The 57,671-nt window shown below is 72.5% G+C and carries 46 protein-coding genes and 2 pseudogenes; 23 read left to right on the forward strand and 25 right to left on the reverse strand.

What is annotated here, in order from left to right:
- Positions 1-116: 116 nt before the first annotated feature.
- Genes ABZ340_RS20905 through ABZ340_RS20920 form a run of 4 tightly spaced genes read right to left on the reverse strand, consistent with a single transcriptional unit; the run spans position 117 to position 5,927 of the window.
- A complete protein-coding gene (locus ABZ340_RS20905) occupies positions 117-1,277 on the reverse strand; it encodes an acyl-CoA dehydrogenase family protein (RefSeq protein WP_358783290.1) in 1,161 nt (386 codons plus the stop codon).
- Between the two features lie 4 nt (positions 1,278-1,281).
- Positions 1,282-2,364 carry a hydroxymethylglutaryl-CoA lyase gene (locus ABZ340_RS20910; RefSeq protein WP_358783291.1) on the reverse strand — a complete coding sequence of 361 codons (1,083 nt, stop codon included), beginning with the start codon at positions 2,362-2,364 and terminating at the stop codon, positions 1,282-1,284.
- Positions 2,354-4,294 (reverse strand): biotin carboxylase N-terminal domain-containing protein, encoded by a 1,941-nt coding sequence (locus ABZ340_RS20915; protein WP_358783292.1) that lies wholly within the window; start codon positions 4,292-4,294, stop codon positions 2,354-2,356. The genes ABZ340_RS20910 and ABZ340_RS20915 overlap by 11 nt, the downstream gene beginning before the upstream one ends.
- Before the next feature lie 16 nt (positions 4,295-4,310).
- Entirely contained in the window at positions 4,311-5,927 is a 1,617-nt protein-coding gene (locus ABZ340_RS20920; protein WP_358783293.1) for a carboxyl transferase domain-containing protein, read from the reverse strand.
- Positions 5,928-6,025: 98 nt separating this feature from the next.
- Here ABZ340_RS20920 and ABZ340_RS20925 point away from each other — a divergent pair, with 98 nt between their 5' ends.
- The 4 genes from ABZ340_RS20925 to ABZ340_RS20940 all read left to right on the forward strand — a co-directional run bounded on the left by ABZ340_RS20925 (position 6,026) and on the right by ABZ340_RS20940 (position 9,800).
- A complete protein-coding gene (locus ABZ340_RS20925) occupies positions 6,026-6,640 on the forward strand; it encodes a TetR/AcrR family transcriptional regulator (protein ID WP_358783294.1) in 615 nt (204 codons plus the stop codon).
- 133 nt (positions 6,641-6,773) lie between these two features.
- On the forward strand, positions 6,774-7,931 hold the full coding sequence (locus ABZ340_RS20930) for an acyl-CoA dehydrogenase family protein (protein WP_358783295.1): 1,158 nt from the start codon (positions 6,774-6,776) through the stop codon (positions 7,929-7,931).
- Positions 7,932-7,941: 10 nt separating this feature from the next.
- Positions 7,942-8,823 (forward strand): acyl-CoA thioesterase II, encoded by an 882-nt coding sequence (locus ABZ340_RS20935; RefSeq protein WP_358783296.1) that lies wholly within the window; start codon positions 7,942-7,944, stop codon positions 8,821-8,823.
- A 5-nt stretch (positions 8,824-8,828) separates the two neighbouring features.
- Complete coding sequence (locus ABZ340_RS20940; RefSeq protein ID WP_358783297.1) at positions 8,829-9,800, forward strand: cation diffusion facilitator family transporter; 972 nt, start codon at positions 8,829-8,831, stop codon at positions 9,798-9,800.
- Positions 9,801-9,825: 25 nt separating this feature from the next.
- Here the strand turns inward: ABZ340_RS20940 and ABZ340_RS20945 are convergent, their stop codons facing one another.
- Entirely contained in the window at positions 9,826-10,614 is a 789-nt protein-coding gene (locus ABZ340_RS20945; RefSeq protein WP_358783298.1) for a phosphatase, read from the reverse strand.
- Between the two features lie 63 nt (positions 10,615-10,677).
- Positions 10,678-12,444: a helix-turn-helix domain-containing protein gene (locus tag ABZ340_RS20950; RefSeq protein WP_358783299.1), complete on the reverse strand. Its 1,767-nt coding sequence runs from the start codon at positions 12,442-12,444 to the stop codon at positions 10,678-10,680.
- A 194-nt stretch (positions 12,445-12,638) separates the two neighbouring features.
- On the opposite strand from ABZ340_RS20950, the gene ABZ340_RS20955 reads away from it, so the two are divergent.
- The 3 genes from ABZ340_RS20955 (at position 12,639) to ABZ340_RS20965 (ending at position 16,860) form a co-directional block, all read left to right on the forward strand.
- The gene (locus ABZ340_RS20955) at positions 12,639-14,108 is read left to right on the forward strand and encodes a sodium:solute symporter (protein WP_358783300.1); all 1,470 of its coding nucleotides are present in this window, start codon (positions 12,639-12,641) and stop codon (positions 14,106-14,108) included.
- Between the two features lie 80 nt (positions 14,109-14,188).
- Entirely contained in the window at positions 14,189-15,178 is a 990-nt protein-coding gene (gene speB / locus ABZ340_RS20960; protein WP_358783301.1) for an agmatinase, read from the forward strand.
- Entirely contained in the window at positions 15,175-16,860 is a 1,686-nt protein-coding gene (locus tag ABZ340_RS20965; protein WP_358783302.1) for a thiamine pyrophosphate-binding protein, read from the forward strand. Before speB ends, ABZ340_RS20965 begins: the two co-directional genes overlap by 4 nt.
- A gap of 192 nt (positions 16,861-17,052) precedes the next feature.
- Here ABZ340_RS20965 and ABZ340_RS20970 read toward each other — a convergent pair whose 3' ends face one another.
- The gene (locus tag ABZ340_RS20970) at positions 17,053-17,685 is read right to left on the reverse strand and encodes a hypothetical protein (RefSeq protein ID WP_358783303.1); all 633 of its coding nucleotides are present in this window, start codon (positions 17,683-17,685) and stop codon (positions 17,053-17,055) included.
- A gap of 311 nt (positions 17,686-17,996) precedes the next feature.
- On the opposite strand from ABZ340_RS20970, the gene ABZ340_RS20975 reads away from it, so the two are divergent.
- Both ABZ340_RS20975 and ABZ340_RS20980 read left to right on the forward strand, forming a co-directional pair.
- Positions 17,997-19,097, forward strand: a complete 1,101-nt coding sequence (locus ABZ340_RS20975; RefSeq protein ID WP_358783304.1) for an esterase-like activity of phytase family protein — start codon at positions 17,997-17,999, stop codon at positions 19,095-19,097.
- A gap of 84 nt (positions 19,098-19,181) precedes the next feature.
- Positions 19,182-22,991, forward strand: a complete 3,810-nt coding sequence (locus tag ABZ340_RS20980; protein WP_358783305.1) for an ABC transporter ATP-binding protein — start codon at positions 19,182-19,184, stop codon at positions 22,989-22,991.
- A gap of 245 nt (positions 22,992-23,236) precedes the next feature.
- On the opposite strand, the gene ABZ340_RS20985 is transcribed toward ABZ340_RS20980, so the two are convergent.
- Positions 23,237-24,097 (reverse strand): alpha/beta fold hydrolase, encoded by an 861-nt coding sequence (locus ABZ340_RS20985; RefSeq protein ID WP_358783306.1) that lies wholly within the window; start codon positions 24,095-24,097, stop codon positions 23,237-23,239.
- A 105-nt stretch (positions 24,098-24,202) separates the two neighbouring features.
- Between ABZ340_RS20985 and ABZ340_RS20990 the strand changes: the two genes are divergently transcribed.
- The 3 genes from ABZ340_RS20990 (at position 24,203) to ABZ340_RS21000 (ending at position 26,671) form a co-directional block, all read left to right on the forward strand.
- Positions 24,203-24,604 carry a helix-turn-helix domain-containing protein gene (locus ABZ340_RS20990; protein ID WP_358783307.1) on the forward strand — a complete coding sequence of 134 codons (402 nt, stop codon included), beginning with the start codon at positions 24,203-24,205 and terminating at the stop codon, positions 24,602-24,604.
- A 116-nt stretch (positions 24,605-24,720) separates the two neighbouring features.
- On the forward strand, positions 24,721-25,104 hold the full coding sequence (locus tag ABZ340_RS20995) for a hypothetical protein (RefSeq protein WP_358783308.1): 384 nt from the start codon (positions 24,721-24,723) through the stop codon (positions 25,102-25,104).
- A gap of 109 nt (positions 25,105-25,213) precedes the next feature.
- Positions 25,214-26,671, forward strand: coding sequence for a S28 family serine protease (locus ABZ340_RS21000; protein ID WP_358783309.1), 1,458 nt, complete (start codon positions 25,214-25,216; stop codon positions 26,669-26,671).
- A 35-nt stretch (positions 26,672-26,706) separates the two neighbouring features.
- Here the strand turns inward: ABZ340_RS21000 and ABZ340_RS21005 are convergent, their stop codons facing one another.
- The 3 genes and pseudogenes from ABZ340_RS21005 to ABZ340_RS21015 form a co-directional block, all read right to left on the reverse strand.
- The gene (locus ABZ340_RS21005; protein WP_358783310.1) at positions 26,707-27,345 is read right to left on the reverse strand and encodes a hypothetical protein; all 639 of its coding nucleotides are present in this window, start codon (positions 27,343-27,345) and stop codon (positions 26,707-26,709) included.
- Between the two features lie 289 nt (positions 27,346-27,634).
- On the reverse strand, positions 27,635-29,476 hold the full coding sequence (locus ABZ340_RS21010; RefSeq protein WP_358783311.1) for a glycoside hydrolase family 3 protein: 1,842 nt from the start codon (positions 29,474-29,476) through the stop codon (positions 27,635-27,637).
- Positions 29,477-29,941: 465 nt separating this feature from the next.
- Positions 29,942-30,076: pseudogene (locus tag ABZ340_RS21015) on the reverse strand (LysR family transcriptional regulator); the annotation flags it as partial.
- Between the two features lie 66 nt (positions 30,077-30,142).
- Between ABZ340_RS21015 and ABZ340_RS21020 the strand changes: the two are divergent.
- Positions 30,143-30,775 carry a GNAT family protein gene (locus ABZ340_RS21020; RefSeq protein WP_358783312.1) on the forward strand — a complete coding sequence of 211 codons (633 nt, stop codon included), beginning with the start codon at positions 30,143-30,145 and terminating at the stop codon, positions 30,773-30,775.
- Positions 30,776-30,852: 77 nt separating this feature from the next.
- Here the strand turns inward: ABZ340_RS21020 and ABZ340_RS21025 are convergent, their stop codons facing one another.
- Entirely contained in the window at positions 30,853-31,653 is an 801-nt protein-coding gene (locus ABZ340_RS21025) for a sugar phosphate isomerase/epimerase family protein (protein ID WP_358783313.1), read from the reverse strand.
- A 297-nt stretch (positions 31,654-31,950) separates the two neighbouring features.
- Here ABZ340_RS21025 and nadE point away from each other — a divergent pair, with 297 nt between their 5' ends.
- Positions 31,951-32,781: an ammonia-dependent NAD(+) synthetase gene (gene nadE, locus ABZ340_RS21030; protein WP_358783314.1), complete on the forward strand. Its 831-nt coding sequence runs from the start codon at positions 31,951-31,953 to the stop codon at positions 32,779-32,781.
- Between the two features lie 222 nt (positions 32,782-33,003).
- Here nadE and ABZ340_RS21035 read toward each other — a convergent pair whose 3' ends face one another.
- Positions 33,004-34,056, reverse strand: a complete 1,053-nt coding sequence (locus tag ABZ340_RS21035) for a LacI family DNA-binding transcriptional regulator (protein WP_358783315.1) — start codon at positions 34,054-34,056, stop codon at positions 33,004-33,006.
- A 352-nt stretch (positions 34,057-34,408) separates the two neighbouring features.
- On the opposite strand from ABZ340_RS21035, the gene ABZ340_RS21040 reads away from it, so the two are divergent.
- Genes ABZ340_RS21040 through ABZ340_RS21050 form a run of 3 tightly spaced genes read left to right on the forward strand, consistent with a single transcriptional unit; the run spans position 34,409 to position 37,544 of the window.
- Entirely contained in the window at positions 34,409-35,560 is a 1,152-nt protein-coding gene (locus tag ABZ340_RS21040) for a Gfo/Idh/MocA family oxidoreductase (RefSeq protein ID WP_358783316.1), read from the forward strand.
- Positions 35,557-36,717, forward strand: a complete 1,161-nt coding sequence (locus ABZ340_RS21045; protein WP_358783317.1) for a dihydrodipicolinate synthase family protein — start codon at positions 35,557-35,559, stop codon at positions 36,715-36,717. Before ABZ340_RS21040 ends, ABZ340_RS21045 begins: the two co-directional genes overlap by 4 nt.
- Before the next feature lie 29 nt (positions 36,718-36,746).
- Complete coding sequence (locus ABZ340_RS21050; RefSeq protein ID WP_358783357.1) at positions 36,747-37,544, forward strand: sugar phosphate isomerase/epimerase family protein; 798 nt, start codon at positions 36,747-36,749, stop codon at positions 37,542-37,544.
- Positions 37,545-37,919: 375 nt separating this feature from the next.
- Here the strand turns inward: ABZ340_RS21050 and ABZ340_RS21055 are convergent, their stop codons facing one another.
- The gene (locus tag ABZ340_RS21055) at positions 37,920-38,882 is read right to left on the reverse strand and encodes a helix-turn-helix domain-containing protein (RefSeq protein WP_358783358.1); all 963 of its coding nucleotides are present in this window, start codon (positions 38,880-38,882) and stop codon (positions 37,920-37,922) included.
- 1,526 nt (positions 38,883-40,408) lie between these two features.
- Positions 40,409-40,648, reverse strand: a complete 240-nt coding sequence (locus ABZ340_RS21060) for a hypothetical protein (protein WP_358783318.1) — start codon at positions 40,646-40,648, stop codon at positions 40,409-40,411.
- A 218-nt stretch (positions 40,649-40,866) separates the two neighbouring features.
- Here ABZ340_RS21060 and ABZ340_RS21065 point away from each other — a divergent pair, with 218 nt between their 5' ends.
- Complete coding sequence (locus ABZ340_RS21065) at positions 40,867-41,973, forward strand: helix-turn-helix domain-containing protein (RefSeq protein ID WP_358783319.1); 1,107 nt, start codon at positions 40,867-40,869, stop codon at positions 41,971-41,973.
- A gap of 131 nt (positions 41,974-42,104) precedes the next feature.
- Here the strand turns inward: ABZ340_RS21065 and ABZ340_RS21070 are convergent, their stop codons facing one another.
- From ABZ340_RS21070 to ABZ340_RS21095, 6 genes are all read right to left on the reverse strand, one after another.
- Positions 42,105-43,046, reverse strand: coding sequence for a ribokinase (locus tag ABZ340_RS21070; RefSeq protein ID WP_358783320.1), 942 nt, complete (start codon positions 43,044-43,046; stop codon positions 42,105-42,107).
- A gap of 110 nt (positions 43,047-43,156) precedes the next feature.
- On the reverse strand, positions 43,157-45,100 hold the full coding sequence (locus tag ABZ340_RS21075; protein WP_358783321.1) for a substrate-binding domain-containing protein: 1,944 nt from the start codon (positions 45,098-45,100) through the stop codon (positions 43,157-43,159).
- Entirely contained in the window at positions 45,090-46,649 is a 1,560-nt protein-coding gene (locus ABZ340_RS21080; RefSeq protein WP_358783322.1) for a sugar ABC transporter ATP-binding protein, read from the reverse strand. Before ABZ340_RS21080 ends, ABZ340_RS21075 begins: the two co-directional genes overlap by 11 nt.
- Complete coding sequence (locus ABZ340_RS21085) at positions 46,646-47,680, reverse strand: LacI family DNA-binding transcriptional regulator (protein ID WP_358783323.1); 1,035 nt, start codon at positions 47,678-47,680, stop codon at positions 46,646-46,648. Before ABZ340_RS21085 ends, ABZ340_RS21080 begins: the two co-directional genes overlap by 4 nt.
- Before the next feature lie 138 nt (positions 47,681-47,818).
- Complete coding sequence (locus ABZ340_RS21090; protein WP_358783324.1) at positions 47,819-48,745, reverse strand: SMP-30/gluconolactonase/LRE family protein; 927 nt, start codon at positions 48,743-48,745, stop codon at positions 47,819-47,821.
- Positions 48,746-48,815: 70 nt separating this feature from the next.
- Positions 48,816-49,253: an ATP-binding protein gene (locus ABZ340_RS21095; protein ID WP_358783325.1), complete on the reverse strand. Its 438-nt coding sequence runs from the start codon at positions 49,251-49,253 to the stop codon at positions 48,816-48,818.
- Between the two features lie 263 nt (positions 49,254-49,516).
- On the opposite strand from ABZ340_RS21095, the gene ABZ340_RS21100 reads away from it, so the two are divergent.
- The 5 genes from ABZ340_RS21100 (at position 49,517) to ABZ340_RS21120 (ending at position 52,989) form a co-directional block, all read left to right on the forward strand.
- Complete coding sequence (locus tag ABZ340_RS21100) at positions 49,517-50,329, forward strand: helix-turn-helix transcriptional regulator (RefSeq protein WP_358783359.1); 813 nt, start codon at positions 49,517-49,519, stop codon at positions 50,327-50,329.
- Between the two features lie 8 nt (positions 50,330-50,337).
- The gene (locus ABZ340_RS21105) at positions 50,338-50,535 is read left to right on the forward strand and encodes a DUF397 domain-containing protein (RefSeq protein ID WP_358783326.1); all 198 of its coding nucleotides are present in this window, start codon (positions 50,338-50,340) and stop codon (positions 50,533-50,535) included.
- A 345-nt stretch (positions 50,536-50,880) separates the two neighbouring features.
- The gene (locus ABZ340_RS21110; protein ID WP_358783327.1) at positions 50,881-51,318 is read left to right on the forward strand and encodes a hypothetical protein; all 438 of its coding nucleotides are present in this window, start codon (positions 50,881-50,883) and stop codon (positions 51,316-51,318) included.
- Between the two features lie 240 nt (positions 51,319-51,558).
- Entirely contained in the window at positions 51,559-52,626 is a 1,068-nt protein-coding gene (locus tag ABZ340_RS21115; protein ID WP_358783328.1) for a hypothetical protein, read from the forward strand.
- A 135-nt stretch (positions 52,627-52,761) separates the two neighbouring features.
- Positions 52,762-52,989, forward strand: a complete 228-nt coding sequence (locus tag ABZ340_RS21120) for a hypothetical protein (protein WP_358783329.1) — start codon at positions 52,762-52,764, stop codon at positions 52,987-52,989.
- A 383-nt stretch (positions 52,990-53,372) separates the two neighbouring features.
- Here ABZ340_RS21120 and ABZ340_RS21125 read toward each other — a convergent pair whose 3' ends face one another.
- From ABZ340_RS21125 to ABZ340_RS21140, 4 genes and pseudogenes are all read right to left on the reverse strand, one after another.
- Positions 53,373-53,804, reverse strand: coding sequence for a transposase family protein (locus ABZ340_RS21125; protein ID WP_358783330.1), 432 nt, complete (start codon positions 53,802-53,804; stop codon positions 53,373-53,375).
- 303 nt (positions 53,805-54,107) lie between these two features.
- Positions 54,108-54,866: an SMI1/KNR4 family protein gene (locus ABZ340_RS21130; protein ID WP_358783331.1), complete on the reverse strand. Its 759-nt coding sequence runs from the start codon at positions 54,864-54,866 to the stop codon at positions 54,108-54,110.
- A 259-nt stretch (positions 54,867-55,125) separates the two neighbouring features.
- Positions 55,126-55,662 carry an SMI1/KNR4 family protein gene (locus ABZ340_RS21135; RefSeq protein WP_358783332.1) on the reverse strand — a complete coding sequence of 179 codons (537 nt, stop codon included), beginning with the start codon at positions 55,660-55,662 and terminating at the stop codon, positions 55,126-55,128.
- 62 nt (positions 55,663-55,724) lie between these two features.
- Positions 55,725-57,131: pseudogene (locus ABZ340_RS21140) on the reverse strand (RHS repeat-associated core domain-containing protein); the annotation flags it as partial.
- Between the last annotated feature and the right edge of the window lie 540 nt (positions 57,132-57,671).

The following is a 57,671-nucleotide window of genomic DNA, read 5'->3' on the forward strand; positions in this document are numbered from 1 at the left end:
CCCAACCAGCCGGAGATGTCGCTTTTGCCGGTCCGCTTGGGAGGTTCGCTAGGGGCTGCGGGGGCCCCGGGGCTCCGCCGAGGCGGGCACCGGCACGGCGGCTGCGGCCGGAGGGGTCAGCCGGCGAGGCCCAACTCCCGTGCGATCAGCATGCGCTGGACCTCGCTCGTGCCCTCACCGATCTCCAGGATCTTCGCGTCGCGCCACATGCGGGCGACCGGATACTCGTTCATGAATCCGTACCCCCCGTGGATCTGGGTGGCGTCGCGGGCGTTGTCCACGGCGACCGTGGAGGAGTACAGCTTGGCGAGCGCCGCCTCCTTCTTGAACGGCTCGCCCGCCACCAGCCGGGAGGCCGCGTCGCGCCAGGCCAGCCGGGCCGTGTGCGCCTTCATCTCCATATCGGCGATCTTGAACTGGATCGCCTGGTTCGCCCCGATCGGGCGGCCGAAGGCGTGACGTTCCTTCGCGTACTTCACGGACTCGTCGACGCAGCCCTGCGCCAGGCCCGTGGCCAGCGCGGCGATGGCGATGCGGCCCTCGTCGAGGATGCGCAGGAACTGGGCGTAGCCGCGGCCCTCCTCGCCGAGCAGGTTCGCGGCGGGCACCCGGACGTCGTCGAAGGACAGTTCACGGGTGTCGGAGGCGTTCCAGCCGACCTTCGAGTACGGCGGCGCCACCGTGAACCCCGGTGTCCCCGACGGGACGACGATCGCCGAGATGCGCGGCCCGCCGTCCGGTGTGCGGCCGGTGACCGCCGTGACCGTCACCAGGCCCGTGATGTCCGTGCCGGAGTTGGTGATGAAGCACTTGGTGCCGTTGATCACCCACTCGCCCGTCGTCTCGTCCAGCCGGGCCGTGGTCCGGGTCGCGCCCGCGTCCGAGCCGCCGTCCGGCTCGGTCAGGCCGAACGCGCCGAGCATCTCGCCGGAGCACAGCCGGGGCAGCCAGGTGCGCTTCTGCTCCTCGGTGCCGAACAGGTGGATCGGCATGGCGCCCAGCGAGACGCCCGCCTCCAGGGTGATGGCCACCGACGAGTCGACCCGGGCCAGCTCCTCCAGCGCGACGCCGAGGGCGAGGTAGTCGCCGCCCATGCCGCCGTACTCCTCCGGGAACGGCAGGCCGAACAGGCCCATGCGGCCCATCTCCCTCACGATCTCGTACGGGAACTCGTGCCGCTCGTAGAAGTCGCCGATCTTCGGCGCCACGACCTCGTGCGCGAACTCCTCCACCGTCCGGCGGAGTTCCTCCAGTTCGGGGGAGAGCCTGTGGTCCATCGTGTCACTGCTCCTTGTGGGAGACGGGGGCGGCCGGGGTGGCCGTGCCGCCGGGTCCGGCGGCGTCGGTGAGGTCCGCGGCGTCGGCGGGGTCCGCGGCGTCGGCGGGATCCGTGCGGGGGGAGACGGCGGAGGCGAGGGCCCGTACGGTGCGGGAGGGGCTGGGGCGGCCCAGCCACCGGGCCATCCACACGCTGGTGGCGACGAGACGGCCGAGGTCGACGCCGGTGTCGATGCCGAGGCCCCGCAGCATCCACACCAGGTCCTCGGTGGCGAGGTTGCCGGTGGCGGACTTGGCGTAGGGGCAGCCGCCGAGGCCGCCGGCGGAGGCGTCGACGGTCGTGACACCGCGCTGGAGGGCGGCGAGGGTGTTGGCGAGCGCCTGTCCGTAGGTGTCGTGGAAGTGCACGCCCAGCACCTCCACGCCGATGCCCTCGGCCGTCAGGGCGTCGAGCAGGGCGGTGACATGGCCCGGTGTCGCCACGCCGATGGTGTCGCCGAGGCTCAGCTCGTCGCAGCCCATGCCGGCCAGGGCCCGGCAGACCCGGACGACCCGGGCGACGGGGACCGGGCCTTCCCAGGGGTCGCCGAAGCACATCGACAGATAGCCGCGGACATGGACGTCCGCCTCCTTCGCCCGCGCCACCACCGGCTCGAACATGGCGAGCGCCTCGTCCACCGTGCGGTTCAGGTTGGCCCGGGCGAAGGACTCCGTGGCGCTGGCGAAGACGGCGATCCGGCGGGCGCCGAGGGCGAGGGCCCGCTCCAGCCCGCGCTCGTTGGGGACGAGGACCGGCAGGTCGACCGGGAGACCGGCGACGAGGGGGTAGAGCCGCTCGGCGTCGGCCAGCTGGGGCACCCACTTCGGGTGGACGAAGCTGGTCGCCTCGATCGTGGTCAGCCCGGCACCGGCGAGGCGGCGGACGAACTCCGCCTTCACCTCGGTCGGCACGGTCGCCTGCTCGTTCTGCAGGCCGTCGCGGGCGCCGACCTCGTGGATGCGGACGCGGGCGGGCAGGCCCGCCGCCGGTACGGCCATGGGGAGATCCACCGCCGGTGCGGCCAGGGAGGGACGGTCAGCCGTCATGGTCCGCCTCCCGGGGTGCGATGACCGCCAGGACCTGGTCCATGGCGACCGTGGTGCCGGGGGTGACGTCGAGTTCGGTGACCGTGCCGGCGTGCGGGGCGCAGACGACGTGCTCCATCTTCATCGCCTCCACCACCAGCAGGCTCTGCCCCGCGGCCACCTCGTCGCCGACGGCCACCTTCACCACCGTGACCGTCCCCGGCATGGGCGCGGTCAGCGAGTCGGCGCCCGCGTGCGCGGCGCGGGTGAGGGAGGCGGCGACCGGGTCGTGGTCGCGGACCTGCCAGGCGTCGCCGTCGCGGCCCAGCCAGTCGCCGGCGCGGTGGAAGGTGTGCCGGACGCCGTCCAGGACCACCGACACCTCCTCGTCGGTGACGGTGTGGGTGCCGCGCGGGGTGTGGGCCACGGGGCCGGCGCCGGCCGCGCGCAGGTGGACGGTGACGGGCCTGGGCTCACCGCCCAGCCGCCAGCCGCTCGGCACCGAGAAGGGGTCCGTCCAGCCGCCCGCGCGCGGGCGCAGCGCGTCCAGCCGGACGGCCGCCGCCGCCTCGTACACCTCCTCCGGCACACCGGCGGGGACCAGCCCGTCCAGCTCCCGCTCCACCAGTCCGGTGTCCAGGTCGCCGGCGACGACCGCCGGGTGGGCGAGCAGCCGCCGCAGGAACCCGGCGTTGGTCGGCACCCCCAGGACCACCGTCTCCGCCAGCGCCGCCCGCAGCCTGCGCAGGGCCGTCGGACGGTCCGGGCCGTACGCGATCACCTTGGACAGCATCGGGTCGTACCGGCTGCCGACCTCCGTGCCCTCGGCGAGCCCCGAGTCGGTCCGCACCCCGTCCCCCTGCGGTTCGCGCAGCCTGAGCACCGTGCCGCCGGACGGCAGGAAGCCGCGCGAGCCCTCTGTGACGGACACGGTCTCGGCGTACAGGCGGGCCTCGACCGCGTGGCCGGTGAGCGCGATGGCGTCCTGCCCGAAGCCCAGCGGCTCGCCCGCGGCCACCCGCAGCTGCCACTCCACCAGGTCCAGCCCCGTGACCAGCTCGGTGACCGGGTGCTCCACCTGGAGGCGGGTGTTCATCTCCATGAAGTAGTACTGGGAGGGGTCGCCGCCCGGCACGATGAACTCCACCGTGCCCGCACCCCGGTAGCCGCAGGAACGGGCCGCCTGGACCGCCGCCTCGCCCATCGCGGCCCGCGTCGCCTCGTCCAGCAGGACGGACGGAGCCTCCTCGACGATCTTCTGGTGGCGGCGCTGGAGGGAGCACTCCCGCTCGCCCAGGTGGACCACGTTGCCGTGGCCGTCGGCCAGGACCTGGATCTCGATGTGCCGGGGCCGGTCGATCCACCGCTCCACCAGCAGCGTGTCGTCGCCGAAGGAGGAGCGGGCCTCGCGGCGGGCCGCCGCGATCTCCTCCTCCAGCCGCTCCAGGTCCCGCACCAGGCGCATGCCCTTGCCGCCGCCGCCCGCGCTCGGCTTGAGCAGCACGGGCGCCCCCAGCGCGCGGGCCGCGCCGGCCAGGTCGGGGTCGCGCCCGCCGGGAACCACGGGCACCCCGGCCGCCGCCACCGTCTCCTTGGCGCGGATCTTGTCGCCCATGAGGGCGATCGCGTCCGCCGGGGGCCCGACGAAGACCAGCCCCGCCGCCTCGCAGGCGCGCGCGAAGTCCGCGTTCTCGGCGAGGAAGCCGTAGCCGGGGTGGACGGCCTGGGCGCCGGTGCGGGCCGCCGCCTCCAGCAGCCGCTCCGCCGACAGATAGCTCTCGGCGGCGGGCGCCGGCCCGATCCGCACCGCCGTGTCGGCCTCGCGGACGTGCCGGGCACCGGCGTCCGCGTCGGAGAAGACGGCGACCGAGCGCACGCCCATCGACCGCAGCGTGCGGACGACGCGTACGGCGATCTCGCCCCGGTTGGCCACGAGCACGGTGTCAAACATCAGTCCCATCCCCCTGTCACATCCGGAAGACGCCGAACCGGGGTTCACCCAGCGGGGCGTTGGCACACGCGGTCAGGGCCAGTCCCAGCACCTGCCGGGTCTCCAGCGGGTCGATCACGCCGTCGTCCCACAGGCGCGCGGTGGCGTAGTAGGCGTTCCCCTGGCGCTCGTACTGCGCGCGGATCGGCGCCTTGAAGGCTTCCTCCTCTTCCACGGGCCAGGACTCCCCGCGCGCCTCCAGCTGATCCCGCTTGACCGTCGCGAGGACCGAGGCGGCCTGCTCGCCGCCCATGACGGAGATCTTGGCGTTCGGCCACATCCACAGGAAGCGGGGGGAGTACGCCCGCCCGCACATGGAGTAGTTGCCCGCGCCGTACGACCCGCCGACCACCACCGTCAGCTTCGGCACGCGCGTGCACGCCACGGCCGTGACCATCTTGGCGCCGTGCTTGGCGATGCCCCCGGCCTCGTAGTCCCGGCCCACCATGAACCCGGAGATGTTCTGCAGGAACACCAGCGGGATCCCGCGCTGGTCGCACAGCTCGACGAAGTGGGCGCCCTTCTGGGCGGACTCGGCGAACAGGATGCCGTTGTTGGCGACGATCCCGACCGGGTGGCCGTGGATCCGGGCGAAGCCGGTGACCAGCGTCTGCCCGAACTCGGACTTGAACTCCGCGAAGCGCGAACCGTCGGTCACGCGTGCGATGACCTCGCGGACGTCGTAGGGGGTGCGGGGGTCGACGGGCACGGCGCCGTACAGCCCGTACGGGTCCACCTTCGGCTCGGCCGCCTCCGTCACCTCCCAGGGCAGCGGCCCGCGCGCGGGGAGCGTGGAGACGATGGTCCGCACGATCCGCAGGGCGTGCGCGTCGTCCTCCGCCAGATGGTCGGTCACGCCCGACACCCGCGCGTGGACCTCGCCGCCGCCGAGCTCCTCGGCGGTGACGACCTCGCCGGTGGCCGCCTTCACCAGCGGCGGCCCGCCCAGGAAGATCGTCCCCTGGTTCCGGACGATCACGGCCTCGTCGCTCATCGCGGGCACGTACGCCCCGCCGGCCGTGCACGAGCCCATCACCGCGGCGATCTGCGGGATGCCCGCGGCCGACATCCGGGCCTGGTTGTAGAAGATCCGCCCGAAGTGGTCCCGGTCGGGGAAGACCTCGTCCTGCATCGGCAGGAAGGCGCCGCCGGAGTCGACCAGGTAGACGCAGGGCAGGCGGTTCTCCAGGGCCACCTCCTGCGCGCGCAGGTGCTTCTTCACCGTCATCGGGTAGTACGTCCCGCCCTTGACGGTGGCGTCGTTGGCGACGATCACGCACTCCCGGCCGCTCACCCGGCCGATCCCGGCGACGACCCCGGCGGCCGGGGCCTGCCCGTCGTACATCCCGTCGGCCGCGAGCGGCGCCAGCTCCAGGAAGGGCGAGCCCGGGTCCAGGAGCGTGTCCACGCGGTCGCGCGGCAGCAGCTTGCCGCGGGCGGTGTGCCGGGCCCGCGCCTTCTCGCCACCGCCCAGCCGGGCCGCGGCGAGCTTCGCGCGCAGCTCCTCCACGAGGGCGCGGTGCGCCTCCTCGTTGGCGCGGAACGCCTCCGAGGCGGGATCGGCCGCGCTCGTCAGCTCCGGTGCCTCGTGCATCGTGCGGTCCCCTCACCCAGTGGTCCACCAGTTAATGACCGTTAACGCATGTCCCCTCAGGTTAACGACCGCTAACCGCGCTGTCTAGAATCGTCCCCATGGCCACCAGAACCGACGCCCCCACCCGCCGCGAGCAGATCCTCAAGGAAGCCGCCCGCCTGTTCGCCGAGCGCGGCTTCCACGGCGTCGGCGTGGATGAGATAGGCGCGGCGGTGGGCATCAGCGGCCCCGGCCTGTACCGGCACTTCGCCGGCAAGGACGCGATGCTCGCCGAACTGCTGGTCGGCATCAGCGATCAGCTCCTGACGGGTGCGAAGCGGCGCCTGGCGGAGGCCGGCGGGGCGGCCCCCGAGGCGGTCCTCGACTCGCTCGTCGAGGGGCACATCGACTTCGCGCTCGACGACCGCCCGCTCATCACCCTGCACGACCGCGAGCTGGACCGCCTCCGGGACAGCGACCGCAAGCTGGTGCGCCAGCTCCAGCGGCAGTACGTCGAGCTGTGGGTGGAGGTGGTCCGCGAGGCGTACCCGGCCCTCACCGAACCGGCCGCCCGCTCCGCGGTCCACTCGGTCTTCGGCCTGCTGAACTCCACCCCCCACCTCGGTCGCCGCGGCTCCCTCCCCGGCCGGGGCGCGACGGCGGAGCTGCTGCACCGGATGGCGCGGGGGGCGTTCGCGGCGGCGGGGGCCGGGGCGGCGACCGGGGCGGAGTGAGGGGGGCGGCGGGCGGTCACCGGTCCGGCGTGACGAGGGTTACGGCGTCACCTCTCTGGACGCTTGTCCGTACTCGCCGGTACGGTGAGGTCTGAGCAAGCGCTTAGACAGACGTACCGGTGGAGGTGGCGGCGTGCGCCGTACGGTGTTCAACGAGGATCACGAGGCGTTCCGGGAGACCCTGCGCGCCTTCATCGAGGCCGAGGTCGTGCCCGTCTACGACGAGTGGTTCCAGGCCGGCCAGGCGCCGCGCGAGTTCTACTACAAGCTCGCCGAACTGGGCCTGTTCGGCATCAACGTCCCCGAGGAGTACGGCGGCGCCGGGCTGGAGACGCACAAGTTCGAGGCGATCCAGTACGAGGAGACCGCCCGCGCGGGCGTCTCCTTCGGCGGCTCCGGCGTGCACGTCCTGCTCGCCCTGCCGTACATCAAGATGCTCGCCACCGACGAGCAGAAGAAGCGCTACCTCCCGAAGTTCGTCTCCGGCGAGGAGATGTGGGCCATCGCGATGACCGAGCCGGGCACCGGCTCCGACCTCGCGGGCATGAAGTCCACCGCCAAGCTCAGCGAGGACGGCACGCACTACGTCCTCAACGGCGCCAAGACCTTCATCACCGGCGGCGTCCACGCCGACAAGGTCATCGTCTGCGCCCGCACCGCCCCGCCCACCGCCGAGGACCGCCGCTACGGCATCTCCCTGTTCGCCGTCGACACCAAGTCCGAGGGCTACTCCGTCGGCCGCAAGCTCGACAAGCTCGGCCTGCGCACCTCCGACACCGCCGAGCTGGCCTTCGTCGACGTCAAGGTCCCCGCCGAGGACCTGCTCGGCGAGGAGAACAAGGGCTTCTACTACCTCGGCCAGAACCTGCCCTCCGAGCGCTGGGGCATCGCCTACGGCGCCTACGCGCAGGCCAAGGCCGCCGTCCGGTTCGCCAAGCAGTACGTCCAGGACCGCACGGTGTTCGGCAAGCCCGTCGCCGCCTTCCAGAACACCAAGTTCGAGCTGGCCGCCTGCCAGGCCGAGGTGGACGCCGCCGAGGCGGTCGCCGACCGCGCACTCGAAGCGCTCGACGCCGGCGAGCTGACCCCCGCCGAGGCCGCCAGCGCCAAGCTGTTCTGCACCGAGGTCGCCCACCGCGTCATCGACCGCTGCCTCCAGCTCCACGGCGGCTACGGCTACATGAACGAGTACCCGATCGCCCGTCTGTACGCGGACAACCGTGTGAACCGCATCTACGGCGGCACCAGCGAGGTCATGAAGATGATCATCGCGAAGGACATGGGCCTGTAAGCCACCGGACATGAGCGAGGCACTCCGGTCCCTGCTCGATCTGCTCGACCTGGAGCGGATCGAGCAGGACATCTTCCGCGGCCGGTCCCGGTCCGCCGTCGTCCCGCGCGTCTTCGGCGGGCAGGTCGCCGCCCAGGCCCTGGTCGCCGCCGGGCGCACGGTCCCCGCCGACCGGCACGCCCACTCCCTGCACGCCTACTTCCTGCGCCCCGGCGACCCGGACGCCCCGATCGTCTACGAGGTCGACCGCCTCCGCGACGGCCGCTCCTTCACCACCCGCCGCGTCGTCGCCGTCCAGCACGGCAAGCCGATCTTCGGCCTGTCGGCGTCCTTCCAGACGTACGAGGAGGGCCTGGACCACCAGGCCCCGATGCCGCCCGCCCCCGACCCGGCGACCCTGCCCACCGGCGAGGAACGGCTGCGCGGCTACCCGCACCTGCCCGCCGAGGTCGTGGAGCGGTTCGTCGAGGCGCGGGCCGCGGTGGACCTGCGCTACGTCGACGACCCCCCGTTCGGCCGGTTCGGCGAGCCGCGCGAACCGCACTCGCAGGTGTGGTTCCGCACCGACGGCAAGCTGGAGGGCGAGATCGACCGGCCCCTCCTGCACGTCGTCCTCGCCACCTACGTCTCCGACATGACCCTGCTGGACTCGGTGCTGCTCGCGCACGGCCGGGGCGGCTGGGCCGTCGGCGACGTCGTCGGGGCCTCGCTGGACCACGCCATGTGGTTCCACCGCCCCTTCCGCGCCGACGAGTGGCTGCTGTACGACCAGCAGTCCCCGTCGGCGTCCGGCGGGCGGGGCCTGGGCCAGGCACGCATCTACACCCAGGACGGACGGCTCGCCATCTCGGTGATCCAGGAAGGCTTGGTGCGCGTCCCGCGGGAACACTGAGAGACATGGCACGAGCGGGAACGGCGAAAGCGGTCCGGAAAACGGTCCAGGAGGACACCGGCGGCGGCGAGAGCACCTTCACGGTGATCGTCGCCGCCCTCGCCAATCTGGGCATCGCCCTGGCCAAGGCGGTCGCCGGCGTGATCAGCGGGTCCAGCGCGATGCTGTCGGAGGCCGCGCACTCGGTCGCCGACACCGTCACCGAGGTGCTGCTGCTGGCCTCCCTCAAACGCAGCGCGAAACCCGCCGACGAGGACCACCCCCTCGGCCACGGCCCCGAACGCTACATCTGGGCGCTGCTCGCCGCCGTCGCCACCTTCGTCGGCGGCGCCGTCTTCTCCCTCTACGACGGCATCCACACCCTGGTCGAGGGCGAGGAGATCGGCGACCCGCTGGTGTCGTACGTCGTCCTCGCGGTCGCCTTCCTGCTGGAGAGCTACTCCCTGCGCACCGGCCTGAAGCAGGCGCGCGGCGAGGCGGCCCGCTTCCGGGTGTCCTTCGGGCGCTATCTGCGCCGCACGCCCGACACCGCCGTCAAGGCCGTCGTCCTGGAGGACTCCGCCGCGCTGGCCGGGCTGGTGCTCGCCGCGGGCGGCCTGCTCGGCGGGCAGCTCACCGGATCGGGGGTGTGGGACGGTGCCGCCTCCCTGTGCATCGGCGCGCTGCTGCTGTACGTCGCCTGGGTGCTGGGGCGGTCCAACGCCGAGTTCCTCATCGGGCGTCCGCTGCCCGCGCGCGTGCGGGAGCGGATCCGGGCGGAGCTGCTGGCGGTGGAGCACATCGAGGCCGTCGTGGAGCTGACGACCCTGGTGCAGGGGCCGCGCGAGGCACTGGTCGCCGCCAAGGTCGACTTCCGGGACCTGTCCACGGCGGCCCAGGTCGAGGGGGCCTGCGAGCAGGCCGAGCGGCGGCTGCGGGAGGCGTTCCCGGTGGTGCGCCGGGTCTACCTGGACCCGACGCCGGTTCCGCGGCGCTGACACCCCCCGCCCGTGTCCTCGCCGGTTACGCCAGCCCCGCCTCCGCCAGCAGGTACGCCGTCATCGGGTCGTAGTACCGCGGGCTGACCACGTGGTCGTCGAGCGGCACCGTCACCTGGAGGGTGCCCTCGGCCTCGGCGAGGAAGAGGGCCGGGTCGTTGCAGTCGGCGTACCCGACGGAGTCCACGCCGTGCTGTCCGGCGTACCCGGCCCAGCCGTGGTCGGCGACGACCAGGTCGGGCAGCGGGCGGCCCTCGCGCTCCAGGCCGGTCAGGATCGCCTTCATCGGCTCGCCGGAGTGGGTGTGCCACAGCGTGGCCCCGTGCTCCAGCACCGCCACGTCCGCGAACTGCATGACGTACCCCTCGTCCGTCACCAGCCCCTCGGGGATGACGACGATCTCGCAGCCGGCGGCCCGCAGCGCGGCGGCCGTGGCGCGGTGCACGTCGAGCAGCCCGCCGGGGTGGCCGGTCGCGAACAGCACGCGCTGCCCGCTGTCGGCGGCCTTGCGCAGCCGTCCGGCCATGCGCTCCAGCGCGGCGACGGTCAGCTCGGGGTCGATGGTGTCCTGCCCGTACCGGTGCTCGGGGTCGTCGACGACGCCGACGCGTTCGGCCATCACCGCGAGGACGTCCTGCTCGTCCGTCCAGCGGTCGCCGAGCTCCAGACCGAGCCAGAAGCCCCGGTCGCCGTTGGCCAGTTTGCGGTAGTGGGAGAGGTTGTTCTCGCGGGGGGTGGCGACCTCGCCCGCGATACGGGTCCTCACGAGGTGGTCGACGAGTTCGGCACGGCTGGGTGTCCCGGGTATCGGCATGGCTCCCATTGTGGGGCAGCCGCCGGTGCCGGTCTGCGGGTGTGTCACCCGCTGGGACGCGCCTCACGCCCGCCGGGGCCACTCCCGCCGCAGCGCGAACCACAGCTCCATCCGTACGTCCGCGTCGTCCAGGTCGGCGCCCAGCAGGGCCGCGCAGCGGGCGATGCGCTGCCGGACGGTGTTGCGGTGCACGGACAGGGCGACGGCCGTGCGGTCCCAGCTGCCGTGCAGGGACAGCCAGGTGCGCAGGGTCTCGGTGAGGGCGGGGTTCGCCGCGACGGGGGCGAGCAGCGCACGGGCGTGCGCCTCGGCCTCCTGCGCGGGGACCAGGTCGGCGAAGGCGGGCCGGGCGCCGTGGCGGACCAGCGGCACGCGGGTGGCGCGGGCGCGGGCCAGCGCGCGGGCCGCCTGGGCATCGGCGGCCGGCCAGTCGGGCGGGGCGGCCGGGGCGCTGACCCCCAGGGTCCAGCCGGGCTGGGGGGCCGGGAACGCGGGTCCCCGGCCGGAGGCGCCTTCCTGGCCGATGGGGACGCCGCGGCCGGAGACGGCTTCGTGGCCGGAGGCAGTTGTGCGGTCGGAGACGGCTTCGTGGCCGGCGGGAATACCGCGGCGGGTGGGCACTTCCCGGCCGGCGGGGATGTCCCGGCCGGCCGGGATGTCCTGGCCGGCAGGGATGCCCCGGTTGGTGGGGATGCCCCGGTTGGTGGGGGTGTCCCCGCCGGTGGGGGCGTCGCGGTCGGCCGGGACGAGGACGCGTACGACGTCCCGGTCCGGGTCGACCAGCGGTGAGCCCAGCGCGGCGCCCAGCGCGGAGGCGGCCACCGGATCGGGGGCGCCCCGGTCGGGGTGCGCGTGCACGACGAACCACCGGCCGCCCGCACTCCGGGCCCCGGACCCCTGCCCGAGCAGCGGCGCGACCTCCTCGGGGGTGGCGCCCAGCAGCAGCCGGACCAGCGCCGAGGACCGGGCCGCCCCCGTGCCGCTCTGGTGCTCGCCGGTGAGGAGGGAGAGCAGCACGGCGGCGACCGAGGCGATGGCGTGGTCGCCCGGCTCCCGGTGCGGTGCGGCGGCGCCGAGCACGAAGCCCCGCCCGGCACCGAGGGCGTACGCGGACAGACGGGTGCCGCAGGCGGTGTCGCTGGCGGTGGTGGAGGAGCCGCGGGTGACGACCCGGGCCAGCTCGGCCAGGGCCCGGCGCGCCCCGGCGTCCGGCTCACGGCCCGCCGCCGCGATCTCGGCGCCGTCGGGGCCGTACAGCGCGGCCCAGCCGCCGAGGCGGGCGGCGAGCCGGCGCAGCACCGACGGCACCGGGTCGGGCCGGGAGGCCGCGGCGGCCAGGCTCTGCTGGGCCTCCGAGACGCGGCGCAGTTCGGCCAGCCGGGCCTGCGCCATCAGCTGCCACACCGCGCGGGCCACCGCCGAGAACGTCGTCCGCGGCGCCACCTCCACCAGCGGCAGCGCGTACGCCTCGCAGGCCGCCACCAGCGCGGGCGGCACGGTGTCGTGCACGGGCGCCACACCGAAGCCGAGCGCCGCGCCGCCCGCCGCCACGATCCGGGAGACGTAGTCCTCGAAGTAGCCGGTGTGCGCGCCGGACACCGCCTCCTCGGGGATGTGGACGCCCGCGGTCAGCAGCAGCTCCCCGCCCAGGAGGTACGGATAGGGGTCGGACATCTCCGACGTCTGCGCCCAGCGGATGGTCACCTCCGGCCCGGCGGGACCGGCGATCTGGCGCAGGGCGAGGTCCTCGCGGGACAGCAGGGCCGCGAGAGGAACAGGGGGCGTGGGCGGAACCGCCGGCTCCTGCCCCACGGACGTCATGAACGTCATGGACGTTTCCTCCATCACCGGCGCCGCGAATGGAGGAAACGTACACTTCGCAGTCGCTTTTCGGCCACCTAGGGTCAATCCAGACCGGCAGCCGCGGGTACGGGCGGATGTCCCCGCGACGCGCCACCGGACAACCGACTCCCATCAGTCACCAGCACGACACGCCACCGAGAGTGCGCGAAGGAGGGCCCCACATGGCCGTCGACTACATCGTGATCGTCGTCTATCTGGCCGGCATGCTGGCCATGGGCTGGTGGGGCATGCGCCGCGCCAAGTCCAAGAGCGAGTTCCTGGTCGCCGGGCGGCGCCTGGGGCCCGCGATGTACTCCGGCACCATGGCGGCGATCGTCCTCGGCGGCGCGTCCACCATCGGCGGCGTCGGCCTCGGCTACCAGTACGGCCTGTCCGGCGCCTGGATGGTCGTCACCATCGGCCTCGGCATCCTCGCCCTGTCCGTCTTCTTCTCCGCCCGCATCGCCCGGCTGAAGGTCTACACCGTCTCCGAGATGCTCGACCTGCGATACGGCGGCAGGGCCGGCGTCATCTCGGGTGTCGTGATGTGGGCGTACACGCTGATGCTGGCGGTCACCTCGACCATCGCCTACGCCACGATCTTCGACGTCCTGTTCGACGTGAACCGCACGCTCGCGATCGTCCTCGGCGGCTCGATCGTCGTCGCCTACTCCACGCTCGGCGGCATGTGGTCCATCACCCTCACCGACATGGTGCAGTTCGTGGTGAAGACCATCGGCGTGCTGCTCCTGCTGCTGCCCGTCGCCGTCGTCAAGGCGGGCGGTTTCGGCGAGATGAAGGCCAAGCTGCCGACCTCCTACTTCGACCCGCTGGGCGTCGGCGGCGAGACGATCTTCACCTACGTGCTGATCTACACCTTCGGCATGCTCATCGGCCAGGACATCTGGCAGCGCGTCTTCACCGCCCGCAACGACCGCACCGCCAAGTGGGGCGGCACCGTCGCCGGCACCTACTGCCTCGCCTACGCCGTCGCCGGCGCGGTCATCGGCACCGCCGCCAAGGTGCTCTACCCCAAGCTGGGCAGCCCCGACGACGCCTTCGCCACCATCGTCAAGGACGAACTCCCCATGGGTGTGCGCGGCCTGGTGCTGGCCGCCGCCCTGGCCGCCGTCATGTCGACCTCCTCCGGCGCCCTCATCGCCTGCGCCACCGTCGCCAACAACGACATCTGGTCCCGCCTGCGCGGCGCCGTCAAGGCGTCGCCGGGGGAGGCGGAGGCGCACGACGAGGTCAAGGGCAACCGTGTCTTCATCCTCCTCATGGGCGTGGCGGTGATCTGCGCCGCCATCGTGCTCAACGACGTCGTCGAGGCCCTCACCGTCGCCTACAACCTGCTCGTCGGCGGCCTCCTCGTCCCCATCCTCGGCGGCCTGCTGTGGAAGCGCGGCACCGCGCAGGGCGCGCTCGCCGCCGTCGCGGCCGGCGGCCTCGCCGTGATCGGCCTGATGGCCGGCTACGGCATCCTCGCCAACGAGCCCGTCTACTACGGCCTGCCGGCCTCCCTCGCCGTCTACGTCGCCGTCTCCCTGGCGACGAAGCCGACCGACGAGACCGTCCTCGCCGCCTGGCGGGAGCGGATCGCCGGACGAGCCCCCGAGGCCGTACCCGAACCGGCCCCGGCTCACCAGTAGAGTCGGACCATGAAGTCGGACCATCACAAGTAGTGCACAAGCAGTACATACGCGACAAAGCGTACGAAGGAAGGCAGTTCATGAGCAGCAACGAGACGCCCCGCGGCCCCGTCGACTCCTCCCGCGTCCCGCGGTACGCCGGCCCCGCGACCTTCGCCCGGCTGCCCCGCCTGGACGAGGTCGGCCGCGCCGACGTCGCCGTGGTGGGCGTGCCGTTCGACTCGGGCGTCTCCTACCGGCCGGGCGCCCGCTTCGGCGGCAACGCCATCCGTGAGGCGTCCCGCCTGCTGCGCCCCTACAACCCGGCGCAGGACGCCTCCCCCTTCGCCCTCGCGCAGGTCGCGGACGGCGGTGACATCGCCGTCAACCCGTTCAACATCAACGAGGCCGTCGAGACGGTCGAGGCCGCCGCCGACGACCTGCTCGGCACCGGCGCCCGCCTGATGACCCTGGGCGGCGACCACACCATCGCCCTCCCGCTCCTGCGCTCGGTCGCCAAGAAGCACGGCCCGGTCGCCCTGCTCCACTTCGACGCCCACCTGGACACCTGGGACACGTACTTCGGTGCCGAGTACACCCACGGCACCCCGTTCCGCCGGGCCGTGGAAGAGGGCATCCTCGACACCGAGGCGCTCTCCCACGTCGGCACCCGCGGCCCGCTGTACGGCAAGCAGGACCTGACCGACGACGAGAAGATGGGCTTCGGCATCGTCACCTCCGCGGACGTCTACCGCCGCGGCGCCGACGAGGTCGCCGACCAGCTCCGCCAGCGCATCGGCGACCGCCCGCTGTACATCTCCATCGACATCGACTGCCTGGACCCGGCCCACGCGCCCGGCACCGGCACCCCCGAGGCGGGCGGCATGACCTCCCGCGAACTGCTGGAGATCCTGCGCGGCCTGGCCTCCTGCAACCTGGTGTCGGCGGACGTCGTCGAGGTGGCCCCCGCCTACGACCACGCGGAGATCACGTCGGTGGCGGCCTCCCACACGGCGTACGAACTCACGACGATCATGTCCCGCCAGATCGCGGCGGCCCGCGAAGCCGGCAAGGAGAACGAGGGCAAGTGACCCACGACCACGACCTGGTACTCCGTCCGTCGCCCGCCCAGACGGAGGCCGCGCTGAACCCTCCCCCCGGCCGCAACGGCGGAGACCTGGTCGTGGAGACCCTGGCCGGGCTCGGCGCGACCACCGTCTTCGGCCTGCCCGGCCAGCACGCCCTCGGCATGTTCGACGCCCTGCGCCGCTCGGACCTGCGCTACATCGGCCTGCGCGTGGAGAACAACGCGGGCTTCGCCGCCGACGCCTACGGCCGGATCACCGGCGAGGCGGCCCCGCTGCTGCTGTCGACCGGCCCCGGCGCGCTGACCTCCCTGGCCGCGCTCCAGGAAGCGGCGGCGGCCTCCGCCCCCGTCCTGGCCGTCGCCAGCCAGGTCCCCACCGCCGGACTCGGCGGAGGCCGCCACGGCTACCTGCACGAACTTCCCGACCAGGCGGCCTCCTTCCGCGGCGTGGTGAAGTCCGTCCACACCGTCCGCACCCAGTCCCAGATCCCCTCCGCCCTCGCCGCGGCCTGGAAATCGGCCCTGACCGCCCCGCACGGCCCGGTGTGGGTGGAGATCCCCCAGGACGTCCTCCTCGCGCCCGCCGCGCTGCCGGTGGTGACGGCCATGGACGCGACCCCCGACGAGCTGGTCCCGCGCCCCGAACTGACGGCGGTCGCCGCCGACCTGCTGTCGAAGGCGGCCCGCCCGGCGATCATCGCGGGCGGGGGAGTGGTCCGCGCGGACGCCTCGGGCAAGCTGCGGCAGCTCGCGGAACGCCTCCAGGCCCCCGTGGTGACGACCTTCGGCGGCAAGGGCGCGTTCCCCTGGGAACACCCGCTGTCGCTGCAGTCCTGGCTGGAGGACCGCCACACCACCGACTTCCTGGAGGACGCGGACGTCCTGCTCGTGGTCGGCTCCGGCCTCGGCGAACTCTCCTCCAACTACCACACGTTCAAGCCCCGGGGCCGGGTCGTCCAGATCGAGGCCGACCTCGGCAAACTGGAGTCCAACCACCCCGCCCTCGGCATCCACGCCGACGCCCGCCTCGCCCTCCAGGCCCTGCTGGAGACGGTGGAGGAGCGGCAGGACCCGACGGCCCCGGAGCGCGTACGGGATCTGCTGGCCCGGGTCCGCGCCCGCATCGCCGCCCAGGACCTCACCCTGGAACAGCGGGTGCTCGCCGCGGTCCGCAACGCCCTCCCGGCCGACGCGCCGTCCTTCTGGGACATGACGATCCTCGCCTACTGGGCCTGGTCCGCCTTCGACGCCAAGTTCCCCAACACCATGCACTCGGCCCAGGGCGCCGGCGGCCTCGGCTACGGCTTCCCGGCCGCCCTCGGCGCGGCGGCGGCCGACCCGACCCGCCCGGTCCTGGCGGTCTCCGGCGACGGCGGGGCCCTGTACTCCATCGCCGAGCTGGCGACGGCCCGCCAGTACGGACTGAACGTCACCTGGCTCATCGTCGACGACGGCGGCTACGGCATCCTGCGCGAGTACATGACCGACGCCTTCGGGCAGGCCACGGCGACGGAACTGACCCGCCCGGACTACGTGGCCCTCGCGGAGTCCTTCGGGGTCACCGGCGTCCGCACGGCCCCCGAGACCCTGGAGGCCGACCTGGCGCGGGCACTGGCGACGCCGGGTCCGTCGGTGGTCGTCCTCCCGGCGGTGCTGCGGATGTTCGCGCCGACGCATCTGACGTGACGGTTCCCGTGAGCTCCCGCGGACAGAGCGCCGTACCGTCCCCCTGGTGGAAGAGGCCGACGGAAGACAGCCTGCCCCGCCCTGCCCTCGACCTTGCCCTGATTCTGTTCTTGCCGAGGTGACCGCCCGGGCCGGCCTTCAGGGGAACGGCCGGTTCCACTGCCGGTTCCACGGCCGAGTCCGCTGTCGGCTTCACTGCGGATCCGTCCCGTCGGACCCGCGCCCGGAGGCCCAGGGAGCGAGCAGGTCACGGAGCAGTTCGGTGAAGGCGTTGTCCAGCGTGTCCTCCCGGAGCCGGTCGCCGGCGGCTTCGGGGCAGAGGGCGGCGGGGCGGGCGATCCACACGATCCGCCAGGGCCTGGCTCCCAGTTCGGGGTCGCCCCAGATGCCACCGCGCGGGCAGAGGGGGTGCAGCAGATCGCTGACGCGCTCCGTCGCGACCCGCATCAGCGGCCCCTCGGTCGCCGTGTGCGCGGCCGAGAACGCCGTGGGGGAGGACCGCGCGACGGCGGCCGTGGTGGGGTGGCGACGGATCACGCGCACGACCTCCGTCAGGTGCCTGGTGATGCCGGGGACGGTGCCGTCGCTGGGGCAGGCGCGGTGTGCCGTGTCGAAGGCCTGTGCCAGCTCCGTCGTCAGCGCCCGCAGGTGCAGTGCCGATGCGGACTTCCAGTTGGAGTAGAGGAAGTTGCGTGTGGTTCCGCAGCTGCGGGCGATGGAGCTCAAGGACACGTTCAGGCCACCGGTGCGCATGAGGTGGCGTACGGTGCTGATCACGTGCCCTGTGCTGTAGGGGTTGCAGTCGTAGGCGAATCGCGAGCTCATGGCGGCTACTGTGCTGAAAACCTGTGAGCACTGGGCAGGTGAATGCCGAGTGGGCACTCAGATGAGCGACGCGAGGACGCCGGGGACTGGGGTGCTCACGCTTTCGGATGAGTGTGCCGGTCCTGGACGGCGATGAACGAACGGCGATGAGCGAAGAGCGGCCGCCCTCCCGAGCCCTCGCCGCCGGCCCGCCGCCAAGGGGCGCTGCCCCTTCGGCGGGGACGCCTTCCGGGGAGGGCGGAGAGAGACGGCGGCGGGGGCGCAACTCTGCGGTCTCCCCCGTGTCACCGAGCCGCCCTACGGTGACACCCATGCGCTGGAGAACCCTTCTCGTCACCGCCACCGCCACCCTCGCGACGGCCACCTGCCTGACCGCCGCCGGGCCCGCGAACGCCCAGGGCGGACATGCCTGTTCCCCGTCCGTGTCGATCACCGGCTTCTCGGACGCCCTCGACAAGACCACCTACGAGGACACCTACGTCGGCAACCTCTCCGCCCTCGCCCCCGGCCTCCCCCACTCCCGGCTCCGCTCGAACGGGGGCACCCCCACCGGCTCCCTCGCCGCCCTCTCCGACCGTTCCTCCCTGATCCGCCTGGACGCGCGGACCCTCGAGCCCCGGGGCGTGCTGCCGCTCGTGGACGAGAACGGCGCCGCTCTCGACGCCGAGGGCCTGGTCGCCGACCTCCCCCATGCCCGGCCTCGCTCGGGCGAGAGGACGTCCGGCGGCACGTACCTCGTCTCCTCCGAGACCGAGCCGTCCGTACGCCGTTACTCCCGCGACGGGAGGATCCTCGGCAGGCTCCCCGTACCGGACGCCCTCCGCGTCGCCCCGGCCGGCCGCGCCCGGTCCAACGGGACCTTCGAGGGGCTGACCCTGCTGCCCGGCGGCCGGACCCTGATCGCGTCCATGGAGTACGCCCTGTCCGGGGACGACCCCGCGCTCGTCCGGTTCCAGACCTGGCAGCGGACCGGGGGCGGGCCCGGCGGGCCCTTCCGGCTCGCCGCCCAGTACGCCTACCCCGTCGACCCCGGCCTCGGCGTCCCCGAGATCACCGCGACCCCCGACGGCCGCCTCCTCGTCCTGGAGCGCGGCTTCACCGCCGGCGTCGGCAACACCGTCCGCCTCTACCTCGCCGACCCGCGCCGCGCCACCGACGTCCGCGGCATCGAGCGGCTCACCGGGCAAGGCGGCGTGCGGACGGTCCGCAAGACCCTCCTCGCCGACCTCGCCGCCTGCCCCTCCCTCGGCGCCACCGCCAAGCAGCCCCAGCCCAACCCGCTGCTCGACAACATCGAGGGCATGGCGGTCACCGGCCGGACCAAGGGCCGCCTGGACGTGGTGCTGGTCAGTGACGACAACCAGAGCGGCACCCAGACCACCCGGTTCTACGACCTCCGGGTGCGGGTCTGACCCCGGATTGTTGCGGAGGGATGAAATCCCCTTCCGGTCGCGTTGGTGCCTTCCGGTAGATCAGGACGAACGGAGGGCACCCGCGTGACAACGCAGCAGGGCTGGGCGCGACGACTGGCCGGATACGCGTGGCGGTATCCGAAGGACGTCGTCCTCGCCCTCGGCTCCTCCCTCGCCGGCATGGCGGTCATGGCGCTGGTCCCGCTGATCACCAAGGTGATCATCGACGACGTGATCGGCGAGCACAGCCGGTCCATGGCCGTCTGGGCGGGTCTCCTCATCGGTGCGGCGGTGGTCGTCTACGTCCTCACCTACATCCGCCGCTACTACGGCGGCCGGCTCGCCCTCGACGTCCAGCACGACCTGCGGACCTCGATGTACGCGACGATCATGCGGCTCGACGGGCGGCGGCAGGACGAACTGTCCACCGGGCAGGTCGTGGGGCGGGCCACCAGCGACCTCCAGCTCATCCAGAGCCTGCTGTTCATGCTCCCCATGACCATCGGGAACGTCCTGCTCTTCCTGATCTCCCTGGTGATCATGGCGTGGCTGTCGCTGCCGCTCACCCTGGTCGCCCTCGCCGTCGCGCCTGCGCTGTGGTGGATCGCCAAGTGCAGCCGCACCCGGCTGCACCCCGCCACCTGGTACGCCCAGGCCCAGGCCGCCGCCGTCGCCGGCGTGGTCGACGGCGCCGTCGGCGGCGTACGGGTGGTGAAGGGCTTCGGGCAGGAGGAGCAGGAGACCGGGAAGCTGCGGGAGGCCGGGCGGCGGCTGTTCGCCGGGCGGCTGCGGACCATCCGGCTCAACGCCCGGTACACCCCCGCCCTCCAGGCCGTACCGGCCCTCGGACAGGTGGCGATGCTGGCGCTCGGCGGCTGGCTGGCGGTGCGCGGGCACATCACGCTCGGCACGTTCGTCGCCTTCTCCACCTACCTCGCCCAGCTCGTCGGCCCGGTCCGCATGCTCGCCATGGTCCTCACCGTCGGCCAGCAGGCCCGTGCGGGCACCGAACGCGTCCTGGAGCTGATCGACACCGAGCCGGTCATGCGGGACGGCACCAGGGAACTGCCCGCCGACGCCCCGGCCACCGTCGAGTTCGACGACGTGTCCTTCGGCTACGAGAGCGGCTCCGCGGACGGCTCGGAGGGCGGCTCCCAGGACGGCTCCGGGAAGAGCGGGGCGGGCAGCGCCGTCCTCGACGGCCTCTCCTTCGAGATCCGCCCCGGCGAGACCCTCGCCGTCGTCGGCGCCTCCGGCTCCGGCAAGTCCACCGTCTCCCTGCTCCTGCCGCGCTTCTACGACGTCACGCGCGGCGCCGTCCTCGTCGGCGGCCACGACGTGCGCGAGCTGACGCTGGAGTCGCTGCGCGCCGCGATCGGCCTCGTCCCCGAGGACTCCTTCCTCTTCTCCGACACCGTCCGCAACAACATCGCCTACGGCCGTCCCGACGCCACCGACGAGCAGATCCGGGCCGCCGCGCGGGCCGCGCAGGCCGACCGGTTCATCGCCGAGCTGCCCGACGGCTACGACACCACCGTCGGCGAGCACGGCCTGACCCTCTCCGGCGGCCAGCGCCAGCGCATCGCGCTCGCCCGCGCCCTCCTCACCGACCCGCGGCTGCTGGTCCTCGACGACGCCACCTCCGCCGTCGACGCCCGCGTCGAGCACGAGATCCACGAGGCGCTGCGGGAGGTCATGCGGGACCGCACCACGCTGCTGATCGCCCACCGCCGCTCCACCCTGAACCTCGCCGACCGCATCGCCGTCCTCGACGCCGGCCGCCTCGCCGACATCGGCACCCACGAGGAGCTCCAGGAGCGGTGCGCCCTGTACCGGCGCCTGCTCACCGACCCCGACGAGCTCGGCGGCGTCTCGCCGGGGCACGCCCAGCCAGCCGCGCCGCACGAGGACACCTCCATGGGGGTCCCCCCGCTCGAGCCCATTCGAGAGTGGGGGAGCGATGAACTGGACGCCGAGTTCGACGCCGAGCGCGGGATCACGCCCCGGCTGTGGGCGGGGGAGCGGGAGCCGCGGGACGCGGCGAAGGCAGGCAGCCCCGCCACTCCGGAGCTGCTCGCCCAGGTCGAGGCGCTGCCCCCGGCGACCGACACCCCGGACGTCGACGAGGCGCACGCCGTCCGGCCGGAGGAGTCCTACGGGCTGCGCCGCCTGCTGCGCGGCTTCGGGCTGCCGCTGCTGGCCAGCCTGGGACTGGTCGCCGTCGACGCCGGGATGGGCCTGCTGCTGCCGGTCATGATCCGGCACGGCATCGACGAGGGCGTCACACGGCTCGCGCTCGGCGCGGTCTGGTCGGCGTCGCTGCTGGCGCTGCTGGCCGTGGTCGTGCAGTGGGCGGCGCAGAGCGGCGAGATCCGGATGACCGGGCGGACCGGTGAACGGATCCTGTACACGCTGCGGCTGAAGATCTTCGCGCAGCTCCAGCGCCTCGGGCTCGACTACTACGAGCGGGAGCTGACCGGGCGGATCATGACCCGGATGACCACCGACGTCGACGCCCTGTCGACGTTCCTGCAGACCGGTCTGGTCACCGCGTTCGTCTCGGTCGTCACCTTCTTCGGCATCATGGTCGCCCTGCTCGTCATCGACGTGCAGCTCGCCCTCGTCGTCTTCGCGACGCTGCCGCCGCTGGTCGTCGGCACGTTCTTCTTCCGCCGGGCGAGCGTGAAGGCGTACGAGCTGGCGCGCGAGCGGGTGTCCGCCGTCAACGCCGACCTCCAGGAGTCGGTGTCGGGGCTGAGGATCGTGCAGGCGTTCCGGCGCGAGCGGGACGGCGGGCGGCGCTTCGCCGAGCGCAGCGACAGCTACCGCCGGGCCCGCATCCGGGGCCAGTGGCTGATCTCCGTCTACTTCCCCTTCGTGCAGTTCCTGTCGTCGGCCGCCGCCGCGGCCGTGCTGGTCGTGGGCGGCGCCCGGGTCGACGACGGGACGCTGACGACGGGCGCGCTGGTGGCGTACCTGCTCTACATCGACCTGTTCTTCGCGCCGGTCCAGCAGCTCTCCCAGGTCTTCGACGGCTACCAGCAGGCGACCGTCTCCCTCGGCCGCATCCAGGAACTGCTGCGCGAGCCGGCCTCCACCAAGGCCGCCGACAAGCCCCGGCCGGTGGAGTCCCTGCGCGGCGAGATCGCCTTCGAGGGCGTGCGCTTCCGCTACGGCGGCGAGGAGGAGGCGCTCGGCGGCATCGACCTGCGCATCCGGGCCGGGCAGACGGTCGCGTTCGTCGGCGAGACCGGCGCCGGCAAGTCCACCCTGGTGAAGCTGGTCGCCCGCTTCTACGACCCGACCGAGGGCCGCGTCACCGTCGACGGCACCGACCTGCGCGACCTCGACCTGACCTCCTACCGGCACCGGCTGGGCGTCGTCCCGCAGGAGGCGTACCTCTTCCCGGGCACGGTCCGCGACGCCATCGCCTACGGCCGCCCGGACGCCACCGACGCCGAGGTGGAGGCCGCCGCCCGCGCGGTCGGCGCCCACGAGATGATCGCCACCCTGGAGGGCGGCTACCTCCACGAGGTCGCCGAACGCGGCCGGAACCTGTCCGCCGGGCAGCGCCAGCTGATCGCGCTGGCCCGCGCGGAACTCGTCGACCCCGACATCCTCCTGCTGGACGAGGCGACCGCCGCGCTGGACCTGGCGACGGAAGCCCAGGTCAACCAGGCCACCGACCGTCTCGCGGGCCGCCGTACCACCCTCGTCGTCGCCCACCGGCTGACCACGGCCGCCCGTGCGGACCGGGTGGTCGTCATGGACCACGGGCGGGTCGCGGAGGACGGCACCCACGAGGAACTGCTGGCGCGCGGCGGACGGTACGCGCAGCTGTGGCGCACCTTCGTCGGGGCGGACGAGCCGGAGGAGACGGTCGGCGTGTCGTAGCCGTTCCCGTGCGGGCGGTGCGGCCGGCGCCGCGTGAGCGGTGTGGGCGGCCCCGCGTGTTCGCGGGCCCGGCCGACGTCCTTGCTGCGGCCGCGCGCCGCGGACCCGATCACTCTCGCCCTCCTCGCCCTGCTCCTCTCATCACCGCCGTCGGCTGCGAGACGCGCCTCCACCGGATGGGCCCCGGCGGTTCCGGCCGGGCCGCCGGGCGACAGAGGGGAGGCGGACGGCAGCCGGAGCGCCGGTCACGCGGGCGCGGCCCCCGGCGGCACCGGCTCGCCGGCCAGGAAGGGCCGCAGCAGGTCCAGGAGAGCCCGGGGGCGGTGCAGCGGGACGATGTGGCCGCAGTCGGCGAGGAGCCGCCCGGTCAGGTCGTCCGCGAGGGGACGGAGCTGCTTCTCCAGTGCCGCGCCGACCGGGTGCGCGCCCACGGTCATCGTCGGCACCGCCAGCCGCCCGCCCGCCACGGCCCGCTCGATCTGCGCCGCGCTCTCGGGCAGGGCCCGGTAGTAGGAGAACGCGCGGCGCAGCGCCCCGCGGCCGGTGTAGGCGCGGACGAAGGCGTCCCGTATCCGCGGCGGCACGCCCTCGCCCAGGGTGCCCGCGGTGAGGAACCAGTCGACGTAGCGGGCCTCGTTCCCCTCCAGGACGGTCTCCGCCAAGCCCGGCACGGAGTGGAAGCCGAACCACCACGGAGGGCCGGCGGAGAGGAAGTCCTCGGCGCCGGGCAGCCGGCCCGCCAGGGACTCCATGAGGACCAGCCGCCGCACCAGGTCCGGGCGGCGCAGGCCGAGCAGGAACGCCGGGGGTGTGCCCGCGTCGATGCCGACCACGGCGGCGCGGGACACCCCGCAGGCCGCGAGCAGGGCCGCGGCGTCACCGGCCAGGGTCGCGGCGTCGTGGCCGGACTCCGCCGGGCCGCTCGCCCCGAAACCGCGCAGGTCCGGCGCGATGACCGTGTACCGGTCGCGCAGGCCCGCCATGACCTCCCGCCACACCTCCCAGGTGTGCGGAAAGCCGTGCAGCAGCAGGACGGCCGGTCCCGCGCCGTCCACCGCCACGTTCAACTCGACGCCGTCGACCGCCACGCGGCGCAGCTCAGGCATGCGTATCCCCAGGTGAAAGTTGGTTACTGATGGTGACAAGGCCACCGTAGGGAACTAACTTGGGTGGTCCAAGACGGCACTTCTCCCTCAGGTGGTGAGTCGGGCGTGACCACGGCACGGCGCGGTGACCTCTTCGATCCCCGGTGCCCGACGCGGCAGCTCCTGGACCGCGTCGGCACCAAGTGGACGTCGATGGCGGTGAAGGTGCTCGCCGAACAGGCGCCCGGCGAGGTCCGCTTCGCCGACCTGCGGCGCCGCATGCCGGGCGTCTCGCAGAAGATGCTCTCCGTCACCCTGCGCAGTCTGGCCCGGGACGGCCTGGTCGCCCGCCGCGTGGAGGCCACCACACCGCCTTCCGTGTACTACCGGCTCACCGACCTCGGCCTCTCCTTGGAGGAACCCCTGGCCGCGCTGCGCGCGTGGGCCGAGCGGCACATGCCGGAGATCGAGGAGAGGAACCGGCGCGCGGCGGACGCCCCGTCGGACGGCGGGCCGGGGACGCCGTGACGGCGGTGCCGTGAGGGACATCCCGGTGACGGGGCCCGCGACGGCCGTGCAACCATCCGTCGTATGCCCCGCGTCCGTACACCCGTACGGAAAAGGGCGTGACGGGAGGGGCGTCCATGGCCACAGGTGCGATACGCCGGCTGGCGCTCGGCATGGCCGTGCTCACCACCTCCGGGCTGCTCACCCTCGCGGCGCCGCAGGACGCGCAGGCCGCCGCGGACTGCCCCGGCCGCAAGGTCCGCACGCTGGAGTTCGCCACCGGTTCCGTCCTCGTCCACAAGCGCGGCGGTTACGTCTGCGCCGTCACCGTCCCCAGGAAGCCCGGGGTGAAGCAGCGGATGTCGGTCAGCGTGCGGGCGCGCGGCGGCCGGCCGGTCACCGACGAGGGACGGTACGCCTACCGGGCCGGTCCGGTCACCGTGCACGCCGGGCAGCGGTGCGTGTGGGTCGAGGGCAGGGTGGGCGGCGGCTCGGTCGCCTCGGGCTGGATCCTGTGCTGAACCACCCGGTCCCGCCCGGCATTTCCCGGTGATTCCCCGTCTCCCCTGGTGCGCACACGCGTTGCTCCGATAGCTTCCGGGCGCACATCTGACTCACAGGGGAGGGTGCATGCGCAAGGCGCTCAGATGGCTGCTGGCGCTGACGGTGCTCATAGGCACCGTCGGTACGGCCCAGGCGGCCACCGCCGCCCAGCCGGAGGCCACCGGCACGACCGGTACCGGTACCGGTACCGGCACCGACATCAAGGACAGGCTGCTCGCCATCCCGGGCATGAGCCTGATCGAGGAGAAGCCGTACCCCGGCTACCGCTTCTTCGTCCTCGACTACACCCAGCCGGTCGACCACCGCCACCCGTCCCAGGGCACGTTCCAGCAGCGCATCACCGTGCTGCACAAGGACGTCAGCCGCCCGACGGTCTTCTACACCGGCGGCTACAACGTCTCCACCACGCCCAGCCGCCGCGAGCCGACCCAGATCGTCGACGGCAACCAGGTCTCCATGGAGTACCGCTTCTTCACCCCGTCCCGCCCCGACCCGGCCGACTGGTCCAAGCTGGACATCTGGCAGGCCGCCAGCGACCAGCACCGCATCTTCCGGGCGCTCAAGCCGGTCTACCCCGAGAACTGGATCTCCACGGGCGGTTCCAAGGGCGGCATGACCGCCACGTACTACGAGCGGTTCTACCCGCGCGACATGGACGGCGTCGTCGCCTACGTCGCCCCCAACGACGTGGTGAACAAGGAGGACTCGGCCTACGACCGCTTCTTCGCCACCGTCGGCACGAAGGAGTGCCGCGACCGGCTGAACGCGGTGCAGCGCGAGGCGCTGGTGCGCCGCGAGCCGCTGGAGAAGAAGTACGCCGCGTACGCGGCCGACCACGGCTACACCTTCGACACCATCGGCAGCCTGGACCGGGCCTACGAGGCGGTCGTCCTGGACTACGTCTGGGGCTTCTGGCAGTACAGCACCCTGAAGGCGTGCGACGACATCCCGGCGGACGCGAAGAACGCCACCGACGAGGAGATCTGGACCTCCGTCGACACCATCTCCGGCTTCTCCGCCTACACCGACCAGGGCCTGAGCACCTACACGCCGTACTACTACCAGGCGGGCACGCAGCTCGGCGCCCCGACGATCCGCTTCCCGCACATCGAGAAGCAGTACATCCGCTACGGCTACCAGCCGCCGCGCAACTTCGTGCCCCGCTCGATCCCGATGACGTTCCAGCCGTGGGCGATGCGCGACGTCGACACCTGGGTGAAGCACAACGCCCGCCACATGCTGTTCGTGTACGGCGAGAACGACCCGTGGGGCGCCGAACCGTTCCGCCTCGGCCACGGGGCGCGTGACTCCTACGTCTTCACCGCCCCCGGCATGAACCACGGCGCCAACGTCGCCGGTCTGGTCCCCGACCAGAAGGCGTTCGCCACGGCCCGCATCCTCGCCTGGGCGGGCGTCGCCTCCCCGGCGGTCCGGGAGAACCCGTCGGCGGCCAAGCCGCTCGCGGCGTTCGACGCCCGGCTCGACCGGCGGGACGTGGAGCGCGAACCGGCGCTGCGTCCGTAACGCGCGGGCGGTGCCCGGCCGTTAGGAGCTCCGGCTCACACCGGCCGGGCGCAGCCCACCGGCTGCCCGCCGCCGAGCCGCACGTACAGGGCGGTCGACGGCGGGCACTGGGACCGCCGCGCCACCGCCTTCACCACCTCGTACTGCGGTTTCCGCTTCCCCGTGCCGTCGCAGGCCGTCTCGCGGACCTTGCCGCCGCCGGCCTCGTAGACGCAGTCGCCGACGATGGTGCGCGGCCCGCCCCCGCCACCGGGGTCGCCCGGATGCGGCGGCTGGAGGTTGCGCATGCAGGCGTAGCCGCGCGGCACGGCCCCGTCGCCGTCCTCGTCGGACGACGGCCGCTGCTCGCTGATGTGGAGGACGAAGTCGGTGGTGGCCGGGCACGGCGGCCCGTCGCCCGCCCGGCCGTCGTGCCGGGCCACGACCCGTGCCGCGGCCCGCTCGCCGGTGCACGGCACCTCGGTGAAGCTGACCGTCCCGAAGGAACTGCACTCGCCGACGGCGAGGAACACCGCCCCGTACCCGGACGGCCGGACCGCGGCCGACGACGCCGGTCCCTCCCCGCCGAGCCGGCCCTCCTCCGCCGTCCCCGCCGGACTCTGACAGGCCGTCAGTACGGCCAGGAGCAGCACCGGCAGCGCGGCCGGTGCCCCGGCGTACCCTCTCCCACGCATCGCCATCCCCCCGAATCCCCCGCCCAGCGTGACCCGCCGCGGCGGGCGCACGCCAGACGCGCGGGGGCGCTTTGCGCAGGGTGAGGGGGGCGGCACGGGCGCGTGGCGTACGCGCGCTACGGCGGTTACGGCAGAAACATCCGATACGCCGGTCCGCGCCCGGCCGGATGCGGTACGCGCGTGCGACGGCCCGGCCGGCCCGCGGCACGCACGTGCGACGGTCCGGCCGGCCCCGGCGCGTCAGAGCCGGGAGCCGGTGCACCCGGCCCGATACGTCAGGCCCGATACGTCAGGCCCGGTACGTCAGCCCGTGCCCGACCGGATACAGCACCGCCGCCGGGTCGTCCGCCCGCATCACCGGGACCGGCAGCCTGCCGCGCGGTGCCGCCCGTCCCGCGATCACCCGGGCCGCGGCGCGCAGTTCGACATCGGTCCAGGAGTAGGCGGCGAGGAAGGCGGGCACGCCGGGCAGCTGGGCCACGTCGTACGGGTTGCGGACGGCGACGGCCACGACCGGCCTGCCCGTCGCCAGCAGCTCCCGTACCAGCGTCTTCTGGGCGCTGGTGGCCGTGACGTTGTAGGTGCCGACCACCACCGCGTCCGCCTCGCGCGCCGCCGCCACCGCGCGGGCGACGGTCGCCGCGGACGGGGCGGTGCCCGTGGACAGGGCGGTGGCCGTGAACCCGAGCTCGGTGAGCGCCCCGGCCAGTACGCCGGTCGGCGGGCCGGTCGTGCCCGACGGCGAGGCCGGGTCCGCGCCGACGACGAGCAGCTTCGGCGTCCGGCGCCGGGACAGCGGCAGCAGGCCGCCCTCGTTGACCAGCAGGGTGGTGGTCCGCTCGGCGATCCGGTCGGCCGCCGCCAGGTGGGCCCGGGTGCCGACCGCGCGGTCCACGCGGTCCGGGGCGGCGTACGGCTCGCGGAACAGTCCGAGCTTCGCCTTCAGCCGCAGGATGCGCAGAATCGATTCATCAAGCCGTGCCTCCGTGAGCTCGCCCTCGCGTACGGCCGTCAGGACGGCGTTCCAGGCCAGGTCCAGGTCGGGCGGGTTCAGCAGCTGGTCCACGCCGGCCTTCAGCGCCAGCACCGGCACCCGCGCGTCGCCGTACTTCGTCCGCACGCCCTGCATGCCGAGGGAGTCGGTGACGACGACCCCGTCGTAGCCGAGCTCCTCGCGCAGGATGCCGGTGAGGATGGGGCGGGAGAGGGTGGCCGGGTCGCCGGAGGGGTCGAGCGCCGGGAACATCAGGTGCGCGGTCATGATCGAGTCGATGCCCGCCTCGATCGCCGCCCGGAACGGCGGCGCGTCCAGCTCCTCCCACTGGGCGCGGCTGTGGGTGATGACCGGGAAGCCGGTGTGGCTGTCGACGGCGGTGTCGCCGTGCCCGGGGAAGTGTTTGGCGCACGCCGCGACCCCCGCGCCCTGGTACCCGGCGACCTCGGCGGCCACCAGCGCGGCCACCGCGTCCGGGTCGGAGCCGAAGGAACGCACGCCGATCACCGGGTTGGCCGGGTTGACGTTCACGTCGGCCACGGGGGCGTAGTCCTGACGGATGCCCAGGGCGCGCAGCTCGGCGCCGGCGATCCGGCCGAGGGTGCGTGCGTCGGAGCGCGAGCCGCCCGCGCCGAGGGCCATCGCGCCGGGGAACAGCGTGGCCGGTTCGCCCACCCTGGCCACTATCCCGTGCTCCTGGTCGGTGGAGACGAGCACCGGCAGGCCGCGCGGCAGCTCCAGCGAGGCCTTCTGGATGCCGTTGGACAGGGCGGCGATCTGGTGCGGGTCGCGGGTGTTGTGCGCCCAGGCGAAGTAGATGATGCCGCCGACGCGGTACCGGGCGATCAGCTCGGCGGCGGTGCGGACGCCGATCTCCTTGAGATTGGCGTCGACGTCGGCCTGGTCGGGGGCGGTGGCGGAGTGGCCGTAGACCCGCATGACGAAGAGCTGGCCGACCTTCTCCTCGAGGGTCATGCGGGAGACGAGGGCGCGGAGCTTGTCGTCGCCGGGGCCGGGCCGGGCGGCCTGGGCGGAGGCGGTGCCGCCCGCCGCCAGGGCCGCGGTGACGCCCGCGGTGGCGGCGAGGAGGGTGCGTCTGGAGGGCTGGGAGGTGCTTCCCGTGCTGCTGTCGGGCACGTGCGCTCCTTCCGGAGGTCCGGAGTGAGTGACCCGGAACGGTCACCGGGACCGCTGGGGGATCACTGAAGAATCGCTGCGTAGAGCTGCATGTCACTGCACTGAAGGAAACTTCCGAGAGGCCACCAATATCCGGGAAGTTTCTGCCAGTCAAGGGAACGCACAGGAGACACGGCAGGGACCGGCACGCGGCACGAGAGGGGCCGCCACCGGCGCCAGGGAGGGGGCGCGCCGGTGGCGGCACTGCCGGCCGGGTACGGCGGAGAGGGGGGTCGGCGATCGCAGCCGGCGGCGAGGGCCGACACCGCACCACGGTGACTCATCCGGCAGTTCGCGGTTTGGACGGACGGACCCGGGCGCGGGTTCCCGGGAGGGGGACGATTCCCCGAAGTCGGTACGGGAGCGGCCCGAAGAGGCCACATGAGGTCAGTGGGGCGCGTGGGCCGACACGCGGGGCCAGCGCTCCCGCAGCGTGCGCATCAGCCCGTCGTGGCAGACCCGGCCGGGCGGCCGGCAGATCCACCGCCGCCCGCCCGGCTCCGCGCGCCGTACGCCCGTGCGCCCCGCGAAGGGGTGCCCCTCGGGCACGAGCAGATCGCACGGCGGTGCCGTGGGCGGCGGGAAAACCGATCGACGCGATCCCGTGGCGGCGGAAGAATTCGCCCGGTGACGTTCATGTGGGAGAGCCCCGTCCTCGAAGGCACGCTGGTGCGGCTGGAACCCCTGGGGCGGCGGCACGCCGCCGACCTGGCGGTGGCCGCCGAAGAGGACCGGGGGACGTACGAGTACACCTGGGTACCGAGAGCCGGGGAGGTCGACGCCTACATCGACGCGCAGCTCGCCCGGGCGGCCACGGGACGGCTCGCCCCGTACGCGCAGATCTGCCGGGCCACGGGCCGGGCGGTGGGCGCCACGTCGTACTGGGAGCCGCGCCGCTGGCTCTCCGACGACCGCCTGGACGCCGTCGAGGTCGGTTTCACCTGGCTGGCCCGGTCCGCGCAGGGCACGGGTGTGAACGCCGAGGCCAAGCTGCTGCTGTTCCGGCACGCCTTCGAGGAGTGGGGCGTGGCGCGGGTCGACCTGAAGACGGACGCCCGCAACCGCCGCTCCCGCGCGGCGATCGAGTCGGTGGGCGCCCGCTTCGAGGGCGTCCTGCGCAACTGGTCCCGCTCCCGGGCGCCGGGGGAGGAGGGCCGGCTGCGCGACTCCGCGATCTACTCGATCACGGCGGACGAGTGGCCCGGCTGCCGCCGGCGGCTGGAGGAGCGGGTCGCCCGCTTCACGGTCCGCGCGGCCTGAGAGCCCCGAACAGCCCGGACAGAAGGAGCGCCCGGACCCGGTGACGCGGCTCACCGCGCTCCCGGGACCGGCCGGTGTCACGCCGAGTCGTTGAGGAGGCGGGCCAGGTGCTCCCGCCCCGCGTCCAGCAGACCGGGAAGGGGCGCGGCCTCCTCGTACCACCGCTTCTCGTACTCCCAGCACAGCCAGCCGTCCCAGCCGTGCCGGGAGAGGACCTCCACGCACTCGGCGAGCGGCAGCACACCGGCGCCGAGCGGCAGCGGGGCGGTGTCGCCGGCGGACGCGATGTCCTTGACCTGGACGTAGCCGAGGTGCGGGGAGAGCGCCGCGAAGGTCTCCGAGGGCTGCTCGCCGCCGAGCCAGGTGTGCATGACGTCCCACAGCGCCCCGACCTGGCGGTGGCCGACCAGGCCGAGGACCCGCATCGCCGCGGCGCCGGTGCGGTGCGAGTCGTGGGTCTCCAGCAGGATGCGCACACCGCGGTCGGCGGCGTGCTCGGCGGCCGTGCCGAGCCGCCGGGCGGCCGTCGCGTCGGCCTCCTGCGGGCTCTGGCCGTCACCGCCGCCGGGGAAGACCCGCACGTACGGGGCGCCCAGGTCGCGGGCGAGGTCGAGCAGGGCGCGGATCTCGGCGAGCACGGGACCGTCGTCGCCGGGCGCGGCGACCCGCGCGTACCCCGCCAGGCCCAGGAGCTCGACGCCGGCCGCCTTGAACGCGGCGGCCGCGTCGTCCCGTTCGGCGGGGGTGAGGCCCGGGTGCACCGGTTCCTCTGGGTGGGTGCGCAGTTCGACGCCGTGGTAGCCGTGCGCGGTCGCGAGCCGCAGCACGTCGGGCAGGGACAGGCCGGGGACGCCGAGGGTGGAGAACGCCAGCTTCATGCCGTGGGACCGTTCCTGAAGATCGAGCGGGGATGGGTCCTGCTGCCAGGACCCGTGCTCAGCAGTGTGCCCCGAACGGTGCCGGGCACACGGGTGGCCCGCGTGCGCGCCGCGCGACGTCCTCGTCACCCTCACGGAGGGGAACGCCCCGGCGGGCCGGTCCCCGGGCCACGGGGAGGCGCGGTACCCGGCGGGACCGTGCTGCCGCGCCGGGTCCGGCCCCGATCCGCTGGAAACGCCCTGGGTAGGGTAGGCGCGAGAGCACAGGCACATCACGGACCGGAACGAGGAGCAGACGTGAGCGAACCGGCGTCCACCGCCCTGCAGCAGGAGATCGCCCGGGAGCTTCAGGTCGCCGAGACCTTCGACGCCGAGCGGGAGATCGAACGCCGGGTGGCCTTCCTCACCGAGCGGCTCACCTCCACCGGCCTGCGCTCCCTCGTGCTCGGCATCAGCGGCGGCGTCGACTCCACCACCGCCGGCCGGCTGTGCCAGCTCGCCGTCGAGCGGGCCCGGGACGCCGGGCACGAGGCGCGGTTCTACGCGATGCGGCTGCCCTACGGCGTGCAGGCCGACGAGCACGACGCCCAGCTCGCGCTCTCCTTCATCCGGGCCGACCACGTGCTGACCGTGGACGTCAAGCCCGCGAGCGACGCCGCGCTGGAGGCGGTGCGGGCCTCCGGCGTGACCTTCCGCGACGCCCACCACCAGGACTTCGTGCACGGCAACATCAAGGCCCGGCAGCGCATGATCGCCCAGTACGCGGTGGCCGGCGCGCACGACGGCCTGGTCGTCGGCACCGACCACGCCGCCGAGGCGGTCTCCGGCTTCTTCACCAAGTTCGGCGACGGCGCCGCCGACCTGGTCCCGCTGACCGGCCTGACCAAGCGCCGGGTGCGCGCCGTCGCGGAGGCGCTGGGGGCACCCGCCGAGCTGGTGTGGAAGACCCCGACGGCCGATCTGGAGTCCCTCGACCCGGGCAAGGCCGACGAGGACGCGCTCGGCGTCGGCTACGACGACATCGACGACTTCCTGGAGGGCAAGCCGGTGGACGAGCGGGCCTTCGAGACGATCGTCAACCGCTACCGCCTCACCGACCACAAGCGACGCCTGCCCATCGCGCCCTGAGGCCCATCGCCCCTGAGACCCAGGGCGCGACGGGGGCCGGCCCTGGTACCGGGGCCGGGATCAGGACCGGCACCGGAGCCGGGACCAGGCCCGGTGCCGGGACCGGGCCCAGGCCCGGCACCGGAGGCAGCCGCCGCCCCCCCGGCACCGGAGGCACCCGCTCCGGCTCCCCCGGCCCGGGAGCGCGAACGACGCGCCGCCCCCGGCACCGGAGGCACCCGCCTACCCCTCGCCGCGCGGCACCCCGGTCGACCCCCGCACCATCAGCTCCCCCCGCACCGTGGCGATCCCCCCGGGCGGCGGCTCCTCCCGCCCCATCGCGATGCGCCCGGCCCGCGCCCCCGCCTCCGCCAGCGGCAGCCGCACCGTCGTCAGCGCGGGCACCGCGTCGATGCTGAACGGCAGGTCGTCGAAGCCGGCCACCGACACGTCCTGGGGGATCCGCAGCCCGGACTCGCGCAGCGCCGCGCACGCGCCCAGCGCGACGGAGTCGTTCGCGGCGACGATCGCCGTCAGGGACGGGTCCCTGCGCAGGAGTTCGAGCGTGGCCTCGTAGCCGGACCGCCGGTCGTAGCGGCCGTGGACCGTGCGGCGCGGGTCGTCCTCGATGCCGTGCGCGGCGAGCGCGGCCCGGTGGCCCTCCAGCCGGTGGCGCGTGGTCGTCCGCTCCTGCGGACCCGCGATGTAGCCCAGCCGCCGGTGCCCCAGTCCGATCAGGTGCTCGGTCAGCTCCCGGCCGCCGCCCCGGTTGTCGAACGTCAGGGCGATCGCCTCGGTGTCCGGCGCGGGCGGGCGCCCGCACAGCACCACCCGGGTCCCGGCGTCGCCGAGCTTGCGCAGTTTCGCCGCCACGGCCGCCTTGTGCGGCTCGTTCTCCACCGCGCCGCCGGTCAGGACGACGGCCGCCGCCCGCTGCCGCTGGAGCAGCGTGAGGTAGGTCAGCTCGCGCTCGGGGGAGCCGCCCGTGTTGCAGACGACGGCGAGGTGCTCCCCGCCCGCCCGGCCGCCGGACCCGCCGATCTCGGACTGGATGGCGCTCGCCATGATGCCGAAGAAGGGGTCGGCGATGTCGTTGACCAGGATGCCCACCAGGTCGGAGGTGGCGGCGGCCAGGGCGCTCGCCGGCCCGTTGAGCACGTAGTCCAGCTCGTCGACCGCCTTCAGCACCCGCTCGCGGGTGGATGCGGCCACGGGGTAGTTCCCGTTCAGTACGCGCGACACCGTCGCGGGGGAGACCTGCGCGCGGGCCGCCACGTCCGCCAGGGTCACCGTCATGTCCTCGTCCTCCGGTCGTTCCGGTCGCGCCTTGTGCCGTACTCGCTGTGACTCGCCGTACTCGCCGTACTCGCCGTACTCCGCCGCACGCGGGCGATCGCCAGGGTGCGGGCAGCCGGCTCCGCCACGGGACGGACGGCGCCTGCCGGTCAGACCCTACGGCCCCCGGCCGGCCCCGTTCGCCCCCTCGAACAACTCCGCCGCGCGACGGTCTTGTCCAGACCACCGTGCACAGGCTAGCTTCGTACCAGATAGAAAGCGCTTGCTGTGAGGCTCGACGGTCATCGGGCGACCGGTGGTGGGGCACGTGCGGCGCGCGCGGACCGCGTACGACGTGTACGAAGGGAATGACGTGACACGCAAGACGGTGCGTATCGCCATGAACGGCGTGACCGGGCGCATGGGCTACCGCCAGCACCTCGTCCGCTCGATCCTGGCCATCCGTGAGCAGGGCGGCCTGGACCTCGGGGACGGCGTCGTGCTGTGGCCGGAGCCGATCCTGGTCGGACGCCGTGAGCACGCGCTCAGGGAGCTGGCGGAGCGGCACGGCCTGGAGCACGTCTCGACGGACGTGGACGCGGTCCTCGCCGACGAGAGCGTCGACATCTACTTCGACGCGCAGGTCACCTCCGCCCGCGAGGACGCCATCAAGAAGGCGATCGCGGCGGGCAAGCACATCTACACCGAGAAGCCCACGGCCACCGGTTACGAGGGCGCGCTGGAACTGGCCCGCCTGGCCGCCGCCAAGGGCGTCAAGCACGGCGTCGTCCAGGACAAGCTGTTCCTGCCCGGCCTGCTCAAGCTCAAGCGGCTCATCGACGGCGGCTTCTTCGGCCGCATCCTGTCCGTGCGCGGCGAGTTCGGCTACTGGGTCTTCGAGGGCGACTGGCAGGAGGCCCAGCGCCCCTCCTGGAACTACCGCGCCGAGGACGGCGGCGGCATCGTCGTCGACATGTTCCCCCACTGGGAGTACGTGCTGCACGAGCTGTTCGGCCGCGTGACGTCCGTCCAGGCCCTCACCGCCACCCACATCCCGCAGCGCTGGGACGAGAACGGCAAGCCCTACGACGCCACCGCCGACGACGCCGCCTACGGCGTCTTCGAGCTGGAGGGCGGCGCGATCGCCCAGATCAACTCCTCCTGGGCGGTCCGCGTCAACCGCGACGAGCTGGTGGAGTTCCAGGTCGACGGCACCGAGGGCTCCGCCGTCGCGGGCCTGCGCAACTGCCGCGTCCAGCACCGCAGCGCCACGCCCAAGCCGGTGTGGAACCCGGACATCCCGGCGACGTACTCCTTCCGCGACCAGTGGCAGGAGGTCCCGGACAACCAGGAGTTCGACAACGGCTTCAAGGCCCAGTGGGAGCTGTTCCTCAAGCACGTCTACGCCGACGCCCCCTACCACTGGGACCTGCTGGCCGGCGCCCGCGGCGTGCTCCTCGCCGAGCTGGGCCTGAAGTCCTCGGCCGAGGGCCGCCGCATCGAGGTCCCGGAGGTCGCGCTGTGACCCTCCGCCTGCCGGACGCGAGCGGCGCGCTGCGGTCCTACGAGCCCCGCGCCGAGCCCCTCGCCCTCACCCCAGGAAGCGCTTTCACCTCCCGTACGGTCTTCTCGGCGGCCCACGTCGTCGCCGACCCGTACGCCGACACGACCCCCGACTCGCCCGCCGCCGTCGACTGGGACGCCACCCTCGCCTTCCGCCGCCACCTGTGGGCGCACGGCCTGGGCGTCGCCGAGGCGATGGACACCGCCCAGCGCGGCATGGGCCTGGACTGGGCGGGCGCCGCCGAGCTGATCCGCCGCAGCGCCGCCGAGGCGAAGGCGGCCGGCGGCCGGATCGCCTGCGGCGTCGGCACCGACCAGCTCACCACCGCGGGCCCCCGCACCCTGGACGAGGTCCGCCGTGCCTACGAGGAGCAGCTCGCCCTCGTGGAGGAGGCGGGCGCCCAGGCCATCCTCATGGCCTCCCGCGCCCTCGCGGCCACGGCGCGGGGCCCCGAGGACTACCTGGAGGTCTACGGCCACCTGCTCCGCCAGGCCGCCGAACCGGTGATCCTGCACTGGCTCGGCCCCATGTTCGACCCGGCGCTGGAGGGCTACTGGGGCTCGTCCGACCTGGACGCCGCCACCGGCACCTTCCTGGAGGTCATCGCCGCCCACCCCGACAAGGTCGACGGCATCAAGGTCTCCCTCCTGGACGCCCAGCGCGAGATCGACCTGCGCCGCCGCCTCCCGCACGGCGTGCGCTGCTACACCGGCGACGACTTCAACTACCCCGAGCTGATCGCCGGTGACGAGCAGGGCTTCAGCCACGCCCTGCTCGGCATCTTCGACCCGCTGGGCCCGCTGGCGGCCGAGGCGGTCCGCGTCCTGGACACCGGGAACACGGAGGGCTTCCGCGCCCTGCTCGACCCCACCGTCGAGCTCTCCCGCCACCTCTTCCAGGCCCCGACCCGCTTCTACAAGACGGGCGTGGTCTTCCTGGCCTGGCTCGCCGGCCACCAGGACCACTTCGCGATGGTCGGCGGCCTGCAGTCGGCCCGCTCCCTGCCGCACTTCGCCCGCGCCTACGAACTCGCCGACGGCCTCGGCCTGTTCCCGGACCCGAAGCTGGCCGAGGAGCGGATGCGGACCCTGCTGTCCCTGTACGGAGTGGCCCAGTGACCGGACTCGAGCGTTTCAGCATCAACCAGATGACGGTCAGGCAGCTGTCGCTGCCCGAACTGGCCGAGGCGTGCGGCCGGCTGGGCGTCGGCAACGTGGGCCTGTGGCGCGAGCCCGTCCAGGAGTACGGCCTGGAGGCCACCGCCAAGCTGGTCCGCGACGCGGGCCTGACGGTGACCACGCTGTGCCGCGGCGGCTTCCTCACCGCGATCGACGCCGGGGAGCGGGCGCGCGCCCTGGCCGACAACCGGCGGGCCGTCGACGAGGCCGCGGCCCTCGGCACCGACACCCTCGTGCTGGTCTCGGGCGGCCTGCCCGCCGGTTCCAAGGACCTGCGCGGCGCCCGGGAGCGCATCGCGGACGCCCTCGCCGAACTCGGCCCGTACGCCGAGGAGCACGGGGTCCGCCTGGCCATCGAGCCGCTCCACCCGATGTTCGCCTCCGACCGCTGCGTGGTCTCCACCCTCGCCCAGGCGCTGGACCTCGCCGAGCGCTTCCCCGCCCGCCAGGTCGGCGTCACGGTCGACACGTACCACATCTGGTGGGACGACACGGCGCCCGCGCAGATCGCCCGGGCGGGCGCGGGCGGCCGCATCCACACCTTCCAGCTCGCCGACTGGACGACCCCGCTGCCGGAGGGCGTCCTGAACGGCCGCGGCCAGATCGGGGACGGCGCGGTCGACATGCGGGAGTGGAAGGGTTACGTGGAGGCCGCCGGGTACACCGGCCCCATCGAGGTGGAACTCTTCAACGACGGGCTGTGGACGCGCGACGGGCGGGAGGTGCTGGCCGAGACGGCGGCACGCTTCGTGGAACACGCCCTGTGATCCGGCTCTGACCGGTCCATCTCTGACCGGTCCGTTTCTGACCGGTCCGTTTCTGAGCGGTCCGTTTCTGACCGGTCCGTCTCTGAGCGGTCCGGCCCTGGTGGTCCCTCTGCCCACCCCGTTCCGGGGTGGGCAGAGGCTTCCCCCTCGAACTGCCCCGAAGGGCTTCTCCTCGGGGCCTTGGGGGTCCCCCGATGTCTCCCCCAAGATCCCCGCCGTGCACAATCCCCCCACCGTGCACAAGGACAGGATGGCAAGGGAAACCGCCCCGGTCCTTGGCAACCGGCGCACGGATCTTGACGATTCGTGCACGGGCCGAAGCGCCCGGCACCCGGCGGCGGGACAGCGGCGGGACAGCGGTGGGCCGGGGACGCGTCAGAGGGAGTGGCGGTAGTCCTTCGGCGTCATCCCGTACGCCCGCCGGAAGGCCCGGCTGAAGGTCGCCGGGTCGGTGAAGCCCCAGCGGGCGGCCACGGACTGGATGGAACGGGACCGCAGGCCGAGGTCGGCGAGGTCGCGGCGGCAGCGCTCCAGCCGGCGGTGGCGGATCCAGGCGGCGGGCGTCTGGCCCTCCTCGGCGAACACCTGGTGCAGATGGCGCACCGAGATGCCGTGCGCCGCCGCCACCATGGCGGGGGAGAGGGACGGATCGCCCAGTCGCCGTTCGATGAAGTCCCGCACGCGCAGGTGCAGGGCGCGCCGCCGGGACTCCGGGTCCAGGGTGTCCTCGGCCTCCAGGCAGCGCCCGAGCACGGACGCGAGGAGGTCCGTGGTGGTGCGGGCCAGCGCCGGGGCGTCCGCGCCGGTGAACTCCCCGGCGCGGGCGGCGAGGTCGGTGAGCCAGCGGTACAGCACCCCGCCCAGACCCTGCCGGAGCGGGACGGGCACGGCCGACAGACGCCGCATCGCGCTCGGCGGCAGCGGCAGCAGGGCGCGCGGAAGGGTGACGATCACCGCCGACACGGGGCCGGGCGCCGGGCGGTGCCGTGCCTCGTACGGCCGGGAGCTGTCGACGAGGACCAGGTCCCCGGCGCGGAAGGTCTCCTCGTGCCCGTCCTGCGCGGCACCGCCCTCGCCCCGGACCAGGCACTGGATCTGGTAGACCTCCGGGTCGGACCGGCGGATGAGGCGCGGGGTGCGCACGGTCTCCATCTGAGGGAAGTCCAGCAGGGAGATCTGCACGTCGGGCAGGGACAGCAGCCGCATCGTGGCCCGGAAGTCGTCCCGGCGTTCGCTGCGCAGCAGGGTGGGCAGATGGGTCCGTACGGCGACCTCGTGCCACAGGTCCCAGCGTTCGGCGGCCGGCACCGCCTCCGTCCCGAACTCCCGCACCAGCATGGCCACCCGCCCCCTCACGTGCCCCGGCAGGGGCTGCTCCGTGAACTCGCCGACCGGCGCCCATCGTAGGCTGGCCGGGCCGGAAAAGAATTCCGGCGGGAGTGTGCAACCGTTCCGCGCGTCCACGGGTCGTACAAGGCATCAGGACGTCCCGCTGGGGGGAAACCGGGGATCTGGGGGGATCCGGGGAATCACGGGGGTTCTGACGGAGGGGAAACCGAGGGGGGCTCGATCGACGGATCGAGCCCCCCTCGAAGCGTCCGGGACGAAGTACCCGAGGGCCCGGGGGAAGTCCCCGAGGCCGGAAGAAGACCCCACACCGCGACCGCACATCCGCGTGCTCCCGCCGAGTATCCGGGCACCGGAGCCCCTGGTCGGCAGGTGGTCCGGTGGGATGGCGCCGGATGGCCGCGGCCATGGACGCCGCATCACACGCCCTGTTGTCAGTGCCGTGCTGTACGATGCCCGCTCGCTGTACCGGCGTACGGATTACGGATTAGTAGATCGGGGCGATCAGGGCATCTGGCCTCGCGTCCGGGGTGCTGCGCTTCACCCCTTTCGGGTGTGATCTGAGACACTCGTACGCGGGTGCGCCTTTACTGAGCTGGACGAATGCTCGATTCCGAAGCGGAAACAGATATTCGTTCCGCGTTCCAACCTGTTTGCAGGTCTCGCGAACGACCTTCCCGGCAAGGCAAGATGGGGTCTGCCCGTACGCGAGGCCCGGGACTCCGCCCTATCCGGCGTGAGCGCGTGTACTGCCGTGCGGGCAGAGCGAGAGCCCCATCTCCGATGCCTGCAAGCTGTAGAGATGAGGCCCTCTGGCACCACCAGAACGGGCTGGGCCCCGGCCCTCGGGTCGGGGCTCTTCCCTCAGTGGCTCAGGAACTCACGCACGATCTTGTAGAGCGCGACGATCGGTCCGAGCCAGCGGGCCTTGTTGTAGAACCGGTCCGCCTTGCTGTTCTGGTGCCCCTCAGGCTGTGCGGCCATCGGGTCGCCCCCCTTTCCGGTCCACGTTCGTGAACCTCTCGAGAACACCCACGATGTGTCGCGGACCCTCCGGGGAGCGGTGGTAGCGCAATACAGTACCGGGCACCAGCGGCAACAACGGTGCGTGCCAGTCACCCCTGCGGGTGACCGGTCCTCCGCTTGAACGGCACGGGGTGCCGGATCGGTCGACCGGAATGCCACGGTTGTGGCGATCAAGGCAACTGCCAGCGTTGTTACGGATGTTGCAAGGGAAACGGCGTGCCAGTTCCCGACCTGAAAGTTGCGTAAATCACATCCTGGGGGGTGATGGGTCCTCCGTCGAAGTCTGTACATACGCCACCGGTGGACTCGCTTCTCCTCGGATCGGACGAGGAGGCGAGTGGCATGGGTTGGTGATCGATCGGCATCGTTCACCAACCGGACAGTTGCGAAGGCCGGGGGAGTCGGCGAAGGCGCCGGGGCCGTGCGCCACTCGCCCCCGTAACCGATCACGTCGCCTTCACCGACCAGAGCCGCGCGCTTGGTGGGGTGGCCTAATCGTCGGCGGCGGGGCGGATGCGGTTCAAAGGGGCCTCCCACTCGACGCCACCCCCTCTCGGGCGCATGTAAGCAGTCCGGCTGAGCAGCTTGTTGCCTTCCTTGGCGCGCTCCTCGATCACACCTTGCAGCTCACCCGTGCGCCCCGTCTCATCGTCCACGACGAGCGTGCCTTTCGGATACGGCAGCTTGCCGTGGCTGAGCGTTGCCGGCGGCTTCTCGTATGTCAGTGCCATGACCTCTCGTCCCAGCTGGACACATGTGTCTCACACAAGAGAACTGCCGTCGCGCGAAGCGAACTTGCACAGCTCTTGCACAAGGCCAGGGCGTACGAGTGGCCGAAGTGGGACCATGGGCCCTAACGGAAGACGAGCGGGGAAGACGCACAGGTATGAGCGTGACCAGGATTCCCGGACCCGGCGCGAACGTGGCCGTCTGCCGCAAGGCACGTGGCTTGAGCCAGGTTGCCCTCGCCCGGCGGGCGGGCGTGTCGGTCTCGCTGCTGAGCAAGATCGAGGTGGGTGACCGCGCGCTCACGCAGGGCATCGCCGCCGCTCTCGCTCAAGCCATGGGGCTGACCCTGGACGAGCTGCTGGGCACGACCCCGGTCGAGCGCGCCGACGAGGACAGCCTTACGGCTCTCCACCACGCCGTCCGGCGGTTCGACATCTCCGACGTGCCCCCCGCCCACCCGGAGGACCTGCCGCGCCGACTCGCCGAGCTGAACGAGCACCGGTACCGGACCGAGCTGTCGGCGGTGTTGCGGAAGCTCCCGGATGTGCTGGCCGATGCGACCAACTACGCGCACGCCACCCAGTCGCCCGACGCCTGGACCCGCGTCGCCGACGTGTACTCGGTGGTCTACTGGCTGGCCGCCCGGCACCGCTGGATGCACCTTGCCGAGCTGGCCGTGATGAAGCAGCGGCTGGCAGCCGAGCGCGCGCACCCGATCGCTGCCACGGTGGCCGCTCGCGACGAGGCGGGGACCTTTCTCAACTCGGGTGACTTCGCGGGCGGGCTGGCCATCGTGGACCGCGCCATCGTCGAGGCCGAGTCGAGCCTCGAAGGACGCGACCGCGTGTTCGGCCTGGGCATCCTGCACCTGCGTGGCCTCACGTTGGCAGGCCGGCTCAAGGACAAAGCCACCGCCGAGGAGCACATCAGGGCGGCTTGGCGCACGGCCGAGGACTACGGCGAGGACGCCGACGAGCACGGCATCCACTTCGGGCCGGACCAGACCGCCACCCACGTCGTCTCGACGCTCTCCGACATGGACCAGCACCGCCGCGCGCTGGACACGGCCGACGACCTGATCAGAGGGGGCACCGGCCTGCCCGCGACCCGCATAGGCCCCCTGCACATGAACCTGGGCCGGTCGCACCTCGCCCTCGGCGACCGGGACTCGGCTCTGGAGTCGCTCGAAGCGGCCTGGGGCGTCGCGCCGGAGATGGCCCGGGTCCACCCGACCAGCCAAGAGCTCATGCGCGTCCTGACCTCGCTGCACCGCCGCAGCAATCCCCGACTCACGCGGCTGGCCAAGCGCGCCGGCGTGCCCTTCTGAGGTCAGCGGCGGAGCCGCCGGCGCCGTTCACGGGGCCAAGGGCACGCCGGCGCTGAGCCACGGCGGGCAGGGTAGGGGACCCGGCCCGGCCGGCGCGCCGCAGAGGCGGCGGTCGAGGATCCCGGCCTTCCTCACCGCGCCCCCTCTGCCGCGTCCTCCGCGCCGTTGCCGCCCAGCGCGCCCACCTCGGCCGCCGTCGGATACGACATCTGCGCGCCGGGCTTCGTCACGGCCGCCGCCCCGACCCGCGCCGCGTACGCCGCCGCCCGCGCCAGGTCCCAGCCCGTGCCGAGCCGCCAGGCCAGCGCCGCGGTGAACGCGTCCCCCGCGCCCGTGGTGTCGACGGCGTCCACCGCCACGGACGGCACCCGCACGACGCCCTCCGCCGAGGCCACCAGCGCCCCCTCGGCCCCGAGGGTGACCACGACCGAGCGCGGGCCCTTCGCCAGCAGCAGCCGCGCCCAGTCCTCCGGCTCCCCGCTCACACAGGAGTCGCCGAGGACGACCCGCGCCTCGTGCTCGTTGACGATCAGCGGATCGCAGGCCGCCAGCACCTCCCGCGGCAGCGGGCGCGGCGGTGACGGGTTGAGGACGAAGCGGCTGCCCGGCGGCAGGTTCCGGACTACCTCTACGACCGTCTCCAGCGGGATCTCCAGCTGCGCCGACACCACCCGGGAGACGTGGAGGAGGCTGCCGGCCGCGCGGACGTCCTGCGGGGTCAGCCGCGCGTTGGCGCCCGGCGAGACCACGATGCTGTTGTCCCCGGACGGGTCCACCGTGATCAGCGCGACGCCGGTCGGGGCGCCGCCCACCAGGACGCCCACGGTGTCGACACCGGCCGCCCGCTGCGACTCCAGCAGCAACCGGCCGTGGTCGTCGGCGCCGACCCGGGCCAGCAGGGCCGTACGGGCCCCGAGACGGGCGGCGGCGACCGCCTGGTTGGCGCCCTTGCCGCCCGGGTGGACGGCCAGGTCGGAGCCGAGCACCGTCTCGCCCGCGCCCGGCCGCCGCTCGACGCCGATCACCAGGTCGGCGTTGGCCGACCCCACGACCAGCAGGTCGTAGTCGTACATGAACCCTCTCCCGAATCACCCGACAGCCCGAGCATGAACCTGAATCCGGACCTGAGCCCGAGCCCGCACACCATGGTCGGCCGGCCGCCACCGGCCGACCACCACCACCGTCAGCCGCCGAACCCGGCCACATTCTCCTTCGTGACCACCTTCACCGGCACCTTCACCCTCTCCTCGACCCGCTTGCCCTCGGCGGCGCGCAGCGCGTTGTCCACGACGATCCTGCCCAGTTCCCTCGGCACCTGCGCCACGGAGGCGTACAGCGTGCCCGCCTCGACCGCCTTCAGCCCGTCCGGGGTGCCGTCGAAGCCGACGACCTGCACGGACTTCCCCGCCTTGGAGCCGAGGGCCTTGATCGCGCCGAGCGCCATCTCGTCGTTCTCGGCGAAGACGCCGTCGATGTCCGGGTGGGCCTGGAGCAGGTTCGTCATCACGTCCAGGCCCTTGGTGCGGTCGAAGTCGGCGGGCTGCCTGGCGACGACCTCGATGCCCGGGTACGCCTTCAGGCCCTCGGCGAACCCGGCGCCGCGCTCGCGGCTGGCGGAGGTGCCCGCCTGGCCCTGGAGGATCACGATGGTGCCCCTGCCGCCGAGCTTCTCGGCCAGGGCCCGGGCGCCCAGCCGCCCGCCCTCGACGTTGTCGGAGGCGACCAGCGCGTCCGTGTCGGCCTCGCTGACGCCGCGGTCCACGGCGATGACGGGGATGTCCGCCTTGTTCGCCGCCCGCACCGACGGGCCGGCGGCGTCGGAGTCCACCGGGTTGACGACGATCGCGCCGAGGCCCTCGCTGGTGAAGTTCTGGAGCTGGTTGGCCTGCTGCGAGGCGTCGTTCTGCGCGTCGGTGACCGTCAGGTCCACGCCCCGCTTCCTCGCCTCCTGCTCGGCACCGGCCCGGATCTGCACGAAGAACGGGTTGTTCAGCGTCGACAGCGACAGGCCGACCGTGCGCTCCTTGCCCGCGGGGTCCCCGCCGTGCAGGAGGGAGGTGGCGCCGACGACCGCCACCGCGACGACGGCCGCGATCACGTACGTCACCGCCTGCTTCCCCTTCCCGCCCGGCGAGGCGCCGGCCGCGGCCGGCACCGCCCCCGCCTTGCGGCGCACGGTGTCCAGCAGCACCGCCAGCGCGATCACGACACCGATGACGACCTGCTGCCAGAACGCGGAGACGGACAGCAGGTTGAGGCCGTTGCGCAGCACCGCCAGGATCAGCGCGCCGATCAGGGTGCCCGACGCCTTGCCGGTGCCGCCCGCCAGCGAGGCGCCGCCGATGACGACCGCGGCGATCGCGTCCAGCTCGTAGCCCTGCGCGGCCTGCGGCTGCGCGGAGGAGAGCCGGGCGGCGAGCACGATGCCCGCGGCGGCGGCGAACAGCCCCGACAGCGCGTAGACGGCGAGCTTCTGCCGCTTCACCCGCAGCCCGGACAGGCGGGCCGCCTCCTCGTTGCCGCCGATCGCGTACAGGGAGCGGCCGAGGTACGTCCGGCCCAGCACCACCGCCGTGACGGCACCCATGACGACCATGACGAGGACCGGCACCGGCAGCCAGCCGCCGAGCGTGTCGCCGAGGCGGGAGACGGAGTCGGGGAAGGCGAGGGGCGAGCCCTGCGAGACGACCAGCGACAGGCCGCGGGCCACCGACAGCATGGCCAGCGTCGCGATGAACGGCGGCAGCTTGCCGTAGGAGACGAGGAAACCGTTCACCAGACCGCACGCGACGCCCGTCACGATCGCGAGCACGACCGCGAGGGCGACCGGGACCCCGGCCTCGGTGGCGCTCCACGCCAGCACGGTGGCCGACAGCGCGGCGACCGAACCGACCGACAGGTCGATGCCCGCCGAGACGATCACGAAGGTGACGCCGAAGGCGAGGATCGCGGTCACCGCGGCCTGGACGCCGACGTTGAGCAGGTTGTCGGCGGTCAGGAAGTCCCCGGACAGCGCCGACAGGGCGACGACGAGGACGACGAGCGCGGTCAGCGCGCCGTTGTCGAGCAGCAGACGGCGCAGCCCGCCGGAGGCGCCCGGCCCGCTCTCGAGGGTGTCAGTGGCCACCGGGGGCCTCCGTTCCGTTGCTGTGGGGACTGCCGTTGCTGTGGGGGCTGCCGACGCTGTGGGGACTGCCGACGGCGAGCGCCATCACGGCGTCCTGGGTGGCTTGGCCGGCGGGGAGTTCGCCCGCGATCCGGCCCTGCGCCATCACCAGCACCCGGTCGCTCATGCCGAGCACCTCGGGCAGGTCGCTGGAGACCATCAGGACGGCGGCGCCCTGCGCGGTGAGGTCGTTGACGAGCCGGTAGATCTCGACCTTGGCGCCGACGTCGATGCCGCGCGTCGGCTCGTCGAGGAGGAGCACCCTGGTGTCCGCCAGCAGCCACTTGCCGATGACGACCTTCTGCTGGTTGCCGCCGGACAGGGTGCGCACGTGCTGCCCGAGGCCCGCCATCCGCACGCCGAGCCGCCGGGCGATGCGGGCCGCCGCCTCCCGCTGCCCCTTGAGGTCGACGAGCCCCGCGCGGGTGGCCGACCGCAGCGTCACCAGCCCGAGGTTCTCCGCCACGGAGGCGTCCAGCACCAGGCCCTGCCCCTTGCGGTCCTCCGGCACCAGCCCGACGCCGGCGGCCAGGGCGGCGTTCACGTCGTGCCGCCGCAGCGGCGTGCCCGCGACGGTCACGGCACCCGCGTCGTAGGGGTCGGCGCCGAACACGGCCCGTACGACCTCCGTACGCCCCGCCCCGACGAGCCCGGCGATCCCCACCACCTCACCGGCGCGCACCTCGAAGCTCACGTCGTGGAAGACCCCGTCCCGGGTGAGCCCCTCCACCTTCAGCAGCACCGCACCGCGCTCGGACCGCTCCCGCGGGTACTGCTGCTCGATCGGCCGCCCCACCATGAGCCGGACGAGCTCGTCCTCGGGGGTGGAGGCCGGGACCTGCCCGACGCTCTTCCCGTCCCGGATGACGGTGACCCGGTCGCCGAGCGCGGCGATCTCCTCCAGGTGATGGGTGATGAACACGATCCCGACGCCGTCCTCGCGCAGCCGCCGCACGAGGGCGAACAGCTTCTCGACCTCCTCCGAGGTCAGCACGGCCGTCGGCTCGTCCATGACGAGCACGCGCGCGTCCAGGCTGAGCGCTTTGGCGATCTCCACCATCTGGAGCCGCGCGATACCGAGTTCCCGCACCCGCGCGCGGGGCGGCACGTCGACGCCCACGCGCGCGAGCAGCACCTCGGCGTCGGCCTCCATCCGCTTCCGGTCGATCATCCCGAAGCGGCGCGGCTGCCGCCCGAGGAAGATGTTCTCGGCGACCGTCAGATCGGGGACGAGGGTGAACTCCTGGTGGATGGTGGCGATCCCGAGCCGCTCGGCGTCCCGCGCCCCGTGGATGCGCACCTCCTCACCGCCCACGAGGATCCGCCCCGCGTCGGGCGTGTGGGCGCCGGAGAGCATCTTGATGAGCGTGCTCTTGCCCGCGCCGTTCTCACCGAGCAGCACGTGCACCTCGCCCCGGCGCAGGTCGAAGTCGACGCCGTCGAGCGCGACCACGCCGGGAAAGGTCTTGCGGACGCCCTCGGTGCGCAGCAACTCGTCCGGGTCGCTCACGTCGTACTCCTTCGTACGGGGGAGGGGGACTGCGGGGGTGCCGGTTCGCCGCACGAGCGGCGGACGACGAGCCGGGCGGGAAGGGTGACGGACCGCGGCGTCCGCCCCTCGATCCGGTCGACCAGCGCGCGCACGGCGGCCCGCCCCAGCGCACCGGTGGGCTGGGCGATCGCGGTGACCGGCGGATCGGTGTGCACGAACCAGGGGATGTCGTCGAAGGCGGCCAGCGCCACGTCCCGCGGCACGCGCATCCCGCGCGCGCGTACGGCGTCCAGCGCGCCGAGCGCCATCAGGTTGTCGGCGGCGAACACGGCCTCGGGCGGCTCGGGCAGGTCGAGGAAGCCCTCGGTCACCCGGCGTCCGCTCTCGGCCTGGAAGTCGCCTTGGCCGATGTAGGCGTCCGGGAGCTCCAGCCCGTACGCGCCGAGCGCCTCCCGGAACGCCTCCACGCGCTCCCGGCCGGTCGTGGTCGCGGCCGGCCCCGCGATGATCGCCAGCCGCCGGTGCCCGAGCCCGTGCAGATGCGCCACGAGGTCCCGTACGGCGGCCCGCCCGTCCGACCGGACCACGGGCACGTCGACGCCCGGGATCCACCGGTCGACGAAGACCATCGGCGTGCCCGCGCGGGCGGCGTCCAGCATCAGCGGGGAGCCGCCGTCGGTGGGGGAGACGAGCAGCCCGTCGATCCGCCGGTCCAGCAGCGTCGCCACGTGGTGGTCCTGGAGATCGGGCCGCTCGTCGGCGTTGCCGATGACGACGCTGTACCCGAGCGCGCGGGCCTCCTCCTCCACCGACCGGGCCAGCTCGGTGAAGTACGGGTTCAGCACGTCGCTGATGACCAGTCCGAGGGTGCGGGTGGTGTCGGTGCGCAGTGACCGGGCGACGGCGTTCGGGCGGTAGCCCAGCGCCTGGACGGCGGCCCGCACGCGCGTGCGGGCGTCGGCGCTGACCGACGGATGGTCGTTCAGGACGCGCGAGACCGTGGCGACGGAGACCCCCGCCTCGGCGGCGACGTCCTTGATGCTCGCCATCGCCGGTCCACCTCCGCGTGGAATCGATTACACGGAGGATTGGAATCGATTACACGGGCGAGGGCAAGGGGGACCGGGAGGGCCGAGACCCAATCGTGATGCCGGCCGGCGCGTTCACCGCGCCGGCTTCAGCGGTCGTCAGCGGGCGGCGGACGGCAGGGCGGGCGTGCCGGTGACGGACATGACGAGGGAGTACAGGGCGGTGTCGGCGGCGATGAACAGACGGTTGCGCTTGGCGCCGCCGAAGCGGATGTTGGCGACGGTGCCGGGGACCAGGACGCGGCCGAGGAGGGTGCCGTCGGGGTCGTAGCAGTGCACGCCGCCGTGCAGGGCGGCGGCCCAGAGGCGGCCGGTGTCGTCGAAGCGGATGTTGTCGAACTTGCCGATCTGGCCCTCGACGAAGACCTCGCCGCCGCCGAGGGTGCCGTCGTCGCGGACGTCGAAGACGCGGATGTGGTTGGCGCGGCTGTCGGAGACGTACAGCCGGGTCTCGTCGGGGGAGAAGACCAGGCCGTTGGGGCCCTGGAAACCGTCGGCGACCAGCGTGACCTCACCGGTGCGGGGGTCGATCCGGTAGACGTTGCAGGCGCCGATCTCGCTCTCGGCGCGGTGCCCCTCGTAGTCGGAGACGATCCCGAAGTCGGGGTCGGAGAACCAGACCGACCCGTCGGACTTCACGGCGGCGTCGTTCGGGCTGTTGAGCCGCTTGCCCCGGAAGCGGTCGGCGAGCACGGTGACCGTGCCGTCGTGCTCGGTGCGGGTGACGCGGCGGTTGCCCTGCTCGCAGGTGACCAGGCGGCCCTCCGTGTCCAGGGTGTTGCCGTTGGGGTGGCCGGCGGGCGAGCGGAAGACGCCGACCGCGCCGGTGGTCTCGTCCCAGCGCAGGAGGCGGTCGTTGGGGACGTCGCTCCAGAGGACGTACCGCCCGGCCGGGACGTAGAGCGGTCCCTCGGCCCAGCGGCAGCCGTCGTAGAGCTTCTCCAGCCGGGAGTCGCCGGCGGCGCACCGGCCGGTGCGGAACCGCTCGTCGCGGATCTCGTACAACTCGGGGTGCTCGCCGGGCATGGGCCGCCCTCTCTGTCGGGAAGAAGATCGATCCGTTCCCTCCCGACTATGGGGAAGGGCAGGCGGTGGATCAAGCGATGGCGCGACGGTGAGGGGTGGCGGCCGTGCCGAGTTCACACCACACGTACTTTCCCCGGCTGCCGTCCCTGCCCAGCGGCTGCCACCCCCACACGTCGGCGCAGGCCCGCACCAGCGCCAGCCCCCGCCCCTCCTCCGCGTCGGCGGCCTGCTCCGGCGGCACCGGGGGCTCCGGCGGCTCGGGGTCCGCGTCCCACGCCCCGATCCGCAGCGTGCCCGGCGGCGGCCGGCGCACGCGCAGCGCGGCGGGGCCCTTCGTGTGGCGTACGGCGTTGGAGACCAGCTCGGTGGCGAGCAGCTCGGCGACGTCGACGAGGGTGATCAGGCCGTGCATGGTCAGGATCAGTCGGAGGGTGCGGCGGCTGACGGTGACGGCGCGGAGGTCGTTGGGGAGGTGGAGGGAGTACTCCCACGGGTCGTTGTCGGGCATGCGTGTGACTCCGTTGGTCGATGGGGGATCGGCACGGGCTGCCGGTGTCATTGCCGCAGCCGTCAGGGCAGGACGGGGCGGTGCGCTTCCGGGGGCTCGGTGTCGCACGGTGTGTGCGTCGCGTCACCGACGGTAGATATAAACCTAGAGACACTGCAAGGCGGTCGCGTAATCTGACCCCTGACGAGTCGCGTCCGCGGGCGCGTTGGACCGAGGGGCAGTCGAGAGCTTTGAGGCGTGAACCAACAGCGCGTCAGTTGCGACTGGCGACAGAGCTGCGCAGACTCCGCGAGGCGGCGGGCCTCACCGCCAGGCAGGCGGCAGCGCTGCTGGGCGTGAGCCCCGCCCAGATCACCCACATCGAGTCAGGGCTCGCCGGCGTCAGCGAGAAGCGTCTCCGGCGCCTTGCCTCCCACTACGCCTGCACGGACGAGAAGTTCGTCGACGCACTGGTCGGCATGGCCGTCGACCGGACGCGTGGCTGGTGGGAGGAGTACCGAGGCCTGCTTCCCACGTCGTTCCTGGATCTGGCCGAGCTGGACCACCACGCCTCGTTCCGGCGCGAGGTGGCCATCCTGTTCGTTCCCGGCCTGCTCCAGACGGAGGACTACGCTCGCGCTGTCTTCTCCTCCAGGGTCCCCGAACTGACGGACGAGGAACTGGAGACGCGCATCCGCCACCGACTGGCACGCCGGGTGATCATCGAGGGGCCGTCTCCCGTCCCGTACGACGTGGTGATCCACGAAGCGGCGTTGCGCATCAGGGTCAGCGACCGCACCGCCTGGAAGGCGCAACTGGTCCGTCTGCTGGCGCTTTCCGAAGCGGACAACATCACTCTGCGCGTGATCCCCTTCGACCTGGACGGCTTCGCCAGGGCCTCGAGTTCGATGACGTACGTGGGCGGGCCGCTGCCCAGGCTGGACACGGTGGTCCGCGACGCGCCTCACGGCTCGGTCTTCATCGACTCCGAGGCTCAACTCCACGCTTACCGAACGCGCTTCCGTAAGGTGGAGGCCGTATCACTTGAGCCCGACCGGTCGCGCGACTTCATCCACACGCTGGCGAAGGAGCTGTGAGGCACTCCATGATCCCCCTTGGCATCTGGCGGAAGTCGTCGTACTCCGGTGAGGGCGACGGCAACGACTGCGTCGAGATCGCACGCTCTTCCGCGTATGTGGCCATACGCGACTCGAAGGACCCGGCCCACGGAGCGCTCACCTTCCCGGCTGCCGCCTTCACCGCCTTCGTCGAAGCCCTCAAGCACCCGACGAAGACCCTGTGAGCCCGTACGCCGGGGGAGGCGCGGGGCCACAGGGAGAGCGCGTGCCGGGCGTCGCGACGCCGCGGAGATCCGTCACGCACCTCCTAAACCACTCGTTTCGCTGAACGCGGGTCACGCCCCCGCACGGTGCGGTAGGGGAGGGGCGAGCGTACGCCGGGGACGAGGTGCGCCTGCGGACCCTCACGGGGGCGCCTGCGACGCGCGGCGAACACGGGGAACGCCGCGGTGCGCCGCCCGGCAGCCGCATCGCTCAAGGTGACGACGGACAGGCCATGAGTGACAGCCCGTGAGGGCAGCGGTCGCGAGGCCGCGGCCACACGGGGACCCCCGCAGGAGGGAATCACCATGGCACCCGTCAACAGGATCGACGTCAGGCTCTACACCGCCTCCGAGAGCCCCGCCGGTGTCGGCGGCTGGGTCTACGTCAACGTCGGTGGGCGCGAGTTCAGCCTCGACACCACGCGCAACGACTTCGAGCCGGGCGACGACTTCACCTACACCTTCGGCGAGAACGGCAACGTCAACGACGCCGAACGCAACGACCCCCGCTCCCCGCAGCTGGACACGGACGACCTCGACCGCTACCCGGTCTACCTGCGCTACGCGCCGCCCTCCAACAAGCCGGACGAGATCTGGTGCCTGGAACGGGTCATCGTCACCGTCAACCCCGGCACCGAGACCCCCGCCCGCTTCGACAACCTCCGCCTGGCCGGAACGGCCGCGAACCAGAAGATCTGGCTCGGCCAGCGTTACGGCCAGGTCGTCAACCTCCGCCGCATCTGACCCCTGGCCGCCACTCGCCCCTCCCCAGGTGACCCGCCAGGGCGAAGGGGTGCGATATGACGGAAGCCGGCCGGTCCTCCTCCCCCCCGTGAACCGGCCGGTTTCCGCCCTCCCGCCCTTCCGTCCTTCCGCCCTTCCGTCCTTGCGTCCTTCCGCCCTCCGGTAACCGGCTGCGCCGAGCGCCGTCCGTCATATCGGAGCAAAATGGGTGGAAACGTCCGATGGGCTCGCGGAGGCGCGGTGACGCACGACAACGCCGGGAACGACGAGGGGGCCGCCGAGGAGCGCGACCTGTACGCCGACGAGGACGGCGAGTACGGCGACGAGTACGCCGCCGAGGACGACGGGGAATCCGGCGCCGGACACGACGACGAGTACGACGAGGACGACGAGTACGCCGGTCCCGATCCGTACGGCGAGGAGGCAGGGCTCCCCGGCGAGGACGATACGGCCGCCGCCCCCGAGAACGCCGTCGCCCTCGAAGGCGCGGCGGCCGGTGCGGACCCCGACGTCTTCCTCGACGTCCCCGTGCTGAAGGTCGACGAGATCGACCTGGACGTCCAGGACCTGCGCGCGCACGTCTCCTTGCAGGCCGAGGTGCTGGATCTGCTGAAGCTGAACGTGGGCGCCGACGTCCTGCTCGGCCAGGTGCACCTGAACATCTCGGGCGTGGAGGCGCAGGCCCGGCTCGAGGTGCGTCTCGACAACGTCGCGTCGATCATCAGCCGGGTGCTCACCACGCTCGACCGCAACCCGCAGATCCTGCACGAGCTGGCGCGCGGGGTCGGGAGCGCCGTGCAGGACATCGGCGGCGGAGCCCGCCAGGCCGTCGGCGAGCTGGGGTCGGGTGCGGGCAGGGCCGTCGAGGACGTCGGCCGGGACGCCGGGGGCGCCGTCCACGAGGTGGGCCGCGGCGCCGGTACGGCGGCCGAGGCGGTCGGCCGGGGGGCGGGAGGAGCCGTCCGGGACGTGGGCGGTGGCGCCGGGCGGGCGGTGGAGGACGTCGGCGGCGAGGTGGGCCGGACGGTCGGAGAGACCGGCGAGGAGATCGGTGACATCGCCGGAAGCGCGGCCGGGCGAGCGGCGGGCGGCACCGCACGCCGCACCGGACCGGCGCGACGGAGCGCGGCCCGCGAGCCCGCGGACAGGGACATGGTCGCCGAGGGGATCGAAGGCGAAGGCGGGGACGGGTCCGGTGCCGGCCGGAGCCGGAGCGGCACACGCACACGCCGAGCGCACGCCGAGGAGAAGCCGCCGCGACGGCCGAGCCGCCGCACCGCCGCCGGGGAACGGGACGAGCCGCCCTGAACGGCCACCGCCCCGGCACCGGAGGACGCCGCCGGGCCCGCCGCCGGTCAGGACCCCGGCGCGGAGGGCGCCGAAGACGAAACCCCGGCACCGGACACCGGCAAAGCCCCGGTTTGGGACATCTCCTTCCGGTCGGTGGTCCGGTCGGGGCGCCTCCGCTTCACGGAAAAGCCGCGGACGGCCGTCCGCTTCCCCGGCACGGGGGAGCGGGTCTCGACGTCCCACAGCGACCGCACCCGCCTCCCGGACAAGGTCACCCCCGGCCGGGAGTACCGCGACACCACCGTCGCCTACCACCTTGCGACCCGTCTCACCGGCGGCCCGGAGGGCGGGCGGAACGACGGGGACGGCACGGGTGCGTGAAGCAGGCGCCCGGCGCCGGGAGGAGCACCCGCGCCGCCCTGCGCGGCCGGGTCCGTGAGGCCGACGGCCGGAAAGCCGGGTCGGGTGCGGTGCACACGGCGACCGGCACGCACGCGCGCGGCGACGACCAGCCGTCGATCCCGGCCTCGACGAGCCCGCAAGCCGTCTGCGGCCGTACGGCCACTACGTCGGAGCGATGGGCGCGGGAACGTACTGCGTTACCGGGTGACGCATCCCCGGGCTTTGGCGCTGTACATGTTGTGGGGCGACATCGCACGGGACCATCCGCCCTTTCCTGCGTGTTTTTTACTTTTGCCGGACATGGGTCGCGCACTTTCGCGTAGATCGATTACGGCCAATCAGTGACGTTTTCTCAACGATGATCATTTCCAGATTTCGTTGAGGACGATGGCAGCGCGGGCGATGTCTCCGATCCGGTTGGGGCTGAGGGTGACGTGCTGCAGAGTGCGCCAGCGTTGCTTGAGCTCGGCGGCGGCGCGTTCGCCGAGTGCACGGATGCCTCTGATCAAATTGTTCGTGGTTCGCGTGTCGGCATGCAGGGCTTGCTCCGACTGGCCCTTCGGGCGGCGGACGGGGACGTGGATGTCGATTCCGGCGCCGATGCAGCCCTTGTCGGCGAGGGTGGGCAGGCCGTCGGCTGCGGCCTTGTACAGCGCGGGAAGTGCGTGGATGCGGGCGGCGGTGATGTCGGGGGTGGATCCGGGCTCGGCGCCGGAGACCCACAGTGGGGTGCCGTCGGGGGCGGCGAGGAACTGCACGTTGCCGCCGAATTCCTTATAGTGCGCACGGGGCATTCTGGGGCTTGCGGTCCAGGATTCCTTTGTCGCCTACCTCTGCGCCGCGTGCGTTGATCAGCGGCAGGCGGATGCCGCGATAGAAGTCGCGCGAAGCGCCAACGTGCACAGTGCGTTTGTCACGCCAGTTCGCCTGCTCAAGGCCGACGTAAACTATTCATCTGGAACATAAGAAGCGCCGCTACGACCCATGCTGCTCGCGCCGATCGGCCAGTGTTCATCGGGTGCTGGGGGATTGAGCTTGTCGCCACACCAAGGGTGCGAGGCCAAGGGGACTCCTGCCTGGTTCCGTATTCCGCCTGGTCACAGCTCAACCGGCCGGTAGGACAGTGCCTGATCCACGACCTCCTCGGCAGTCGGCTGAGGATCAGTGTGGTAGATGAGGTTCACTACCCGAGGATGAGGAACACTCGCCTCCACCTCTTCGAGAAGCCTGTCCGCGCCTTCTTCCGGGAGCGTCGCATCGATCAGCTGCTGCACCATTGCCACCAACTCTTCGCGGTTTTTCCGTTGCGTCATTTCGGCACCTCCAGGGGCTTCCGGGCGCTTGGCCTGCATACCCGCCCTGTACCAATGCTTCCCGTCAGCCTTGAGTGTCCGGCGGAGAAAGGTCTCGAAATCAGGAGCGATCCACTGTCGGCTGTCTGTCTCGTGATCCCACCAGAACACGTCGTTCCGCTCGGGTGTCCGTACGAAGCCGAACTGATCCCCGCTGCCGTTTTCCCCGAAGAACATGAGGGGCGTGAACGGCATGTACAGCGCCTGGAAGTCCGAGACGGTGTGAAATGCATGGTTTACGCACAAGATATTGGCAGATGACCAGACCAGGTCGCAGCCCATGGCGTCTTGTATACCGTCGGTTTCCTGGAGCAGTGCTCTCAGGTCATCTGGCACCGGCTGGCCGAGGCCGGTTGCGATTGCCTTGATACTGCTCGGAGATGCGGGTTCCCTCAGCTCCACTCCTTCGTGTGCCCCTGCCAGTTCGCGCCACATCATCGAGCCCCTGTTTCGTTGGCGTATGCGTGGTGAAAACCAGTTCCCCGCTCTATCGTCGACCTTCATTGCGTGATCGAGGATATTTTGGCGAGAGGGGGACGGGTTCTTGGTGCAGAAATCGTTAAGAGTCGGACGATCCGATGCGCGACTTCGTCGTGACAGCGCACAGCGAAGGGCTGCGGGACGAGGTCATAGATGGGGGCCTGACGCCGTCTGCTGAGTACTCGGCTGCGTGCGTGCGATTGACTGGAGTCTGCGCAGCCGTCTCCTCGACGATGAGTGGTGTCCCGAGGGGGTCACGAATCGCACTCCATGCGCAACCCTGTCACAGGGACAGCGCAGAACTGAAGGAATGTTCTTCCTGTGGGAATCGGTTCCAGAGTACTTCAGAATGGATATCCCCTGTCAGAACTGCTGCGAGGAACTGTGTTACGGTCATATCGAAACGTTCCCATGTCTCGCCGCTTGCGTCATTGAGCATGAGGCAGCGCTTTTCAGGATCATCATCCGGCTGCACGAGCCAGTATAGATATTCTCCATTGTCGGTGGTTGCCCAGCAGATGAGGCGATTCCCCTCGTCCTGCATCTCGATGGGAGCGTCCTCGAACTCCCACAGAGACCTGTTCGCTTCGGTGCGTTCGTTGGTCAACTTGATCAGGTCGTAGACATCGTTGGGGCAGCCTGGTGCGGCGAGAAGCAGGTAGTCGTCGATGAGGCCGGCTCCGTAAACGTCAATGAGGTCCTTAAAGTCTGATGGTAGCGAGGTCTGCAGAATCTCTTCAGCCTCCTGCCAGTTCGAACGTTCCGGCGGTTCTGTAGGGCAAGGAAGTACCTGTGCAAGGCTGGGCAGGTGCGATTTCACGGCATTCCTCCATCACTGTTCTTCCCTGGGTGTGTAGTCCCCGTATCGGCTGTATTTGGCGGCTACCTCTTCCGGTTCCATATCGTGACCACATTGGTGCCGCCTGCGTCCGACCCGTGCGGTTGAAACTGGAAGCCTTGATTCCCGTATGCCTCTATGGTTACTCCGAGAGGGATGGAACTGGATGCATCGGCGTAGATCGGTCGAACGCCGTATTGAATTACCTCTCCATTCTTGACGGCGTTTCGTACTTGCAATTCTATTTGGCGCATCACGGGGGAATTTGCATAACTGTGCATGGTCACGAAGTTGCGTCGATCCTTGTTGGATCCGCCGAGCATCGCTGCCAGTAGATGGGCCCGATTATATCCCTTACCGGATTGCCAGCCGGCGGGGTCCACCTGCGGATTTGTTTTGCCGCCCAGCATGTCACTCGTGATAGTGGCGTGCATGGACGTGGCGCGATTGTTTGGACCGAGTTGCCCGTACTGAACGCGGCCGCCCCAGGTCACGTCCCCTTCGTCGCAGGGAGCGAGACCCAGGGGATCGGTACTGCCGTGCGGGTTCTCTACGTAGGCGACCGGGTTGTCGGCAGGCAGCAGCCCCAGCGGATCAGGGCTCGCGTACCGTCCCGTGTCCGGGTCGTAGTGCCGGAAGAAGTTGTAGTGGAGGCCCGTCTCCGGGTCGGCGTACTGGCCGGGGAAGCGGAGGGGCGTGTACGCGGTGGCGTCGCGGTTCCAGGTGGTGGTGCCCCAGAGGGTGGCGCGGGTGTGCCAGGCGATGTGGCCGGTCTCGTCGACGAGTTCGGTGGGGGTGCCGACCAGGTCGGTGACCAGGACGAAGAAGCGGCGGTCGATCTCGGACCGGTCGGCCGGGGGGAGCCGGCGCTCGGTCTGGGTGAGGGGGCGGTGGCCGTCGTAGTCCCAGGTGAGGGTGACGCCGGTGGTGGAGGTGGTCTGCTCCGCGAGCCGGGTGCCGTCCCAGGTGAAGTGAACCGTTTCGGCGGGTGAACCGTCGGGGCCGGTGCGGTGTTTGGCGGTGCGGCGGCCGAGGGGGTCGTAGATGTAGGTCCAGCGGGTGCCGTCGGGCGTGGTGCAGGCAGTGAGGCGGTCCTCGGCGTCTCACGCGTAGCGCCAGGTGCCGGGCTTGCGGGAGAGGCGGGTCTTCCGGCGCAGGACGGTGCGGCCCGCGGCGTCGTACTCGTAGCGGATCTGGCCCGCGGTCAGCAGGCGGGTGCCGGTGTAGGAGCGGTCGCCCCGGGCCTCGGGGTGGGGCGCCCCGTCGGGCCAGGAGGCGTGGGTCTGGTTGCCGGCGGCGTCGTAGGCATAGCGCTCGGTCCAGCCGTCGGCGGTGACGGTGAGGGGGCGGCCGACCGGATCGAGTACGAACTGCCGCACGGTACCGGTGAGGTGGTCGGTGAGAGCGGTGAGGTGGTTGTCCGGACGGTAGGTGTAGGACCGTGAGCGCAGGGTGCGCCCCTGTGCGGTGAGGGACTGACGAGCCGGTCGACGATCTCCTCCTGCGCCTCCTTGATGACGCGGCGGATCAATTCGCGCATCGCGGCCGTCTCGGCTGCGCCGATGAGCGCGGAGAGGCCTCCGGTGACGACGGCCAGGCCGAGGGAGATCCCGAGGGAGGCGGCCATCGCGCCGAGCTCGATCTCGGCCTTGATCTTCATGCCGTAGACGACATCCGCGACCACGTCGCACGCGGAGGCGAACATCCGGGCGACGCGGGGGACTTGATCCAGGTGGGAGGATTTCACCTTGCCCCAGTGCTCGGCAAGGGCGTCGACGGCCGCACCCTCGCTGGAGGCGATGACCCGGTTGACGGCGGCGACGGCCTCCCCGCCGTGGGTCTCGAAGTGGCCGGCGAACTCCCGCATGGCATCGGCCATCTCGCGGTAGTCGTCCTCGTCCACGTTGGGCCAGTTGACGCCGATGAAGTCCAGGATCTCGTCCAACCACCCGGGCAGTACGTAGCCCAACCCCCGTCGCCCTTTCCCCGTC

Origin of the sequence: Streptomyces sp. NPDC006134 (assembly GCF_040628835.1) — a bacterium.
Classification (GTDB): Bacteria; Actinomycetota; Actinomycetes; order Streptomycetales; family Streptomycetaceae; genus Streptomyces.

Coding starts and splice junctions, on each gene's coding strand:
- ABZ340_RS20905 (WP_358783290.1), bottom strand. CDS start 1,277: ATGGACCACAGGCTCTCCCCCGAACTGGAGGAACTCCGCCGGACGGTG.
- ABZ340_RS20910 (WP_358783291.1), bottom strand. CDS start 2,364: ATGACGGCTGACCGTCCCTCCCTGGCCGCACCGGCGGTGGATCTCCCC.
- ABZ340_RS20915 (WP_358783292.1), bottom strand. CDS start 4,294: ATGTTTGACACCGTGCTCGTGGCCAACCGGGGCGAGATCGCCGTACGC.
- ABZ340_RS20920 (WP_358783293.1), bottom strand. CDS start 5,927: ATGCACGAGGCACCGGAGCTGACGAGCGCGGCCGATCCCGCCTCGGAG.
- ABZ340_RS20925 (WP_358783294.1), top strand. CDS start 6,026: ATGGCCACCAGAACCGACGCCCCCACCCGCCGCGAGCAGATCCTCAAG.
- ABZ340_RS20935 (WP_358783296.1), top strand. CDS start 7,942: ATGAGCGAGGCACTCCGGTCCCTGCTCGATCTGCTCGACCTGGAGCGG.
- ABZ340_RS20940 (WP_358783297.1), top strand. CDS start 8,829: ATGGCACGAGCGGGAACGGCGAAAGCGGTCCGGAAAACGGTCCAGGAG.
- ABZ340_RS20945 (WP_358783298.1), bottom strand. CDS start 10,614: ATGCCGATACCCGGGACACCCAGCCGTGCCGAACTCGTCGACCACCTC.
- ABZ340_RS20950 (WP_358783299.1), bottom strand. CDS start 12,444: ATGACGTTCATGACGTCCGTGGGGCAGGAGCCGGCGGTTCCGCCCACG.
- ABZ340_RS20955 (WP_358783300.1), top strand. CDS start 12,639: ATGGCCGTCGACTACATCGTGATCGTCGTCTATCTGGCCGGCATGCTG.
- speB (WP_358783301.1), top strand. CDS start 14,189: ATGAGCAGCAACGAGACGCCCCGCGGCCCCGTCGACTCCTCCCGCGTC.
- ABZ340_RS20970 (WP_358783303.1), bottom strand. CDS start 17,685: ATGAGCTCGCGATTCGCCTACGACTGCAACCCCTACAGCACAGGGCAC.
- ABZ340_RS20975 (WP_358783304.1), top strand. CDS start 17,997: ATGCGCTGGAGAACCCTTCTCGTCACCGCCACCGCCACCCTCGCGACG.
- ABZ340_RS20985 (WP_358783306.1), bottom strand. CDS start 24,097: ATGCCTGAGCTGCGCCGCGTGGCGGTCGACGGCGTCGAGTTGAACGTG.
- ABZ340_RS20995 (WP_358783308.1), top strand. CDS start 24,721: ATGGCCACAGGTGCGATACGCCGGCTGGCGCTCGGCATGGCCGTGCTC.
- ABZ340_RS21000 (WP_358783309.1), top strand. CDS start 25,214: ATGCGCAAGGCGCTCAGATGGCTGCTGGCGCTGACGGTGCTCATAGGC.
- ABZ340_RS21005 (WP_358783310.1), bottom strand. CDS start 27,345: ATGCGTGGGAGAGGGTACGCCGGGGCACCGGCCGCGCTGCCGGTGCTG.
- ABZ340_RS21025 (WP_358783313.1), bottom strand. CDS start 31,653: ATGAAGCTGGCGTTCTCCACCCTCGGCGTCCCCGGCCTGTCCCTGCCC.
- ABZ340_RS21035 (WP_358783315.1), bottom strand. CDS start 34,056: ATGACGGTGACCCTGGCGGACGTGGCGGCCCGCGCGCAGGTCTCCCCC.
- ABZ340_RS21050 (WP_358783357.1), top strand. CDS start 36,747: ATGACGGTCAGGCAGCTGTCGCTGCCCGAACTGGCCGAGGCGTGCGGC.
- ABZ340_RS21055 (WP_358783358.1), bottom strand. CDS start 38,882: ATGCTGGTGCGGGAGTTCGGGACGGAGGCGGTGCCGGCCGCCGAACGC.
- ABZ340_RS21060 (WP_358783318.1), bottom strand. CDS start 40,648: ATGGCACTGACATACGAGAAGCCGCCGGCAACGCTCAGCCACGGCAAG.
- ABZ340_RS21070 (WP_358783320.1), bottom strand. CDS start 43,046: ATGTACGACTACGACCTGCTGGTCGTGGGGTCGGCCAACGCCGACCTG.
- ABZ340_RS21085 (WP_358783323.1), bottom strand. CDS start 47,680: ATGGCGAGCATCAAGGACGTCGCCGCCGAGGCGGGGGTCTCCGTCGCC.
- ABZ340_RS21090 (WP_358783324.1), bottom strand. CDS start 48,745: ATGCCCGGCGAGCACCCCGAGTTGTACGAGATCCGCGACGAGCGGTTC.
- ABZ340_RS21095 (WP_358783325.1), bottom strand. CDS start 49,253: ATGCCCGACAACGACCCGTGGGAGTACTCCCTCCACCTCCCCAACGAC.
- ABZ340_RS21105 (WP_358783326.1), top strand. CDS start 50,338: ATGATCCCCCTTGGCATCTGGCGGAAGTCGTCGTACTCCGGTGAGGGC.
- ABZ340_RS21110 (WP_358783327.1), top strand. CDS start 50,881: ATGGCACCCGTCAACAGGATCGACGTCAGGCTCTACACCGCCTCCGAG.
- ABZ340_RS21125 (WP_358783330.1), bottom strand. CDS start 53,804: ATGCCCCGTGCGCACTATAAGGAATTCGGCGGCAACGTGCAGTTCCTC.
- ABZ340_RS21130 (WP_358783331.1), bottom strand. CDS start 54,866: ATGAAGGTCGACGATAGAGCGGGGAACTGGTTTTCACCACGCATACGC.